Origin of the sequence: Phytoactinopolyspora halotolerans (genome assembly GCF_010550675.1) — a bacterium.
GTDB lineage: Bacteria > Actinomycetota > Actinomycetes > Jiangellales > Jiangellaceae > Phytoactinopolyspora > Phytoactinopolyspora halotolerans.
In genome coordinates this window covers 344,894-402,564 of sequence record NZ_JAAGOA010000001.1, presented here as the reverse complement: position 1 = coordinate 402,564, position 57,671 = coordinate 344,894, and the positions used below count along the sequence as shown (strand labels likewise).

At 67.8% G+C, this 57,671-nt stretch carries 46 protein-coding genes (2 of these 46 running past the window's edge); 25 read left to right on the top strand and 21 right to left on the bottom strand.

Features of this window, described 5'->3' with window-relative positions; genetic code table 11:
- The 3 genes from uxaC to G1H10_RS01780 all read left to right on the top strand — a co-directional run.
- Positions 1-56 carry the 3' portion of a glucuronate isomerase gene (gene uxaC / locus G1H10_RS01790; protein ID WP_163731739.1) on the top strand. It extends 1,357 nt beyond the left edge of the window, so only the last 56 of its 1,413 coding nucleotides appear in the window; its start codon lies off the left edge, out of view; it ends in the stop codon at positions 54-56.
- A gap of 102 nt (positions 57-158) precedes the next feature.
- Entirely contained in the window at positions 159-1,628 is a 1,470-nt protein-coding gene (locus G1H10_RS01785; RefSeq protein ID WP_216852789.1) for a mannitol dehydrogenase family protein, read from the top strand.
- 57 nt (positions 1,629-1,685) lie between these two features.
- The gene (locus G1H10_RS01780) at positions 1,686-3,005 is read left to right on the top strand and encodes a Gfo/Idh/MocA family protein (protein ID WP_163731736.1); all 1,320 of its coding nucleotides are present in this window, start codon (positions 1,686-1,688) and stop codon (positions 3,003-3,005) included.
- Here G1H10_RS01780 and G1H10_RS01775 read toward each other — a convergent pair.
- Complete coding sequence (locus tag G1H10_RS01775) at positions 2,992-4,629, bottom strand: FAD-dependent monooxygenase (RefSeq protein WP_163731733.1); 1,638 nt, start codon at positions 4,627-4,629, stop codon at positions 2,992-2,994. The two genes, G1H10_RS01780 and G1H10_RS01775, sit on opposite strands and share 14 nt — an antisense overlap.
- A gap of 224 nt (positions 4,630-4,853) precedes the next feature.
- On the opposite strand from G1H10_RS01775, the gene G1H10_RS01770 reads away from it, so the two are divergent.
- Together G1H10_RS01770 and G1H10_RS01765 are read left to right on the top strand one after the other, a co-directional pair.
- Entirely contained in the window at positions 4,854-5,729 is an 876-nt protein-coding gene (locus G1H10_RS01770; RefSeq protein WP_163732113.1) for a DMT family transporter, read from the top strand.
- A gap of 160 nt (positions 5,730-5,889) precedes the next feature.
- Complete coding sequence (locus tag G1H10_RS01765; protein WP_163731730.1) at positions 5,890-7,134, top strand: endonuclease/exonuclease/phosphatase family protein; 1,245 nt, start codon at positions 5,890-5,892, stop codon at positions 7,132-7,134.
- 63 nt (positions 7,135-7,197) lie between these two features.
- On the opposite strand, the gene G1H10_RS01760 is transcribed toward G1H10_RS01765, so the two are convergent.
- The gene (locus G1H10_RS01760) at positions 7,198-8,484 is read right to left on the bottom strand and encodes a citrate synthase (protein WP_163731727.1); all 1,287 of its coding nucleotides are present in this window, start codon (positions 8,482-8,484) and stop codon (positions 7,198-7,200) included.
- Positions 8,485-8,577: 93 nt separating this feature from the next.
- Between G1H10_RS01760 and G1H10_RS01755 the strand changes: the two genes are divergently transcribed.
- Complete coding sequence (locus G1H10_RS01755) at positions 8,578-9,738, top strand: citrate/2-methylcitrate synthase (protein WP_163731724.1); 1,161 nt, start codon at positions 8,578-8,580, stop codon at positions 9,736-9,738.
- Here G1H10_RS01755 and G1H10_RS01750 read toward each other — a convergent pair.
- A complete protein-coding gene (locus G1H10_RS01750) occupies positions 9,674-10,657 on the bottom strand; it encodes a dihydrodipicolinate synthase family protein (RefSeq protein WP_163731721.1) in 984 nt (327 codons plus the stop codon). The two genes, G1H10_RS01755 and G1H10_RS01750, sit on opposite strands and share 65 nt — an antisense overlap.
- A gap of 198 nt (positions 10,658-10,855) precedes the next feature.
- Here G1H10_RS01750 and G1H10_RS01745 point away from each other — a divergent pair, with 198 nt between their 5' ends.
- From G1H10_RS01745 to G1H10_RS01695, 11 genes are all read left to right on the top strand, one after another.
- Positions 10,856-12,769, top strand: a complete 1,914-nt coding sequence (locus G1H10_RS01745) for a sialidase family protein (protein WP_216852787.1) — start codon at positions 10,856-10,858, stop codon at positions 12,767-12,769.
- A gap of 89 nt (positions 12,770-12,858) precedes the next feature.
- The gene (locus tag G1H10_RS01740; protein ID WP_163731718.1) at positions 12,859-14,895 is read left to right on the top strand and encodes an ABC transporter substrate-binding protein; all 2,037 of its coding nucleotides are present in this window, start codon (positions 12,859-12,861) and stop codon (positions 14,893-14,895) included.
- A gap of 172 nt (positions 14,896-15,067) precedes the next feature.
- Positions 15,068-16,060 carry an ABC transporter permease gene (locus G1H10_RS01735; protein WP_163732106.1) on the top strand — a complete coding sequence of 331 codons (993 nt, stop codon included), beginning with the start codon at positions 15,068-15,070 and terminating at the stop codon, positions 16,058-16,060.
- 16 nt (positions 16,061-16,076) lie between these two features.
- Positions 16,077-17,210 (top strand): ABC transporter permease, encoded by a 1,134-nt coding sequence (locus tag G1H10_RS01730; RefSeq protein WP_163731715.1) that lies wholly within the window; start codon positions 16,077-16,079, stop codon positions 17,208-17,210.
- A gap of 51 nt (positions 17,211-17,261) precedes the next feature.
- Positions 17,262-18,338 (top strand): sialidase family protein, encoded by a 1,077-nt coding sequence (locus tag G1H10_RS01725; protein WP_163731712.1) that lies wholly within the window; start codon positions 17,262-17,264, stop codon positions 18,336-18,338.
- Entirely contained in the window at positions 18,332-19,360 is a 1,029-nt protein-coding gene (locus G1H10_RS01720) for an ABC transporter ATP-binding protein (protein ID WP_216852785.1), read from the top strand. Before G1H10_RS01725 ends, G1H10_RS01720 begins: the two co-directional genes overlap by 7 nt.
- On the top strand, positions 19,357-20,892 hold the full coding sequence (locus G1H10_RS01715) for a sulfatase family protein (RefSeq protein WP_163731709.1): 1,536 nt from the start codon (positions 19,357-19,359) through the stop codon (positions 20,890-20,892). Before G1H10_RS01720 ends, G1H10_RS01715 begins: the two co-directional genes overlap by 4 nt.
- Before the next feature lie 95 nt (positions 20,893-20,987).
- The gene (locus G1H10_RS01710; RefSeq protein WP_163732099.1) at positions 20,988-22,040 is read left to right on the top strand and encodes an ABC transporter ATP-binding protein; all 1,053 of its coding nucleotides are present in this window, start codon (positions 20,988-20,990) and stop codon (positions 22,038-22,040) included.
- Entirely contained in the window at positions 22,037-22,708 is a 672-nt protein-coding gene (locus tag G1H10_RS01705) for a FadR/GntR family transcriptional regulator (protein WP_163731706.1), read from the top strand. Before G1H10_RS01710 ends, G1H10_RS01705 begins: the two co-directional genes overlap by 4 nt.
- Positions 22,709-22,753: 45 nt before the next feature.
- Positions 22,754-23,638, top strand: coding sequence for a dihydrodipicolinate synthase family protein (locus tag G1H10_RS01700; RefSeq protein WP_163731704.1), 885 nt, complete (start codon positions 22,754-22,756; stop codon positions 23,636-23,638).
- 4 nt (positions 23,639-23,642) lie between these two features.
- Positions 23,643-25,103, top strand: a complete 1,461-nt coding sequence (locus tag G1H10_RS01695) for a sulfatase family protein (protein ID WP_163731701.1) — start codon at positions 23,643-23,645, stop codon at positions 25,101-25,103.
- Here the strand turns inward: G1H10_RS01695 and G1H10_RS34370 are convergent.
- Positions 25,066-25,746 (bottom strand): response regulator, encoded by a 681-nt coding sequence (locus G1H10_RS34370; RefSeq protein ID WP_163731698.1) that lies wholly within the window; start codon positions 25,744-25,746, stop codon positions 25,066-25,068. The two genes, G1H10_RS01695 and G1H10_RS34370, sit on opposite strands and share 38 nt — an antisense overlap.
- Positions 25,743-26,918, bottom strand: coding sequence for a sensor histidine kinase (locus G1H10_RS33735; protein WP_216852784.1), 1,176 nt, complete (start codon positions 26,916-26,918; stop codon positions 25,743-25,745). The genes G1H10_RS34370 and G1H10_RS33735 overlap by 4 nt, the downstream gene beginning before the upstream one ends.
- A 191-nt stretch (positions 26,919-27,109) precedes the next feature.
- On the opposite strand from G1H10_RS33735, the gene phoU reads away from it, so the two are divergent.
- Positions 27,110-27,757, top strand: a complete 648-nt coding sequence (gene phoU, locus G1H10_RS01680) for a phosphate signaling complex protein PhoU (protein WP_163731695.1) — start codon at positions 27,110-27,112, stop codon at positions 27,755-27,757.
- A gap of 143 nt (positions 27,758-27,900) precedes the next feature.
- Here the strand turns inward: phoU and G1H10_RS01675 are convergent, their stop codons facing one another.
- The 3 genes from G1H10_RS01675 to mshA form a co-directional block, all read right to left on the bottom strand.
- A complete protein-coding gene (locus G1H10_RS01675) occupies positions 27,901-28,647 on the bottom strand; it encodes a phosphoglyceromutase (RefSeq protein WP_163731692.1) in 747 nt (248 codons plus the stop codon).
- A 192-nt stretch (positions 28,648-28,839) separates the two neighbouring features.
- Positions 28,840-29,346 carry a type III secretion system chaperone family protein gene (locus tag G1H10_RS01670; RefSeq protein ID WP_163731690.1) on the bottom strand — a complete coding sequence of 169 codons (507 nt, stop codon included), beginning with the start codon at positions 29,344-29,346 and terminating at the stop codon, positions 28,840-28,842.
- Positions 29,337-30,662 carry a D-inositol-3-phosphate glycosyltransferase gene (gene mshA, locus G1H10_RS01665; RefSeq protein WP_163731687.1) on the bottom strand — a complete coding sequence of 442 codons (1,326 nt, stop codon included), beginning with the start codon at positions 30,660-30,662 and terminating at the stop codon, positions 29,337-29,339. Before mshA ends, G1H10_RS01670 begins: the two co-directional genes overlap by 10 nt.
- A 632-nt stretch (positions 30,663-31,294) precedes the next feature.
- On the opposite strand from mshA, the gene G1H10_RS01660 reads away from it, so the two are divergent.
- Complete coding sequence (locus G1H10_RS01660; protein WP_446686739.1) at positions 31,295-32,212, top strand: L,D-transpeptidase family protein; 918 nt, start codon at positions 31,295-31,297, stop codon at positions 32,210-32,212.
- A gap of 133 nt (positions 32,213-32,345) precedes the next feature.
- Positions 32,346-36,236: an ABC transporter ATP-binding protein gene (locus G1H10_RS01655; protein WP_163731682.1), complete on the top strand. Its 3,891-nt coding sequence runs from the start codon at positions 32,346-32,348 to the stop codon at positions 36,234-36,236.
- A 90-nt stretch (positions 36,237-36,326) separates the two neighbouring features.
- Here G1H10_RS01655 and G1H10_RS01650 read toward each other — a convergent pair whose 3' ends face one another.
- The 3 genes from G1H10_RS01650 to rhaI form a co-directional block, all read right to left on the bottom strand.
- Entirely contained in the window at positions 36,327-37,787 is a 1,461-nt protein-coding gene (locus G1H10_RS01650; RefSeq protein WP_163731678.1) for a rhamnulokinase, read from the bottom strand.
- 75 nt (positions 37,788-37,862) lie between these two features.
- Positions 37,863-39,905, bottom strand: a complete 2,043-nt coding sequence (locus tag G1H10_RS01645) for a bifunctional aldolase/short-chain dehydrogenase (protein ID WP_163731675.1) — start codon at positions 39,903-39,905, stop codon at positions 37,863-37,865.
- A gap of 84 nt (positions 39,906-39,989) precedes the next feature.
- Positions 39,990-41,156, bottom strand: a complete 1,167-nt coding sequence (rhaI, locus tag G1H10_RS01640; RefSeq protein ID WP_163731673.1) for an L-rhamnose isomerase — start codon at positions 41,154-41,156, stop codon at positions 39,990-39,992.
- A gap of 221 nt (positions 41,157-41,377) precedes the next feature.
- On the opposite strand from rhaI, the gene G1H10_RS01635 reads away from it, so the two are divergent.
- A complete protein-coding gene (locus G1H10_RS01635; RefSeq protein ID WP_163731670.1) occupies positions 41,378-42,394 on the top strand; it encodes a LacI family DNA-binding transcriptional regulator in 1,017 nt (338 codons plus the stop codon).
- 23 nt (positions 42,395-42,417) lie between these two features.
- Here G1H10_RS01635 and G1H10_RS01630 read toward each other — a convergent pair whose 3' ends face one another.
- Both G1H10_RS01630 and G1H10_RS01625 read right to left on the bottom strand, forming a co-directional pair.
- A complete protein-coding gene (locus G1H10_RS01630) occupies positions 42,418-45,060 on the bottom strand; it encodes a family 78 glycoside hydrolase catalytic domain (protein ID WP_216852781.1) in 2,643 nt (880 codons plus the stop codon).
- Between the two features lie 124 nt (positions 45,061-45,184).
- Positions 45,185-45,871: a FadR/GntR family transcriptional regulator gene (locus G1H10_RS01625; RefSeq protein WP_216852780.1), complete on the bottom strand. Its 687-nt coding sequence runs from the start codon at positions 45,869-45,871 to the stop codon at positions 45,185-45,187.
- Positions 45,872-45,975: 104 nt separating this feature from the next.
- Between G1H10_RS01625 and G1H10_RS01620 the strand changes: the two genes are divergently transcribed.
- Both G1H10_RS01620 and G1H10_RS01615 read left to right on the top strand, forming a co-directional pair.
- Positions 45,976-47,187 (top strand): alpha-hydroxy acid oxidase, encoded by a 1,212-nt coding sequence (locus G1H10_RS01620; RefSeq protein WP_163731663.1) that lies wholly within the window; start codon positions 45,976-45,978, stop codon positions 47,185-47,187.
- 98 nt (positions 47,188-47,285) lie between these two features.
- Positions 47,286-48,137, top strand: coding sequence for a fumarylacetoacetate hydrolase family protein (locus tag G1H10_RS01615; RefSeq protein ID WP_163732089.1), 852 nt, complete (start codon positions 47,286-47,288; stop codon positions 48,135-48,137).
- A 51-nt stretch (positions 48,138-48,188) separates the two neighbouring features.
- Here the strand turns inward: G1H10_RS01615 and G1H10_RS01610 are convergent, their stop codons facing one another.
- The 3 genes from G1H10_RS01610 to lysS all read right to left on the bottom strand — a co-directional run bounded on the left by G1H10_RS01610 (position 48,189) and on the right by lysS (position 50,736).
- The gene (locus G1H10_RS01610) at positions 48,189-48,527 is read right to left on the bottom strand and encodes a histone-like nucleoid-structuring protein Lsr2 (protein ID WP_163731661.1); all 339 of its coding nucleotides are present in this window, start codon (positions 48,525-48,527) and stop codon (positions 48,189-48,191) included.
- A gap of 128 nt (positions 48,528-48,655) precedes the next feature.
- The gene (locus tag G1H10_RS01605) at positions 48,656-49,240 is read right to left on the bottom strand and encodes an amino-acid N-acetyltransferase (protein ID WP_163731658.1); all 585 of its coding nucleotides are present in this window, start codon (positions 49,238-49,240) and stop codon (positions 48,656-48,658) included.
- Positions 49,237-50,736, bottom strand: coding sequence for a lysine--tRNA ligase (gene lysS / locus G1H10_RS01600; RefSeq protein ID WP_163731656.1), 1,500 nt, complete (start codon positions 50,734-50,736; stop codon positions 49,237-49,239). The genes G1H10_RS01605 and lysS overlap by 4 nt, the downstream gene beginning before the upstream one ends.
- Before the next feature lie 162 nt (positions 50,737-50,898).
- Here lysS and G1H10_RS01595 point away from each other — a divergent pair, with 162 nt between their 5' ends.
- Positions 50,899-51,228 (top strand): STAS domain-containing protein, encoded by a 330-nt coding sequence (locus G1H10_RS01595; protein ID WP_163731653.1) that lies wholly within the window; start codon positions 50,899-50,901, stop codon positions 51,226-51,228.
- A 65-nt stretch (positions 51,229-51,293) separates the two neighbouring features.
- Here the strand turns inward: G1H10_RS01595 and G1H10_RS01590 are convergent, their stop codons facing one another.
- Positions 51,294-52,232 (bottom strand): NAD-dependent epimerase/dehydratase family protein, encoded by a 939-nt coding sequence (locus G1H10_RS01590; RefSeq protein WP_163731650.1) that lies wholly within the window; start codon positions 52,230-52,232, stop codon positions 51,294-51,296.
- Positions 52,233-52,352: 120 nt separating this feature from the next.
- Here G1H10_RS01590 and G1H10_RS01585 point away from each other — a divergent pair, with 120 nt between their 5' ends.
- Positions 52,353-53,261 (top strand): RNA polymerase sigma-70 factor, encoded by a 909-nt coding sequence (locus tag G1H10_RS01585; RefSeq protein ID WP_163731646.1) that lies wholly within the window; start codon positions 52,353-52,355, stop codon positions 53,259-53,261.
- Positions 53,262-53,345: 84 nt separating this feature from the next.
- Here G1H10_RS01585 and G1H10_RS01580 read toward each other — a convergent pair whose 3' ends face one another.
- The 4 genes in view from G1H10_RS01580 to panC are tightly spaced (at most 30 nt apart) and all read right to left on the bottom strand, a layout consistent with a single transcriptional unit that may run on beyond the window.
- On the bottom strand, positions 53,346-54,122 hold the full coding sequence (locus G1H10_RS01580) for a type III pantothenate kinase (RefSeq protein ID WP_163731643.1): 777 nt from the start codon (positions 54,120-54,122) through the stop codon (positions 53,346-53,348).
- Positions 54,123-54,132: 10 nt separating this feature from the next.
- Positions 54,133-55,119, bottom strand: coding sequence for a carboxylating nicotinate-nucleotide diphosphorylase (gene nadC / locus G1H10_RS01575; protein ID WP_163731640.1), 987 nt, complete (start codon positions 55,117-55,119; stop codon positions 54,133-54,135).
- Positions 55,116-56,777: an L-aspartate oxidase gene (locus tag G1H10_RS01570; RefSeq protein ID WP_216852779.1), complete on the bottom strand. Its 1,662-nt coding sequence runs from the start codon at positions 56,775-56,777 to the stop codon at positions 55,116-55,118. The genes nadC and G1H10_RS01570 overlap by 4 nt, the downstream gene beginning before the upstream one ends.
- A 30-nt stretch (positions 56,778-56,807) precedes the next feature.
- Positions 56,808-57,671, bottom strand: the 3' portion of a protein-coding gene (gene panC, locus G1H10_RS01565) for a pantoate--beta-alanine ligase (protein WP_163731638.1). The gene runs 39 nt beyond the window's last position; the window shows 864 of its 903 coding nt (coding positions 40-903); its start codon lies off the right edge, out of view; it ends in the stop codon at positions 56,808-56,810.

Here is a 57,671-nt window from a genome sequence, read left to right as displayed (position 1 = left end):
ACGAGGTGGCTTACGCGCTGGCCTACGGCCGCGCCAAGGAGGTGTACCGGCTGTGACGGTCACGCGCCGACCCGGACCGCGGATCACCGCCCGGAGACCCGGTTGAGCCGCACGGCTCGCACCGCACCGACCACGCGCACACTCCGAAAGGGCATGACGTGACCGATCGTCTGGGCCTCGCCAACCTCAGCGACCTTCCTGAATCCGCTCGACCCGACTACGATCCGCGCGGCCTGCGCACCGGTCTGGTACACCTCGGTGCCGGCGCCTTCTTCCGCGCACACCAGGCCTGGTACACGCACAAGCTGGCCGAGGCCGGCGAGCGAGAGTGGGGGATCCTCGCCAGCAGTCAGCGCTCCGCCACGGTCAGCGCACAGCTGGCAGCCCAGGACAGCCTCTACAGTGTGCTGGAACGCCCCACCCACGGTGCCCCGTCGGCGCACGTCGTCGGCGTGATCCGGGGATCCGCCTGCGCCGCGGCCGACCCGGAGCCCATCCTCGACGCGATCGCCGATCCACACGTCCACGCGGTCACCCTGACGGTCACCGAGAAGGGGTACCGTGCCGACGGCGCCCGCCTCCGCATGGATCCCGACGTCCTGGCCGATCTGTCCGGCCGGCCACCGGTGACCGTCGTCGGCCAGCTCGTCCGCGGCCTGCAGCGGCGGACGGGCCGCGGAGCCGGTCCGATCGCCATCGTCTCCTGTGACAATCTCAGCCACAACGGCTCCGTGCTGCGCGGCCTCGTCCATGACTTCGCCGACCGGCTGACCGGACCGGACGCCGCGACCACCCGCGAGTTCATCGAGCGGCAGGTCACGTTCCCCTCCACCATGGTCGACCGGATCGTCCCAGCCACCTCGGACGACGACCGGGACGAGGTACAGCGGCTGCTCGGCGTGCGGGACGAGGCGGCCGTCGTCGCCGAGCCCTTCATCCAATGGGTGATCGCCGACGAGTTCCTCGGGCCGCGCCCCGCCTGGGAGAAGGTGGGAGCCACCCTGACGCGTGACGTCGCCGGGTACGAGAGGGTGAAACTCCGGCTGCTCAACGCGACCCACTCGCTGATCGCGTATCTCGGCGCGCTCGCCGGCTACCAGACCATCTCGGCCGCCCTGGCGGACCCGCGGATCGAGAACGCGGCCCGCATGCTCTGCGACGGCGACACCATGCCCACGCTGACCGCGCCGGACGGCCTCGATCTGGCCGCATACCGGGACGACGTGTTGGATCGGTTCGCCAACCCGGCGCTGGGTCACCGCACGACGCAGGTCGCGATGGACGGCAGCCAGAAGCTGCCCCAGCGCATCCTGTCCGCGGTCCGGGAGCGCCGTGCGGACGGTGCCATGCCGCGCGTCGGTGCGTTGCTCGTCGCCGCGTGGATGCGGTTCATCCTGGGGCGCGACGACGGTGGTCGCCCACTCGACGTCTCCGATCCGCTGGCACAGCGGCTGACGTCGCTGATCCAGCGACCCGTGCCGGCGAACGAGATCGTCCGCGGCGTGTTCGGCGTCACCGAGGTGTTCGGCCCGGATCTGCAGGAGGACGATGAACTCGTCGACACGGTGGCCGCGTGGTACGGCTCATTGCGCGACTTCGGAGTCGGCGACACGTTGAGCACACTGTGAACACTCAGACAGCGAAGGCAGCGCACGGCAGGAACGACGGAGCAAGGAGTCTCTGACATGGCGAAAACGCGGTACGTTGTGGTGGGTCTGGGGTCGCGGTCCCGGATGTACACCCGGGCGCTGCTGGCGGATCACCGGGACGACGGCGAGCTGGTCGGCCTGTGCGACGTGAACCAGACCAGGATGGACTTCCAGAACAAGTGGTTCGCCGACGAGTTCCACGCCGGCCCGGTGCCGACCTATGACGCGGCCGATTTCCACCGGATGCTGGACGAGCAGCGCGCGGACGCCGTCATCGTGACCTCGGTGGACCGCACCCACGATCACTACATCGTCGAGGCGATGCGGACCGGCCGGGACGTGATCACCGAGAAGCCGCTCACCACGGACGAGCAGAAGTGCCAGCGGATCCTGGATGCCCAAGCCGAGACCGGCCGCGAATTGACGGTGACGTTCAACTACCGGTACGCGCCACGCAACAGCAAGGTCCGCGAGATCATCGCCTCCGGCGCCATCGGCGACGTGGTGTCGGTGCACTTCGAGTGGCTGTTGGACACCCGGCACGGCGCGGACTACTTCCGGCGCTGGCACCGGGACAAGCGAAACTCCGGCGGGCTGATGATCCACAAGTCCAGTCACCACTTCGACCTGGTGAACTGGTGGCTGGGCGCGGTACCGCAGACGGTGTTCGGCTTCGGAGGGCTGCACTTCTACGGCTGGGACAACGCCCAGGCTCGCGGTGAGACCGTGCGCAGCTACCGCAGTCACGGCAGCGCGGATCTGGCCACCGACCCATGGGCGATCGATCTAGCCGGCTCCGCGGAGTTGAAAGGGCTCTACCTGGACGCCGAGCACGAGGACGGCTATCTGCGCGACCGCAACGTCTTCACCGACGGGATCAGCATCGAGGACGATATGGCGGTGCTGGCACGATACGACACCGGTGCGACGTTGTCGTATCATCTGACGGCGTACTCCCCGTGGGAGGGCTACCGGGTCGGATTCAACGGCACCAAGGGACGGCTCGAGCTTGACGTCGTCGAGCGGTCCTACGTCTCCGGTGACGTCATCGACCCCAACGCCGCCGGTGCCGACCAGCCCGGCAACGAGCCGATCGACCGCACCCGGATGACGCTGCGACCGCATTGGCAGCCGCCGCAGCCGGTAGAGATCTCCGAGGAGGGTGGCGGCGGACACGGCGGCGGTGACCGGCGACTGCTGGCGGACGTGTTCAGCCCGCGCCCCGAGCCGGATCCGCTGGCCCGCGCGGCCAGGCACACCGACGGCGCCTACGCGATGCTCACCGGCGCCGCCGCCAACCGCTCCTTCGCCACCGGCCTCCCCGTGGCGATCTCGGACCTGGTCACCTTCCCCTAGGCGCGCCCAGACCGGTCATCGGTGACGAGGAGCGCGGCAGCCAGCGCTCCAGGTAGGCATGGAGACCGGACAGGTCGGTGCCGGCCGCACGGTAGCTGACATGCGAGTCCGGCCGGACGAGGTAGTGCACGCTTCCGCGCGGACCACGCCCGAGTCGCGGCAGGGCTGCACCGCCGGTCAGGTGATGCACGCTCACGAGGTCCGCGTAGCGCTGCCGTATGTCCTCCAGTTCGGCGCTCGGCCAGGCGTCCGGGCGCCCGCACAGCAGGAGATGGAATCCGGGCACACCGGCGAGCTCGTACAGCGAACGCTCTTCGCCGTCGGCCACCACTGTCCCGCCCGGAAGCCGGTCACCGGCGCGGGGACCCCCGCGGGGCGGCGGCTGCCCGTCCTGGACGGCGATGCTGTCGCGATAGTCGATGGTCAGCTCGGCGACGGTGCGAAATGCTGCGGCGCGCACCTTCGGTACGCGCCGGAGCATGGAGAACATCCGCGGGGCGAGCACGGTGCGGATAGTGCGGGCGACCGGATTCGCAGCTGTGGCCACACGGAACCCGAGGTCGGTGAATCGCACCACGGACTTCCCGACCGGTACGCGTTCGGTTTCATACGAGTCGAGCAGCTCCGGATCCGCCGCACCGCGCACCACCAACCCGAGCTTCCAGCCCAGGTTCCACGCGTCCTGGATGCCGATGTTCATCCCTTGCCCACCGGCGGGTGAGTGGACGTGGGCAGCGTCACCGGCGAGGAAGACCCGGCCGGCCCGATACCGGGGCGCGCTCTTGCGGTAGATCCGGAAGTCGGTTATCCACACCGGGTCGTGCAGCCGGAGCGCGTCGTTCGCAGCGGTGTCCACGACGGCTTGGAGGTCACCCAGGGTAACCGGCGTATCGGCGGGCTGGCCCTCCCGCCCTGGCCATCCTGCTGGTGGTCGCAAGGTGACCAGGCGCCACGACGCGGGCTCGGAGAGGGGGAAGAACAACACCGGACCGTAGCTCGTGAGGTAACCGTGCACCCGATCCGGGGCCAGCCCCTCGATCTCCAGGTCGGCCAAGGCGAAGAGCTGCGGGTAGCGGTCACCGGAGAACTCGATGCCGGCCAGATCGCGGACGATACTCCCCATGCCGTCGCACCCGGCCAGGTACCGTGCGCGCACACGCTCCACCTCACCATCGCCGCGCCGCAGCGTGCCGGTGACCTCGTCGTCGGACTCCGCGTAGTCAACCAACCTCACCTCCCGTTCCACCGCCACGTCGTGCTCAGCCAGATGGTCCACGAGCACCTGCTCCGTGATCGCCTGTGACAAGAAGAGCGGGAACGGATACTCGGTGTCGTCCATACCCAGGTCGAACAGGGGCAGCTGCACATCGTGGCCGCCCGCGTGCATGTGCAGGCGCACGGACCGGTGGCCACGCTGAACCAGCGTGCCCGCCACGCCCGAGCCGGTCAGCACCTCCAGTGTGCGGGGCTGGATCGCCAGCGCCCGGGACTCGTGCGCCCGGTCGGCGTTGCGATCGATGATCCGGACGGTCGCACCATGGGCACGCGCCTGTGCGGCCAGCGCCAAGCCAGTGGGTCCGGCGCCGACCACCAGCACGTCCACCGGTGGTTCGGAGGCGGTCATGATCTTCTGGTACCCACGGTCCGCAGGTCCACGCCGGGACGGTGCGGGCCGCCCGGCTCACGTCGCTGACGCCTCAGGCGCGATCGCTCCGCCGTCGTCGACCCCTATCGAACGCGCTGCGACGATCTCATCGAGAATTCGTCGTCCGAAAGCCGCTCGTGTCCAGCGTCGCGGTGAGCTACGTTGCGCGGGTGACGTCGCGCACGGAGTACGATCATCGGAGCCTGCTGGCAGCCGGTGTCACGGTACTGCTGTGGGCCTCCGCGTTCGTGTCGATCCGCAGCGCAGGCTCGGAGTACTCGCCCGGAGCGCTCGCGCTGGGCCGGTTGTCGGCAGGATCGGTCGCCCTCGGCGTGATCCTCCTGGTCCGCGGCCACGGTTGGCCGCCGCGCGCCGCGTGGCCGGGGATCGCAGCCTGTGGAGTGCTCTGGTTCGGGATCTACATGGTCGCGTTGAACGCCGGCGAGCAATCGGTCGACGCCGGCACGGCGGCGCTGGTGGTGAATATCGGCCCCATCCTCATCGCGCTTCTGGGCGGCTGGCTGCTCAAGGAGGGCTTTCCGCCGCGGCTACTCGCCGGGATGGTGGTCTCGTTCACGGGTGCCGCGGTCGTCGGCGTGTCGATGAGCGACGATGGCGGTGCGTCCGTGACGGGTGTGCTGTTGTGCCTGCTGGCTGCGGCCACCTACGCGGCAGGCGCCGTCAGCCAGAAGCCCGCCCTCCGGCATGCCTCCGCCCTGCAGGTCACCACGTTCGGTTGCGTGATCGGCGCGATAGCGTGCCTGCCGTTCGCGGGCCAACTCGCCGGCGAATTCGGTGATGCCTCATGGTCGGCGACGGCGAACATGGTCTACCTCGGGGTATTCCCGACCGCGATCGCGTTCACGACGTGGGCGTATGCGCTGGCGCGCACCACCGCCGGCCGGATGGGTGCCACCACCTACGCCGTGCCCGCACTCGTCGTCCTGATGTCGTGGATCGCGCTGCGCGAGGTACCTGGGTGGCTGACCTTGGCCGGTGGTCTACTCTGCCTCGCCGGCGTCGCCATCTCCCGATCCCGCCGCCGGACTCGGGTAACGGTCGTGTCCGGCGCCCGTTGACGCACCCGTCTTCGGCACATGTGCGATCTGGTCCGGCGCCCCGCGGCCGGGATGCGCTTCACGTCGATGTCGACAGGTACTTGCGCCCGGTACACCGGGGCGTCACACTCCACGCGTATAGCTGGACCATCGGCGCACTGCGCTCGACCTGGAGGGGACGATGGTGAAACTACTGGGCGTGTTGGCCCCGGGCCTCGCGGCCGCGGCCCTGCTGGTTCCGCACGGTGCGGCGGCTCCCGCCGATCCGTCTGCGACCGGGCGGCCGGATCCGGTCCGGTTCGCGACGTTCAACGCCTCGCTCAACCGTGCGGACGAAGGCCGGCTCATCACCGACCTGTCCACGCCGGACAACCCTCAGGCGCAAGCCGTCGCGGAGATCATCCAGCGCACCGATCCGGACGTTCTGCTGATCAACGAGTTCGACTACGACGACGCCGGCACAGCAGCGCAGCTCTTCGCGGACAACTACCTGTCCGTGTCGCAGAACGGCGCCGATCCGATCACTTACCCTTACCACTTCACCGCGCCGTCGAACACCGGCATCCCCTCCGGCTTCGACCTGAACCACGACGGATCCGTCGGCGGGCCGGACGACGCGTTGGGCTTCGGCGAGTTTCCGGGGCAGTACGGCATGGTCGTCTACTCGAAGTATCCGATCGTCGAGTCGGAGATCCGGACCTTCCAGAACTTCCGGTGGAAGGACATGCCCGGCGCGTTGCTTCCCGACGACCCGGAAACGCCCGAGCCGGGCGACTGGTACTCCGATGACGTCCTCGACATCTTCCCGCTGTCGTCGAAGAGCCACTGGGACGTGCCGGTCAACATACGCGGCAAGGTCGTCCACCTGCTGGCCAGCCACCCCACACCGCCGGTGTTCGACGGTGCCGAGGACCGCAACGGTACCCGCAACCACGACGAGATCCGGTTCTGGGCAGACTACGTATCGCCCGGGCACAGGTCGGACTACATCTACGACGACGAGGGGCACACCGGCGGCCTGGAACCTGGGGCGTCGTTCGTGATCGCCGGGGACCTGAACTCGGATCCGCACGATGGCGACAGCATCCCCGGCTCGGCGCAGCAAGTGCTGGAGCACCCGCGGGTGAACAGCACGGACACGCCGGACAGCGACGGAGCCGTCGAGCAGTCCGAGCTACAGGGCGGTGCCAACCTCGACCACATCGGCGACCCGCGCTACGACACCGCGGACTTCGCCGACACGGCACCCGGCAACGTGCGAGTCGACTACGTGCTGCCGAGCAAGAACCTACGCATCGCCGACTCGGGCGTGTTCTGGCCGGTCAGCGACGACCCGCTGTTCCGGCTGGTGGGAACCTACCCGTTCCCGAGCTCCGATCACCGATTGGTGTGGACCGACGTCAAGGTGTATGGCCGGAACCCCTAGCGTGCGCTCAGCCGCCGGGCGTCGTCGATGATCCGCTGCGGTTCGGCTGCGAGTTCGGACCGCTCACCGTAGAGCTTCAGGCGTGAGATCCCCTCTCATACCGGTGTAGAACCCGAGCGGCCGGAAACGCATGGCCGGCTCGCGATACTCCTCCAAGGCGTGGGCGATCCAGCCGACGGTGCGCGCAACGGCGAAGACCGCCTCCCCGGCGTCCGGCCGCATGTCGAATGCGTGCATCATCGCCGCGAGCGCCAGGTCCACGTTCGGCGGCCACGCGCCGCCCCGGCTCAACTCGACCACGAGCGCGTCCACGGCTTCGAGTGCCTGCTCGGCCTCGGCATAAGTGCGCAATCGCGTGAACAGCAGTCCGGCCCTCGGATCCCGCTCCTGATACACACGGTGTCCGAATCCAGGAACACCGTCGCCGGCACGGAGTCGTTCGCTCAGTGCGCCGATCGGGTCGTCCATCGCGTCGGCGAGGAACCGGTACGCCGCTCCGCTGGCCGCCCCATGATGCTGTGCGTCGACAGCACCGAGTCCCGCCGAGATCACGGCGTAGGGGTGCGCACGCGCACTGGCCGCGACGCGCGCCGCGACGGTGGAGGCGGCGAGGCCGTGGTCGGCCATCAGGATCAGCACCGACTCGAGGAGACCCGGCGGCTGCGGCCGCGTTGTCAGCGCCGGCCAGAGCCGTGCCCCCAGACCGTCGTCGTGGGCCGGGCCTTCTAGCCTGGGTTCGTCACCCGGACGCGCCGCCCGGCCAGGCGTGCTGCCCGGTCTTGGCGCCACTGCCTCCACCATGACGCCGACCGCCGTGCCGGCCGCGCGCATCACGCGCTCAGGCGAGAGGTCGAAGCGGAGAGGGTCCATGGCACCCAGGACGGCGATGATCACGCGGAGTCGATCGGTCAACCGTGCGGACTCCGGCAACGGCTCGATCGCCGCCCGGGCGACATCGACCCGGTCTCCCGTCGACTCGAGCAGCTCGGGCCAGGACCACGGCACGGCCAGATTGCCTGTTGTCCATAGCAGGTCGGCGACCCATGCGAATGACCTCATCGCCGCCAGTTCCGTCACCGGATGACCGCGGTAGAAGAGTTCGTCCTCCTCGATCAGCGTCACTGCGGTCCGGATCCGTTCCACCGCGCCGGACGGCGGACGGGCCTCGCGGCCACGCTCCGCCAACCTGTCGACCTCGGACACCGGGAACAGACTCCCGCGGCGTCCGGTCGATCGCACGCTGTGCAGCACTCCCCGGCTCACGTAGGCGTACACGGTCTCCTGCTTGATCCCCAACCGGCGTGCAACCTCTGCCGTCGTCAGATAACGCTCGTCTCCTTCTGCCGCCATGGCCTGCTCTTTCGTCCCACACATTGACTGGATCAACGTTGACGTCAACTTGATGGCTCATCAACAGTAGCGGCAGAGAGGGAGGGGTGCGACATGCCAACTCAGCACGACGAGCTGATCGATGTGCCGGCCGGACTGCGCAACGTCGCGGTGACAGCGACGGAGATCGGCGACGTCCGAGGCCAGGAAGGCTTCTTCCACTACCGGCAGTACTCGGCCATCGATCTCGCGCAGAGCCGTACGTTCGAAGACGTCTGGTTTCTGTTTCTGGAGGGCCGGCTACCCGATCCGGATGAACGGGCCCGGTTCGCTACCGACGTCGCAGCCATGCGGCCCTTACCCGGAGAACTGCAGGCCGTGCTTCCGGCCATCGCCCGCGCCGGCGTCCGATTCACTCCGCTGACGGGGCTGCGCGCCGCTCTGTCGCATCTCGCCGCAGCGCGGGACATGAGGCCGCTGTGGGACCTCGATCCGGTCGACCGCCGACGCGACGCGACGTCCGTCTGCGCGGTGGTGCCGACCGTGCTCGCCGCCCTATACCGTCTCCGCACCGGCGCGGAGCCACTGGCGCCACGCGCGGACCTCGGCACCGCCGCGAACTGGCTCTACATGGTCACCGGGGAGGAGCCGCCGCCGGAGCACGCAGCCGCGATCGAGCGCTATCTCATCGCCACGGTGGACCATGGATTCAACGCGTCGACCTTTACCGCCCGCGTGGTGGCGTCCTCCGGCGCCGATCTCCCCGCCGCCGTCGTCGCCGCACTCGGAGCCTTCGCGGGGCCACTGCACGGCGGTGCCCCGGATCGAGCGCTGGAGAGCATCGACGCCATCGGGAGCCGCGACCGCATCGATTCCTGGGTGCGCCCACGTGTCGAGTCCGGTGACCGGATCATGGGATTCGGCCACGCCGTCTATCGCACCGAGGACCCGCGGGCCCGGATGCTCCGCGAGACCGCTCTCGGCCTCGGTGGTGAGCTGGCGGAATTCGCCGTAGAAGTGGAGCGGCGCGTCGTCGAGATCCTCGCCGAGCTGAAGCCGGGCCGGGAGCTGTATGCGAACGTGGAGTTCTACGCGGGTGTGGTGATGGAGCGCTGCGGCATTCCGCGATCGATGTTCACTCCGACCTTCGCGGTCAGCCGTACCGTCGGCTGGTGTGCGAACATCCTGGAGGAAGCCACGCGCGGCAAGATCATCCGCCCGGCGGCCCGCTACACCGGCCCGGAGGCGCCGCATCCTGTGCCGGCGGCGCGGTGAACAGCTCCGGCACCAGGTCTCGCGCATCGCGACGGGCCGCCTCGACGGAGTCCGGCGGCACGCTCGCATACGGCCACCTGACCCGTAGACCGGTGTCGGTCCAGCCTCCGACGGCCGCCAGGAACTTGTCCAGGGCCGGGTTGGACAGGCCACGCGCCTGCAACGGTGCGACATGCCGGCTGAACAGGACACCGATCCGTCGCTCCAGATCGAGAGCGGCAGGCATATCGCGGCCCATCAGGCCATACCATTCCACGGCGCCGGCGGGTGTCATGGCCGCGATGTTCGAGTAGCTTCCGTGTGCGCCGTTCGCCAACCCAGTGGCGAGGCGATGGCCTGCGACGAACACCGAACACCGCGGCGCGTGTCGGCGTATCCGCGCGTACCAGGCACCGTCGCCACCGGCCATCTTGACCCCGACGAGAGCGGGTATCCGATCGAGCAGGCGCCCCAGCAGTTCGGGCGAAACCTGGGTCTTGGCGTGCGGCGGGTTGTACAACACGATCGGGACCGGCTCGGCGACCGCGGCCACTCGCCGCAGAAACGCCGTGCATTCGGCATCGGAGAGCGGGAGCCAGTCAGGAAGGATGACCTGGATCGCTCCGGGCGCCAGCTCGCGCGCTCGCCGGACCCGGTCCAGGCACGTCTGTGCACTGGGATGGCCGGCACCGATCTGATACGGAACGCCCGCCCGCGTGCAGCGCTCCGCGAGCAGCTCATTCACGCGGTCGAACTCCGGTTCGCCGATGGTGTGAAACTCACCCGCGGTGCCGTGTGCGTACACGCCCTGAACGCCACCGCTGATCAATGCCGTGAGCTGCGTGTCCAGCCGAAGCCAGTCGATCGACTCGTCCGCGGCTAACGGAAGCAGCAGGGTTCCCCATACGCCGCCGATCTGCTCGGCCCTCATCGGTCGCATATGCACTGCCCTCGCCGTCTGTCAACGATTTCCGGGCGCCGCCCGCACAGGACCGTCCGGCCACCGGACGTTCCGTACCGGCGGATGAACACGTCTGCGAAAACTCTTGACAATCACTCCTATCAGATATCTGATAGGCGGTCAACGGGGAAGCGTTCGGTCCACCTCAACGACGTTGTGACCGGGAGGCCATTCGACATGACGAGCGCTCGTTGGATCGCAAGCGCCGGCCTGATCCTGCTGATGACCATCGGGCAGGCCGGATCAGCCATCAGCACGCAGGCACCACACCCGCACGCGGCGGACCCGCAGGACGAGCCGCTATTCAAGGAGCAGACGCTCTTCGAGCGAGGCACGCACGGCTACACCTGCTTCCGTATCCCGGCCATCGTCGAGGCCGCCGACGGTGCGCTACTCGCCTTCGCCGAGGGGCGGGTGGACGACTGCGGCGACCATGGAGACATCGACCTCGTCATGCGTCGCTCCGACGACGGCGGCGAGACGTGGGGCCCGATCGAGATCGTCCTCGACGGCGCCGGTGACACCAGGGGCAACCCCGCCCCCGTCGTCGACCACGAGACCGGACGTGTCGTGCTGCTGAGTACGTGGAACGCCAACGGCGACACCACGGACCGGCGGCCGTTCGTCACGTACAGCGACGACCACGGTGCCACCTGGTCGCAGCCGCAGGACATCACCCCGGACGTGAAACTCGACCACTGGGAGTTCTACGCGACCGGCCCGGTCCACGCCATTCAGCTGGAACGGGGTGACCACGCCGGGCGCCTGGTCGCCGGCGCCAACCACACCTGGGGATCCGATCGCCCCGAGGGTTTCGCCCGCGGCGCTCACCTCATCTACAGCGACGACGGCGGGCTCAGCTGGGAACTCGGCGCCGTCGACAGCATCGGCGACAACACCGTGAACCCGCAGGAGGTCAGCGTCGTCGAGCTCACCGACGGCACGGTCTACGCGGCGGCGCGCGATCAGTACGGCACCGATCACGGCAATCGGGCCTTCGCCACCAGCAGCGACGGCGGAGAGACCTTCGACGCCCGGTTCGCGACCATCCCGGACCTGTCCGCACCGATCGTGCAGGGCGCGACGCTGCGACAGCGCGCCACCGATGCCGGCGACGAGCACGACCGGATCCTGTTCTCCGCACCCGCACACCCCGCGTCCCGGGAGGCCATGTCGATCCGGTCGTCCTACGACGAGGGACAGACCTGGGAGCACTGGAACGACGGGAAGATCATCCACTGGGGACCCGCCGCCTACTCTGACCTGGTCTCTCTCCCGGATCACGAGATCGGGCTGCTGTACGAGGCGGGCGAAGGAACCAGTCCCTACGATGAGATCCGCTTCGCCCGGTTCGACGAGGCCTACCTCGCCACCGGCAACGACGACCCTCCCGGTTTCCCTGAGCCGCCCGAGCCAGGGCCCACCACGCCGGACCTCACCCGCACCTCCACCCCTCATACCGCCTACGTGCGAGGCGACGCCGGGCTCACCGACGGCGCGACGCCCCGCCACGGTCAGGCCCTGGCGCTCGATGGCGAAGACGACCACATCCAGATCCCGTTCACCGACGCCCTCGACCTCGGCGGCGGCGACTTCTCCGTCGGTACCTGGTTCCGGTACGGAGACAGCGACGCTTCTCAGGTGTTGATCTGGGCGTACGGCATCGGCAGTTCCAAGCCGTCGTTCTGGATCCGCGCCGAACCCGGCAACAACCGCATCCGGGCGCTGATGACCACCGAGAACGGCAGCGCGTCGGTGGCGTCGCCCCAGGCCTACGACGACGGCGCATGGCACCACGCCGCTCTGCGCCGCGCCGACGGCGAGCTCTCACTGTGGATCGACGGCGAACGGGTCGCCTCAGCCACGGCACCCGAGGGCTCGGTGACCATCGGTCGAGAGTTCGGCATCGACGGCCTCTACGTCGGCCGCCGGATGGACGGCGTCCAGCACCTCGAGGGCGCCGTCGACGACGTCCGGGTCTATCGCCACGGCCTGTCCGACCGCGAGATGCAGCTGCTCGCCACCACGAACGCACCGCTGCCGCGAGACCTGGTCTTGCGGCTCCCGCTCGACCAGATCGACCCCGAGTGACACATATCCACAGCCACAGGACCCGCCCCGGACGGCCAGACGCGGCGACGCGGGCCCGTCCGCGGCGGGCATGGACAAGGAGGTCTCGAATGTCTGTGAGAAAGACGCTCTCCACCATCACGACGGCGACATCCATCGGCCCGGCCGACCTTCCCGTCACATCGCGCCGTCGGTTCCTGCGCGATGCCACCGTCGTCGGCGTGACGGTCTCCGGAGCGAGCACGCTGAGTGCCTGCGGATTCTTCAGCACCGACGCCGATTCCGGCGACGACGACAGCGGCGAGGCTGAAGACGGCGCCAAAGAGGCGCCCAGCCTCGCCCAGCAGGTGGAAGACGGCACGCTGCCGCCGCTGGAGGAGCGGCTGCCGACAGAGCCGCTGGTTGTCGAGCCGGTGGAAGAGATCGGCACATACGGCGGCACCTGGCGGACCTACTTCGGCGGTCCAGACGACGGCAACGCGTTCAATCCGATCAACTACGAAGGGCTGGTGCGCTGGGCACGGGAGTACACCGGCGCGGTCGGGCTCGACGAGATCATCCCCAACCTCGCCACCTTCGAGGTGAGCGAGGACGGCAGCAGTTACACCTTCCACCTGCTGGAGGGCGTGAAGTGGTCCGACGGTGAGCCGTTCACCGCCGACGACATCATGTTCTGGTACGAGGCGGTGCTGCTGAACGAGACTGTCACACCCGCCGCACCGCCCTGGCTGACCAGCGGTGGCGAAACGGTCGCGGTCGAGCGCGTGGACGATTACACGGTCACCTTCACCTTCGCCACACCCAAGGCGTTCTTCTTGCACTCGATGGCTCACCTGGGCGAGGGCGTCAAGGTCTGCGAGTATCCGCGGCATTACCTCGAACAGTTCCACCCGGACCACAACGACGACGCCGAGCAGGCGGCAGCGGACGCCGGCTACGACGACTGGGTGGCCCTGTTCGACATGGGCAACCCGGGCACGCGGCGGCATGACACGAACATGCCGCGGCTGACCCCGTGGGTGATGACCGACCCGCCGAACAGCGGTTCCCGGGCGGTCGCCGAGCGGAACCCGTACTACTGGAAGGTCGACCCCGAAGGCAAGCAGCTGCCGTATCTGGACGAGGTGGTCTACGCACTGTCCGAGGATCCGGAGGTCTCGCTGCTGCGGGCGCTGGACGGCGAGGTGGACCTGGAGCATCGTCATCTGAACCAGGGAGACAACTACCCGCTTGTCTACGAGGGTCAGGAAGACGGCGACTACCGCCTGATGACCTACAACTACGACAGCATGAACATCGCGGAGATCCAGCTCAACCTCACCCATCAGGATGAGGTGAAGAGGGAGATCTTCACCGACAAGGACTTCCGGATCGGGCTGTCCCATGCGATCAACCGGCAGGAGATCATCGACCTGGTCTACAACGGTCAGGGCGAACCATGGCAGACCAGCCCGCTGCAGGAGACGCCCTTCTACCACGAGCAGCTGGCCACCCAGTACATCGAGTACGACGTCGACCTCGCCAACGACCACCTCGACCAGGCGGGCTACACCGAGCGCAACGGCGACGGCATCCGCCTCGGTCCGGATGGGGAGCCGATCGTCATCAATCTGACGACGCGGTCCGGCGTCTTCAACTGGACCGACGTCGGGGAACTGCTCACCGACTACTTCCGCGAGGTCGGCGTCGAGTTACGGGTGGATCCGGTCTCCGGTGAGCTGGCCACGGAGACCCGGGACAGCAACCAGCACGATGCGGTGTTCGGATCGGGACTCGGTGGACGGGCGGCGCTGATCGTCCCGTGGAACTACGTGCCGATCAGCCCGGCCGCCGGATTCGGCGTCGGATGGTCCCAGTGGTACCAAGGCGTGCCCGACGCCGGGGAGCCGCCGGAGCCGGTCCGCCGTCAGTTCGAGCTGTGGGACCAGGTGGTGGCCACCTTTGACCCGGGCACACAGGAGGAGCTGTTCGGCCAGATCCTGGACATCGCCGCCGAAGGCTTCTACCAGATCGGGATCGCCACGCCGCGCCCGGAGTTCGCCGTGGTGAAGAACAGCATGCGGAACGTCCCGGACGAGATGCCGTCCGGGTCGCCCTATCCCAACCCGGCTCCGTACAACCCCGAGCACTTCTTCAAGGACGAATGACGACGATGAAGGCGACAGATCGTGGGAGAGTCGCGAGCGGCACCCGGCACCGTGCGCGCTCGGCAGCCGGTATCCGGTGGCCACACCTGGCACGCCGCCGGATTCGGGCGAGCCGGTCTCTCCCGCGATCCGCTCGAATCCGGACCGGGGCCGGGCGGAGGTCAGGACGATGATGACCCAGTTCATCGTGCGCCGCGTCCTGTACATGATCCCGACGCTGATCGCGATCTCGATCGTGACCTTCCTGATCATCCAGGCTCCGCCCGGCGACTACCTCACCACGGTCGTGGCCAAGCTGGAGGCAGAAGGCGCGTACGTCGACCGCAGCCAGCTGGACGCCTTGCGGGAGCGGTACGGCCTGGACGATCCCCTCTGGTCGCAGTACTGGACGTGGATCAGCGGTATCGTCACGGAAGGCGATTTCGGCCGCTCCCTGGTCTACGACGCCCCGGTCGCCGATGTGATCCAGGATCGGATGGGCTTCACGATCCTGCTGTCGTTGTCGACGCTGGCCTTCGTCTGGGCCGTGGCCATCCCGATCGGCATGTACTCGGCCGTCAAGCGCTACTCGATCGGCGACTACGCGGCGACGTTCGTCGGCTTTCTCGGGCTGGCCATCCCGAACTTCTTGTTCGCGCTGGTTCTGCTCTACGTATCCCATCGATATTTCGGGCAAAGCGTCGGCGGGCTCTTCTCGCCGGAGTACGAGGACGCACGGTGGAACCTGGGCAAGCTCCTGGACCTGCTGGCACACGTCTGGATCCCCGTGATCATCATCGGCACGGCGGGCACGGCCGGCATGATCCGGATCGTCCGGGCGAACCTTCTCGACGAGCTCAACCGCCCGTACGTGACGACCGCCCGGGCCAAGGGACTGCCGGAGCGGCGGCTGCTGGTGAGGTACCCCAGCCGCATCGCCGCGAGTCCGATCGTCTCCACGATCGGGTGGCTGCTGCCGTCGCTGATCTCCGCGGAGATCATCGTCTCGGTGGTCCTCAGCCTGCCCACCACGGGGCCGGTCATGCTCAAGGCGCTGGAGAGCCAGGACATGTATCTGGCGGGGGGCTTCCTGCTGATCCTCAGTGTGCTGACCGTCATCGGGACGCTGATCTCGGACATCCTGCTCGCCCGGCTCGATCCACGCATCAGGTACGGGAAGCGGTGAGGCTGCGGTGAACGGTATGACGGCCACCGGTACGGCGGTCCTCGACACGCCGGGCGGCAACCAGTCCGAGGCTGGCACGGTCGGGCATTGGAAGCTCGTCTGGCGCCGGTTCCGGCGGCACAAGCTCGCCATGGTCTCCGGCGGCGTGCTGCTCGTGATCTACCTGGTCGCGGTCTTCGCGGAGTTCATCGCGCCGTACGGCGCGTCGACACGATTCGGCGACCATCAGTACGCGCCCCCTCAGATCATCCGTCCGATCGACACGACGGACGGGTTCGACCTGGGCATGTTCGCCGACGGCTACCAGGTCGAGGTGAACGAAGAGTCGCAACGGCGGACCATGAGTACAGATCCGTCGCAGACTCGGGAACTTGGATTCTTCGTCCAGGGCGAGGAGTACGAACTGTTCGGGCTGATCCCGATGGACCGCCACCTGATCGGCCCGAAGGACCCGGAACAGCCGGTCTTCGTGCTGGGCACGGACCGCCTCGGCCGGGACATGCTGAGCCGGATCGTGCACGGTACCCGCATCTCGATGTCGATCGGGCTGGTCGGGGTGGCCGCGAGCATGGTGCTCGGGATCATCATCGGTGGGGCATCGGGCTACTTCGGCGGCGCCGTCGACACCGCCGCGCAACGGGTCATCGAGTTCATCATGAGCATCCCCACCCTGCCGTTGTGGATGACGCTTGCGGCGGCGTTGCCCCAGGACTGGGGGCCGCTGATGAAGTACTTCGCGATCACGGTGATCTTGTCCATGATCGGCTGGACCGAATTGGCCCGGGTGGTGCGCGGCAGGTTCCTGGCGCTCCGCGAGGAGGATTTCGTCGAGGCCGCCAGGCTCGACAATTGCGGCACTTTCCGGATCATGCACAAGTACATGCTGCCGTCGTTCACCAGCCACATCATCGCGGCCCTGACGCTGGCCATCCCGGCGATGATCCTGGCCGAGACGGCGCTGAGCTTCCTCGGGCTCGGTCTGCAACCACCGGCCGTGAGCTGGGGCGTGTTGCTGAACGAGGCGCAGAACGTGCGCAGCCTGGTGGCGGCGCCGTGGTTGCTGATTCCGGGGATCCCCGTGGTGATCGCGGTACTCGCACTGAACTTCGTCGGCGACGGCCTGCGCGACGCCGCCGACCCCTACAACTGACCACCCACCAGCCGATACACCTCTCGGGCAGCGAGGAGAACGACCTTGATAATGACGGAGCAGCACACCACAGACGTGGATCTCTGGATCTCCGGCGACGGCGAGTATCACACCTACCGCATCCCCGCACTGACCGTCACGCCGTCCGGCACGGTGCTGGCGTTCGCCGAGGCCAGGGTGGACGGGGCCGGGGACGCCGGCGAGATCCACCTGGTGCTTCGTCGCAGCCTCGACCGCGGCCGGACGTGGGAGCCGGCTCGGCTGGTCACCGCAGAGCCCGGCTTCACCCGGGGCAACCCGGCGCCGGTCGTCGATCGGCGGACCGGCACGATCGTCCTGCTGTTCACCCAGAACCCGGCGGAGCACGGCGAGACCGACGTCTGCGCCGGCATCGCCGACCGTACCGTCTGGATCACCCGCAGCACCGACGAGGGCCTCACCTGGACGGCACCGGAGGAGATCACCTCCCAGGTCAAGGAGCCGTCATGGACCTGGTACGCCACCGGGCCCTGCCACGGCACCCAGCTACGCACCGGACGGCTCGTCGTTCCGTGCGACCACGCCGTCGGCGTCGCCCATGATCGCTGGAGCGATCCGTTCCGCTCGCACGTCATCGTCAGCGACGACGGCGGGCGCAGCTGGCGCATCGGCGGGGTGTTGCCGGACGGCACAAACGAGTCCACCGTCGCCGCGCTGTCCGGCGAACCCGCCGGCGGCGTCTACATCAACGCCCGCAACCACAACGGCAAACAACTGCGCGGATACGCGTACAGCGCCGACGGCGGCGACACGTTCGGTGAGCTCCGCTGGCACGAGGAACTCATCGAACCGACCTGTCAGGGCAGCGTCGTGGAAGGTCCGGAGGGCGTGCTGGTCTTCTCCAACCCGGCCGGTACCGAACGGAAGCGGCTCACCATCCGTGCCAGCCGCGACGGCGGCGGCAGCTGGTCGGCAGGCCAGGTCGTCCACGCAGGGCCGTCCGCCTACAGCGACCTCGCCCTCACCGACGACGGTCACCTGCTCTGCCTGTACGAGCGCGGCGATGACCGCCCGTACGACCGGCTCCGGCTCGCCCGGCTCCCGGTTGCGGATGTGCTGGCGCACGCTTCGGAAGGAGGGCGATGGTGATGGAACCGGCTCCGCCGATCCTGCACGTGGAGAACCTGCGCACGCAGTTCCCGACCGAGACCGGCCTGGTCAAGGCGGTGGACGGGGCGTCGTTCTCGGTATCTCGGGGCAAGACGGTGTGCGTCGTCGGTGAGAGCGGCTGCGGCAAGAGCGTCACGGGCAGGTCGATCCTGCAGATCGTCGACCGCCCGGGCCAGGTCGTCGGCGGGCGGATCCTGTGGCGGCCGAACGACGCGCACGAACCCACGGATCTCGCCGCCCTGGACCCACGCGGCGATGAGATCCGTCGCATCCGCGGCAATGAGATCGCCATGGTCTTCCAGGAGCCCATGACGTCGCTCTCCCCCGTGCACACCATCGGAAGCCAGATCGTCGAGGCGATCCGGCTGCATACCGACCTGGACGCGGACGCCGCCCGCGCCCGGACCATCGAGGTTCTGGAGCACGTGGGCCTGCCCAGGCCCGCGGACCGGTTCGGTGCGTACACCTTCCAGCTCTCGGGCGGGATGCGGCAGCGGGCGATGATCGCGATGGCGCTGGCCTGTGATCCGCGGCTGCTCATCGCCGATGAGCCGACCACGGCCCTGGATGTGACCACCCAGGCGCAGATCCTCCGGCTGCTGGCCCGGTTGCAGGCGGAGATGGAGATGTCGGTGCTGTTCGTCACCCACGACATGGGGGTGGTGGCGCAGATCGCCGACGAGGTGGTGGTGATGTATCTGGGGACGGTCGTCGAGACCGGACCCACCGAGCAGATCTTCGCCGAACCCCGGCATCCGTACACGCGGGCGCTGTTGGACGCGATCCCCCGCGTCGGCCAGCGACGTCGTGGCCGCCGGCTCGCCACGATCCGGGGGAGCGTGCCGGGCCCGCACAGCCGTCCCACCGGCTGCCCGTTCCATCCGCGCTGCGACTACGCGCGACCGGGCACATGTGACACGCGCGAGCCGGCGACGGTCGCACTCGGCGCCCGCCGGCATGTGCGCTGCGTCCTCGCCGAAGAGGAGGTCGCTGTCGGATGACCGAACGCCCGCACATCCTGATGATCCTCGCCGACGAGCTGAGAGCGGACGCCCTGGGCTGTTTCGGCAACCGGATCTGCCGGACGCCGAACCTGGATGCGCTCGCCGCCGCGGGCACGGTGCTGACCCAGTGCATGGTGACCCAACCCACCTGTACACCGAGCCGGGCGTCGATGCTGACCGGCTGTTACCCGTCCGCGCTGCGCAGCCGGATGGTCGGATGCCACACCCCGGACGACCCCCGATTCGTCCCCCGGGTGTTGTCCCGGGCCGGGTACCGGACGGCCTCCGTCGGGAAGCTGCACCTGATCCCCCAGAGCGACGAGGTCGCCCGGCTGGAGCGGGCTCACGCGGACGGCGAGCCGCCGGATTACTACGGGTTCGCTGAGGTCGACCTGGTCAACGGGCACGGGATGGGTGCCAATGGCCCGTCGTACACGCGGTGGCTGACCGCACGCGTGCCCGACGCCGTCGAACGGATGGCCGCGGCAGAGCCTCTGTCGCCCGGGGTGAACAACGCCACCGGGTCGCTACGCAGCCATACCTGGACGCTACCGCCCGAGGTGCATTCCGGTGAGTACATCACCGATCGGGCCGTCGAGTTCCTCACCGGGCATGCGGAACGCGACGACCGGCCGTTCTTCCTGCACGTGTCGTTCCCCGACCCGCACCACCCGAACACGGCGCCGGAGCCGTACGCCGGCATGTACGACCCCGAGCGCATGCCGCCGCCGATCCCGCCGGTGAACGAGGCCGACGGCGCGACGCCGCTGCAGCTCGCCGCGTACCGGGGTGGCGGCCGGCGGGATCCGGTCATCGGCACGCCGCCGGACGAGTACGCGCGCTACACGCTCGCCGACTGGCAGGCGACGAAGGCCATCTACTACGGGATGGTGACCCTGCTGGACACCCAGATCGGCCGGATCCTGAGCGCGCTGCGCTCCACCGGGCTGGACCGGGACACCGTCGTGGTGTTCGCCACGGACCACGGCGACTACCTGGGTGATCACGGGATGATGGGGAAAGGGTTCGGCTACGACGGCGCGATCCGCACCCCGGTGATCGTGTCCGGGCCCGGGGTCGCCGCCGGACGACGTCTGGACGGCGTGGCATCGACGGTGGATCTCGCGCCGACACTGCTGGACTACGCCGGCGTCGAGGAACCCGAAGGCATCCAGGGCGTGTCGATGCGTGCGGCCCTCGACGGCACCGGCTCGCTCCCGCGCGACGCGGCGCTCACCGAGAACGACGACGACTTCGTCCCGACGCGCGCCCGCACGTTGACCACCCGCACATGGAAGCTCACCTGGTATTGCGGCAGCGCCGACGGCGAGCTTTACGACCGGGTGGGCGACCCGGAGGAACGCCGCAACGTCTGGCACGAACCGGTGAGCGAGAAGGTCAAGACGGAGCTTCTCGTGCAGCTGCTGGAACAGGTGGCGTGCGCGGTCGACACGGCCAACGGGCGACGGCAGCCGCCCTCTCCGCCGGTACCCAAGTGGCTGCCCCGCCGAACCGAGGTGATGACATGACGAGCCGTTCGACGGTCATGGCCGGCAGCGAGAGCACACAGAACCGGAGCCCTGGCCGGCGGGCGACGCGCCCAGGCGCGGCCGGTCCGGCCCCGATGGCGGATGGCAACCTGCTCGAGGTCCGCAACCTGACCATGCACTTCACCCAGCGTTCCGGCTGGTTCCGGCGGACCCGCCGGGTGACCAGGGCGGTCGATGGCATCTCGTTCGACGTCCGGACCGGCGAGACGCTCGGCCTGGTGGGCGAGAGCGGATGTGGCAAGACGTCGACCGGTCGCAGCATCATCCGCACCTACACGCCGACCGGTGGTCAGCTGAGATATCGCGCGGCGGACGGCACCGAGGTGGACCTGGCGACGATGCCGTCCTCGAAGCTACCGGAGTACCGGCGGCAGATCCGGATGATCTTCCAGGATCCGTTCTCCGCGCTCAACCCGCGGATGACGGCACGGGATGTCATCGCCGAGCCGCTGAAGGTGAACAAGGTGGCCGGCGGCCGGGAGCTGGACGACCGCGTCGTCGAGCTGCTGCGACAGGTGGGGCTGCGGCCGGAGTACCGCGATCGCTTCCCGCATGCGTTCTCCGGCGGCGAGCGGCAGCGCCTGGTCATCGCCCGTGCGCTGAGCCTGAACCCGCGGCTGGTCGTCGCCGACGAGGCCGTGTCGGCGCTTGATGTGTCGGTGCGGGCGCAGATTCTGGAGCTGCTGGTGGATCTGCAGCGCCAGCAGGGCCTGACGTATGTGTTCATCTCGCACGACCTGTCGGTGGTGGAGTATCTGTGTGACCGCGTGGCGGTGATGTACGTCGGCAAGGTGGTCGAGCTCGGCAGCACCGAGGAGATCTTCGCTCGGCCGCGGCATCCGTACACGCAGGCCCTGCTGGCCGCGGTTCCGCAGCCGGATCCGACCCGGCGCAACATCCTCACGCAGCCGCCGCTGGAAGGAGAGGTGGCGGACCCGGCCGACCCTCCGCCCGGTTGCCATTTCCATCCCCGGTGTCCGTTCGCCCAGGAGATCTGCCGCACGGATGCGCCGCCGTTGCGCACGACCAGCGACGGTCACCAGGTGGCGTGCCATTTCGCCGAACAGCTGACGCTCGACGGCCTCACCGGTGCTACCGCGGGACGAGACGACGAGCAGCAGGCATGAGCATGAGGCGTCCGCTCTACCAGGCAGCTCAGCAACGACTGCGCGACTACATCCGCGACAACGATCTGCGTCCCGGCGCGGCGCTCCCTGCTGAGAGCGACCTGGCCGACGAGCTGGGCATCAGCCGTCTCTCGCTACGGGAGGCGACGAAGAGCCTGGAGACCCTCGGTGTGGTGCGCGCCGTCGCCGGTCGCGGGTTGTTCGTGAGCGAGTTCTCGTTCGATGCCATCTTGCAGCAGCTGCCGTACAGCTTTGGCATCGGCGGCCACTCGTTGATCGACCTGTTGCAGGTACGCGAGGCTATCGAGGGCGGACTGATCGTCGCGGTCTCGAAGCTGGTGTCGGATGCGGAGTTGTCCGAGTTGGACGCGCTGGTCGAGGAGATGGACGCGGCGCACCGTCGCCATCAGACATTCGCCGAGGTGGACCGCCGCTTTCACGTGCGACTGTTCGCTCCGCTGGAGAACGGCCTGGTGACGGCGCTGCTGGAGTTGTTCTGGGATCTCTTCCACCGGCTGGAGAGCGAATTGCCCGCCGGGGATCATCACTCGGTCGAGGTGCACCGGGACATCCTCGCCGCGATCCACTCCGGCGACGCCACCCGGATGACGGCCGCCGTCCATGAGCACTTCAGCGGAATCCGCAAGTCGCTCAAGCGCGACCAATGAACCTGAGCGGCGACATGGCAGCTCATACACACATATGGAGGACACGTGACCATCGACCTTCACGGGATCATCCCGGCGCTTGTGACGCCGTACGGCGCGGACGGCCGGATCGCCGAGGGCGTGACCCGCAAGCTCGTCGACGCCCTGCTCGACCAGGGCATCAACGGCGTGTACCTGGGCGGGACGACGGGCGAGGGTCCGCTGCAGTCGCCCACGGAGCGGACGTCGTTCACGGCTCTGGTGGCGGAGACGGTGGCCGGCCGCGTACCGGTGATCGCACACGTCGGAGCTCCTGACACCGCGACGTGTATCGCCCTGGCGCGGGACGCGGCATCCGCCGGCGCCGTCGCGGTCTCCGCGGTGGGGCCGTTCTACTACCAGCACGGGCCAGAGCAGGTGCGCCGGCATTTCCTTGATATCGCCGACGCGTCGCCCGTGCCCTTCCTGCCTTACCACCTGCCGATGGCCGGCGGCGACGACACCACGTTCCGACTGTTCGTGGACTTGGCGGCGCACCAGAACGTGGCCGGCTTCAAGTACACCTCCCGCGACGTCTACGAGCTTCAGCAACTGCGGGCGCTCTGCGGCGACGACGTCGCGATCTTCAACGGCGCGGACGAGGTCTGCGTGCATGGCCTGCTCGCCGGCGCCAGCGGCGCGATCGGCAGCACGTACAACTTCATGGCCAGGCAGTTCGTCCGGATCATGGAGGTGCTCGAGGCCGGTGACGCCCAGGCCGCGGCTCGGCTTCAGGCGGAGGCCAACGCGGTGATCCACGCCGGTACCCGCTTCGACAACGTCGCGTTCGCCCGAGCCGTGTTGCGCGCTCAGGGCTTCGAGGTCGGTGCGCCTCGGAGACCGATCGAGCAGTTACGGCCGGACGACGACGACGTCGTGGCCCGCATCGTCGCCGAGACACCCTTCCTGTAGTGGCGTGGGGGCAGCTGCCGTGGACGGTGAACCGGAACGGACCAACCAGGATGCGCCGAACATCGTCGTCGTCCTCTCCGACGAGCACGCGGCGGCCGCGAGCGGATGTTACGGCCACCCGGTGGTTCAGACACCGAACCTCGACCGCCTCGCGGCCGAGGGAACCCTGTATGAGAACGCTTACTGTCCGAGTCCGATGTGCGTGCCGTCCCGGCTCTCGATGCTGTCCGGGCGGCATGTCCATGACATCGGGGCGTGGGACAACGGCGTCCTTCCCGGGGCGGGGTTTCGCAGCTGGGGACATCATCTGCGTGCCGCCGGGTACGAGACCGTCCTCGCCGGCCGGACGCATTTCAACGGACCCGACCGGTTGCTCGGTTTCGATCGACGGCTGACGGACGATCTCGACTTCTGGATCACCCACGACGGACGCCCGCCGCGCCGGGTGCCGGAGTGGCGACGGGGGAGCAACTCACACGTCACCGAGGTCGGCGCGGCGGAGCATGTGCACACGCGGCACGACGTGAACGCCACGGATGCGGCCGTGGAGTACCTTCGCGGCCGGGCACGGCGGCCAGGCGACCGACCGTTCCTGCTCTATGTCGGATACATGCATCCGCACTTTCCGCTGGTGGCGCCGCCAGAGTTCCTCGCCGCATACGACCCGGCGACGGTGGAGCTTCCGCCGACCTGGGACGAGAGCGTCCAAGCCCAGCATCCGGTGATCGCGCAGGTGCGCCGTGCGTTCCGTAACGACGAGCCGCCCGGCCCGGACCTGCAGCGCGAGGCGACGGCGTGCTACTGGGCCCTGATCAGCCACCTGGACCATCAGGTCGGGCGGCTGCTCGACGAGGTCGACGGCTCGTCGCTCCGAGATCGCACGGTGGTCATCTACACCAGCGACCACGGTGAGATGGCCGGTCACCACGGCATCTGGCAGAAGCAGGTGTTCTACGAGCCCGCCGTCAAGGTTCCGCTGATCGTCCGCACCCCCGGAGACCTGCACGAGGAGCCACGGCGGCGGCGAGTCACCGCGGACGTCAGCCTGATTGACCTCTTGCCCACCCTCCGGGATCTGGCCGGTCTGTCTCCGGAGCCGTCCCTTCCCGGACGCAGCCTGCTCTCCTTGCCCGAAGGGTCGCGCGCGACGCGGCCCGTCCTGTCGCAATATCACGCCCAAGGCATGGTCGACGGTGGATTCATGCTGAAGCTGGGCCGATACAAGTACTGCTACTACGTCCACCACCCACCGCAACTGTTCGACGTGGTGAACGATCCCCTGGAACGGGTAGACCTCGCCGGCGATCCGGACTACGCGGCCGCGGTCGGCCAGTTGGACGCGGAGCTGCGGCGCGTCGTCGATCCGGAGACCACCGACCGGCGCGCCAAGGAAGACCAGCGGCGTCGCGCCACGGGTTCTGCCGACCTCACGTCTCCAGCTTGTAGCCGAGACCGCGGACGGTGAGCAGATACGTCGGTGTCGTCGGGTCGGGCTCGATCTTGGCTCGTAACCTCTTCACGTGGACGTCCAGCGTCTTCGTATCACCGACGTAGTCGGCGCCCCAGATCCGGTCGATCAGCTGCGCCCGGGTCAGCACCCGGCCGGCGTTGCGCAGGAGCAGTTCGAGCAGCTCGAACTCCTTCAGCGGCAGCCGCACCGTCTCACCGTTGACCGAGACCACGTGTCGTTCGACATCCATCCGGACCGGCCCGGCCTCCAGGATCGCCGGACTGGTCTCCGTCGCTTCCGTTCCGCGTCGGAGCACGGCGCGGATCCGGGCGACGAGCTCTCGCGAGGAGAACGGCTTGGTGACGTAGTCATCCGCGCCGAGTTCGAGGCCGACCACCTTGTCGACCTCCGAGTCCTTGGCGGTCAGCATGATCACCGGCACGGTGGAGCGTTGCCGCAGCTGGCGGCAGACCTCGGTGCCAGGAACACCGGGCAGCATGAGGTCGAGCAGGACGAGATCGGCACCGGCGCGGTCGAACTCGTCCAGGGCTTCGTCACCGGTGGCCGCGACCGCCACCTCGAAACCCTCTTTCTTCAGCATGTACGACAGTGCGTCGCTGAAGGACTCCTCATCCTCGACGACGAGCACTCGAGTCACGGTGCCTCCTTAGCAACCTGCGAGCCGTTCCCGGACGGTCGCCCGGGACGGTATGGATGAAGCGGCAGTCGCAAGGTGAACGTCGACCCCGCACCCCGCACGCTCCACACGCTGACTTCGCCGCCGTGGCTGGCGGCGATGTGCTTGACGATGGACAACCCCAGGCCGGTCCCGCCGGTCTCTCGGGAACGCGCCGGATCGACCCGGTAGAAGCGCTCGAAGATGCGCTCGAGCTCGGGCTCGGCGATTCCTTGCCCCTGATCGGTCACGCTGATCTCCACCAGATCGTCGCGCTGACGGACGCCCACGGCCACCCGGGTGCCCTCCGGGCTGTATCGGACAGCGTTCTCCACGAGATTTCCCACGGCGATGATGAGTTGTTTCTCGTTTCCGAGCACCTGGAGTCCCTCGGCTCCGCCGGAGGTGAGTCTGATCTTGCGGTTCTCCGCGTCGACTCGGCTGCGGTCCAGCGCGGCGCCGACCACCTCGTCGATCTCCACCGGGTCGGGGGAGTCGACCGGATCGTCGTACTGCAGCCGGGACAGATCGATGATCTCCTGTACGAGCCGGGTGAGCCGGTCTCCCTCTTGCTGCATGCGTTCGGCGAAGCGACGCACCGCCTCGGGATCGTCGCTGGCGTCCTGGACCGCCTCAGCGAGCAGCAGCATGGCACCGACCGGTGTCTTGAGCTCATGTGAGACGTTGGCGACGAAGTCCCGCCGGACCTCGTCCACCCGGATCTCGTGGGTGCGGTCCTCGACCAGGGCCAGCACCAGCCGGTCACCCAGCGGCGCCACCCGAGCCAGGACGTGCAGGAACTGCGTCGAGTCACGCGATCGCGGGACCTGCAGCTGCACCTCGCGGATCTGGCCGTCCCGATGGACCTTCTCGGCCAGCTCCAACAGCTCGGGCACAGTGATCTTGTCCTGCCGGACCAGCCCGAACGCGTACGCCGACGGGCTGGCCTTGACGACGTTGGTGTTCTCGTCGAGGACGATGGCACTGGACCGCAGGACGGCCACGACCTCGTCGGCCCCTTCGGGCATCGGCGAGGTGCGCGGTGGTGGCGTGACGTCTGGGGCACGTCGGCGGGATCGGAGGGTCCAGCCGACCGCCAGGCCGACTCCCAAGCCGACGACGACAGCCAGCACTCCTGCGGTGATGGCGTCCACACTCACCGATAGTAAAGCGCTCAGACCCACGAAACCGCCTTATCGGGCTCTTCGCGCAGGTGTTGAGCTGTGATGTTCACCGGCATTTCTTAGCAGGTTCACCTTTTGCCGCCCGGTATCCCAACGGGAAGTCCTACCCTGGCCGCCTGGCACACTGTAACCCTGAAGCCTCACGACAGGACGACGATCTTATGCGCGACGCGTACCGCGAACAGCTCGACGCCGTCACCGGCCGTCTGGTCGGCATGATCCGCAAGGCCGGTGAGCAGATGCACCTCGCCACCCGGGCGCTGCTCGATGCCGACCTGGAGCAGGCGGAGAAGGTGGTCGGCGGCGACGCGCCCATCAACCGCGATCAGCTGGAGATCGACGAACTGACCATCGAACTGATGGCGACCCAGGGCCCGGTGGCCAGCGAGCTGCGGATGGTGACGGCGGCACTGCGCACCACCGCGGATATCGAGCGCATGGGCGACCTCGCCGTCCACATCGCCAAGATCGCCCGGATGCGCTACCCCGATCACGCCGTTCCGGCCGAGCTGAGGGAGACGTTCGCCGCGATGGGCAAGACGGCGGAGGAGATGGCGCAGAAAGCCGGCGAGGTCCTGCGCACCCACGACCTGACCTCCGCCGCCGAACTCTCCCGGGACGACAACGAGATGGACCGGCTGCACCGGTCGCTCTTCTTGGTGCTGCTCGACGACGCGTGGGACCGCGGCGTGGAACCGGCGGTGGACATCGCGTTGCTCGGCCGGTATTACGAGCGGTTCGCGGACCACGCGGTGGAGATCGCCGGCCACGTCCGTTACCTCGTCACCGGGGAGATCCAGTCGGCCTGACGGAGCCGCTCGCGCCGGTACGGACCACCGCACCGTCACCGGCCGTGCCCGCGTAGGCAGCCGGCACGCACGGATCTATCCCGGAGGCCGGCAGGCGACCGGCACCGTCCACGGATACCGGCCGCCCAGCGGCTGCTGCCGCCCTAGCGGCCCTGGTTCTTGACCGCTTCGATCGCCGCGGCCGCGGCATCCGGGTCGAGGTATTCGCCGCCCCTGGTGACCGGACGCAACGACTCGTCGAGTTCGTAGACGAGCGGCACCCCGGTGGGGATGTTCAACCCGGCGATGGCCTCGTCGGAGATGTCGTCGAGGTGCTTCACCAGCGCGCGCAGGGAGTTCCCGTGCGCCGCCACGGCAACCGTGAGGCCGCGGCGCAGCTCCGGAACGATCGCGTCGTACCAGTACGGGAGGGCGCGTTCCAGGACGTCCTTGAGGCATTCGGTACGCGGCAGCAGCTCTGGCGGAAGGTCCGCGTAGCGCGGGTCGCCGGTCTGCGCGTACTCGTCGTCATCCTCGATCGGCGGGGGCGGCGTGTCGTACGACCGGCGCCACAGCATGAACTGCTCCTCGCCGTAGGTCTCCAGCGTCTGCTTCTTGTTCTTGCCCTGCAGAGCCCCGTAGTGTCGCTCGTTCAGCCGCCAGGAGCGGCGGACCGGCACCCACAGCCGATCGGCCACATCGAGGGCGATGTTGGCGGTCCGGACGGCACGCCGCAACACGCTCGTGTGCAGCACGTCAGGGAGGATTCCGCGTTCCGCGAGCAGCTCGCCGCCGCGCCGTGCCTCGGCCTCGCCCGCGGCGGTCAGGTCGACATCGACCCAGCCGGTGAAGAGGTTCTTCGCGTTCCATTCGCTCTCGCCGTGGCGGAGCAGCACCAAGCGGTAGGTCATACCCCGAGCGTAGCGAGAGGGGCGCATCGAGCGGCCTGCGCCCCGGCGATACGTGATGAAAGCCGCTCCGGTGGCGCGGGCGAGGGGAACCCTTCCCGCCCAGCAGACTCGTCCTCGCTGGAGCTCGTCCTCGCTGATGCCCGCCACACCATGAAGGGTTCCCCTCGCCCGCGCGTAGGGCTCAGCTCTTTCTCACGGTTCGAGTTGGTCGGGGCGGAGGTGCTCGAACGCGGCGAGGTTACGGGTGGACTCACCGCGAGAGAGCCGCCATCTCCATTCTTGCCGGATCGACTCGGCGAACCCGAGCTCGAGGATGGTGTTGAACGACGTGTCCGCCGTATCGAGGATCGCGCCGAGGAGCCGGTCCAGCTCGTCGGGCGTGACGGCGTGCAGCGGCAGGCGGGCCACCAGGTAGATGTCGCCGGCCCGGTCGACCGCGAAGGCGATGCCGGATAGCCGCGCGTTGCGTTCCAGCAGCCAGCGGTGGACGGCGTCGTGGTTCTCATCGGGCCGTCGCGCCACGAAGGCGTTGACGACGAGGCTGTGATCGCGCGCGGCGAGACTGCACGCTGTCTTGAGCTTGCGCTCCCCGGGGAGTTCCACCGAGAAGACGCCGGGCGCGCTCTCCTCCCAGGGCTGGCCGGCCGATCGGAGGTAGTCGCGCACGATCTCGCGCGCGTGAGTGTCGTTCACCGACATGTCACCGCCTCGAAGAACTCCGCCCGACGACGCTCGCATGCCACCGCGTATGCGTCGAGCGTACTCGCGGCCGTGGCGTCCCATCCGAATCGCGACGCGTGCGCCACGGCACCCGACTGGAGCCGGCGCATCCGGGCCGGGTCATCGATGAGTTCCCCCATAGTGCGCGCCCAGGTGTCGGGTTCATGATCGGCGAGAAGCACGCCGGATACGCCATCCGCGACCGCCGTGCGCAGACCGCCGACCGACGACGCCAGCACGGGCGTGCCACACGCCTGCGACTCCAGCGCCACCAACCCGAACGACTCGTTGTATGAGGGAACGACGGTCAGGTCGGCGGCCCGGTACCAGTCGGCGAGCACCGACTGCTCCACCGGCGGGTGGAATCGCACGACATCATCCACCCGGAGCTCACGGGCCAGGTCGACCAGGCCGTGCGGGCGGGCGAGGCCATTGCCGGAGGGACCGCCGACCACCGGCACCAGCAGACGGCTGCGCAGCTGCGGCCGCACCGCGAGCAGCCGCGCCGCCGCGCGGATGAGCACATCCGGGGCTTTGAGCGGCTGGATCCGACCTGCGTACAGCAGCACCACAGCGTCGGGAGCGAGTCCCAGCCGGGCACGCGCGCGCTGCCGGCGCCCCGGGGTGAACGTCGCCAGGTCCACGCCCGGCCAGACCGTCGCCACTTGATCAGGGTCGGCACCGTAAAGACGGACCAGCTGGTGCGCCTCGTCGTCGGCATTGGCGATCAGCAGGTCGGACGCCGAAACCACGCCTTCCTCCCCGGCTTCGCGCGCCGGTGGCTCCGGCTCGTCGCCGGCGGCGAGCGCGAGGTTCTTCACTTTGGCCATCGTGTGCATCGAATGCACGAGCGGCACGCCCCAATGTTCCGCCACCACGCCGCCCACCTGGCCGGACAGCCAGTAGTGCGAGTGCACCATGTCGTAATGGCCGCGCCCGTGGGCGGCTTCGACCCGCAACACGGCGGATGCGAACCGGTGTAATCGCGCGGACAGGCTCTCCTTGGTCGGCTGCCTGCCCGGTCCCGTCTCGACGTGCCGCACCGTCACCCCTGGACACGCCTCGACCACCGGCACGGATCGGGACGATGTGGCTCGGGTGAAGATCTCGACCTCAACGTCGAGCCGCGCGAGTTGTTTCGCCAGGTGCAGGACGTACACGTTCATCCCGCCGGCGTCACCGCCGCCCGGCCGGTCCAGGGGGGACGTGTGCACGCTGAGCATCGCTACCCGACGAGGACGGAACGGGTCTCCAGCTCTGCCACCGATGGTGCGTCCCGTGCCAGGCACCCGCATGTTCCCCTTTCGCCGCTGCTGCTTCAGCCGTTCCCGCCGCGCCGGTCCGCGCGGCGCCCGGCCAACCGGTCACACGTCGCCGAGCAGCCTCCATGTAGGTCGTGACCAGGCACCACGCTGTGCCGGGTAGAAGTACCCGAAACCACATAACGTCCCTGTAAGGCGTTCTCTTCCATGGCTCGTTTCCCTGGACGCTACCCACTCCACATCTGCACGTCACGACATCGAGTTCGACTCGTGATCCGGACTCTGGTTCAATCCATGCAACCTCCCGGGCATTATGGGCGTCATGTCTCTTGGGGGGCGGCGTAACCGGACGTCGTTCAGTACGGAATCAGAGGTAGAGGTTCGTGATGCGCGGAAACAAGTTGGCCGTCGGTGTTGTGTCGGTGGTCGTCGCGGCTGCCGTGGGCGTGGGAGGCGCGTACGGCCTGAGCCAGCTCGGCGACGACGACGCCACGGCGGGTTCAGATCCCGGCACGCCTACGTCGCAAGCATCCACCGAATCCCCGGACCCGATCGATGCGGCGTCGACCAAGGTGACGCCGTCGCCGACCGCTACACCTGAACCCACCGAGACCCCTGAGCCGACCACGACGCCGGAGCCCACCGAGTCGCCGACTCCCGAGGCGATGATGGCCGCCGGAGACACCGGCGATGACGTGCGCGAACTGCAGGCGCGCCTGAAGCAGATCGAGTGGTACGCGCCCGACATCACCGGCGAGTACGACGATGTGACCGTGGAGGCCGTCTCCGGGTTCCAGGACAAGCGTGGGTACGACGCGACCGGAGAGGTCGACGAGCAGACGTGGGACACGCTCGTCTCCATGACCCGGGAACCCACCGACGACGAACTGCACAACCGCATCGTGGCCGGTCCACCGATCCTCCAGCACGGCGACACCGGTGACGAGGTCCGCGAGCTCCAGGCCCGGCTCAAGCAGATCGGTTGGTTCGACGGCGAGATCACGCCCAACTACGGAGACGTCACGGCGCAGGCTGTCGCCGGATTCCAGGTCAAGCGTGGGCTGCCGGACACCGGAGCCGTCGATCAGGACACGTGGGACACGCTCGTCTCCATGACCCGGGAACCCACCGACGACGAGCTGCACAACCGCGATCCCGAAGAGGACGAGGAAGACGACGACGAGGCCGACGACGAGAAGAAGACCGCCGGGCTGCCGCCGGAGTGTGCGAGCGGACGCGTCCTCTGCATCGACAAGACCACCCAGACGCTGAAGTGGGTGACTGACGGCGATGTCCACATGACGCTCGACGTCCGGTTCGGCTCCGAGCTGACGCCGACCCGGGAAGGGGTCTTCTCGGTCGGGTGGAAGTCGCGGGACCATGTCTCGTCGCTCTACGACACGCCGATGCCGTACGCGATGTTCTTCAGCGGCGGACAGGCCGTGCACTACTCGCCGGACTTCGCCGCGAACGGCTACAACGGGGCGTCGCACGGATGCGTCAACGTCCGCGACGAGGGCGCCATTGCTTCGCTGTTCGACCAGGTCAACGTGGGCGACAAGGTGGTCGTGTACTGGTCCTGAGCGGTAGCGCGGTTGCCGTGATCGGCGGTGCTCGAAACGAAAATCGGATGGGCACCGTCGATCGCGCACGATAGAATGGCTCCGGTCCGCGTCGGACTCGTTTCACCCGTTCTATTTCGTACCGGAGAATGTTGTGCCCTCCCGCACCTCGCCCACCGGCCCGTCAGATCATCATCCATCCACGCCCAACCATCGCTCCGGCTCCCGTGCGAGCCTCGAACCGGCAACTCAGCAAGAGACGCAGGCGGCTGCGTCGTCGAGCGCCGCGGGTGCGACCGCCACGATCGATGGCGCATCCGACCCTGACGGCGCGTCAGATCGTCACCGCCCCGATCCCGGGGAGAACTCTGCCCAGGTAGGCGTCCACTACTCGTCCGGCACCCGTCCGCCGCAATCCCCGCCGGGTACGTTCCGGCGACTGGCGCCGTACCTGCTCCGCCACAAGCGGACACTGTTCCTCTCAATCCTGCTGGCGTTGCTCTGGGCCGGCACGGTCGCCACGGTCCCGGTCACCCAGGGCAGGGTCATCGACGACGCCATCGTGGCCGGCACCGCGCCGCTGGTTCCGATGCTGGTGCTGCTGGCCTGCGTCGCCGTCGCCAGGTTCGGACTGTCCAGTGGCTGGCGCTACGTCGGCGGCAAGACGGCGTTCCGGATCCAGGACAATCTCCGTCACGACGTCTATGACACGCTGCAGCGGCTCGACTTCACCGGCCACTCGCAGCTGCAGAGCGGCCAGCTGGTCTCCAGGATCAGCAGCGACCTGCATTTCGTGCACATGCTGCTGTCCTGGATCCCGCATGTCGCCGGGGCGCTGCTGTCGGCGACGCTCGCGGTGACCATCATGTTCACCCTCTCGCCGTTCGTGGCGATGCTCGTCGTCGCCGTGATCATCACCGTCTTCGTGGTGACGAACCGGCAGCGGCGCAAGGTCTACGCGGCCGGCTGGGACGCGCAACAACGCGAAGCCGAGATGACCACCCGCGTCGAAGAGGCCGTGACCGGCGTCCGCGTCGTGCGCGCGTTCGGTCAGCAGCCGGCCGAGACAGAGCGGTTGCACCGGTCGCTGCTCGACATGTTCGCCGCGCGGGTGCGTGCCGTCCGGCTGCGTGCCCCGTTCATGGCCTCGCTGCAGGGGGCCCCGCTGGCCGGTCAGGTGCTCGTCCTCCTCGTCGGCGGGCTGCTCGTCCTCAACGGGCACCTCACCGTCGGTGTCTTCCTGGCCTGCACCGGTTACCTCGCCGAGCTCGTCGGTGTGGCACGGGTCGCCGGGATGGTCCTGACCAACGCCCCGATGTGCCGCGCGGCCACCGAGCGGGTCGGTGAACTGCTGGACCTGCGTCCGGAGATCACCGAGCCGCTGCGCCCGGTCGACATCCGGCAGCGCGGGGGTGCGGTCTCGTTCCGCGACGTGCGGTTCGCCTACGCCGATGGGGACGGCCATCAGGTGCTGCGCGGGTTCTCCCTCGATATCGCGCCCGGTGAGACCGTGGCCCTGGTGGGCCCGTCGGGGTGCGGCAAGTCGACCGCGATCACCATGCTCCCGCGATTCTTCGACGCCGACGCCGGCACCATCAGCGTGGACGGCATCGACGTGCGCCGGTGGTCACTGCCGCGGCTGCGGGAGCAGATCGGCGTGGTGTTCGAGAACAGCTTCCTCTTCTCCGACACGATCGGCGCCAACATCGCCTACGGCCGGCCGGACGCCACGGACGCCGAGATCCGGGCGGCGGCGCGCGCGGCCGCGGCCGACGAGTTCATCTCCGAACTCTCCGACGGCTACGACACGATGGTGGGTGAGGAGGGCATCACGCTCTCCGGCGGGCAGCGTCAGCGCGTCGCCCTCGCCCGCGCCATCCTCGCCAACCCGGACATCCTGCTGCTGGACGACGCGACGTCGTCGGTGGACGTCAAGGTCGAGGAGCGTATCCACGCCAACCTCAAGCCGTTCCTGGCCGAGCGCACCGTCCTGCTCGTGGCGTATCGGGAATCCACCCTGCGGTTGGCCGACCGCGTCGTGTTGATCGACGACGGCCGGGTGGTCGACCAGGGCAGCCACGAGGAACTGCTCGCCCGTTCGGAGCTGTACCAAGACCTGTTCGGAGACGGCCCGGGAAGCACCGACGAGGGGCCGGCGCAATTGATCGGGCAGGCCCGCTCCGGCCGGTTCGAGGCCACCGCGTCGGCGTGGGAATCGCGCCAGGACGCCACCGGTCACCTCCCGTCGACCCAGTTGCAGGTGCCGGCGGCGGTGGCCGCACAGATCGCCGAGTTGCCACCGCCCAGGGACGCGACCGCCGTGGACTTCGCCCGCGAGGAGCGGTCGGGCGGTCCGCTCCGCCTGCCGGAGTTCATCCGGCCGTATGTTCGCGGCCTGCTGGTCGGGCTGGGATTGGTGATCGCGGAAGCGGTCATCGTCCTGATCAACCCGATGCTGGTACGCCAGGCGGTGGACCATGGCATGCTCGCGGGGTCCACGCCGACGCTGCTCGGTATCTGCGCCGTCGCTGCCGCGCTGGTCGTGGCGTTGTGGTGGGACCAGCGCACGGGCCTGCTCTGGACGGCTCGGAGTACCGAACGCCTGCTGCTGGCTCTGCGGGTGCGGATCTTCGGGCAGTTGCAGCGGCTCGGGATCGACTACTACGACCGGACCCAGGCCGGGCGGATCATGACCCGGATGACCTCGGATGTCGATGCGATCGCGCAGCTGTTCCAGGTCGGCCTGATCAACACGGTGGTCAGCCTGACGACGTTCGTCGGGATGTCGGTGGTGGTGGTCGTGCTCGACCCGCTGCTGGCGCTGGTGGTGTTGGGCGTCATCCCGTTCGCGGCGCTGAGCACCTGGTGGTACCGGCGGCGGGCGTTCGTCGCCTACGACCGGGCGCGCGAGCAGCTGTCGCTGATCAACGCGAACATCCAGGAAAGCATGGCCGGGATCCGGGTCACCCACGCGTACCTGCGCGAGGGACACAACCTCGGCCGCTTCGCCGCGCTCGGCCGGGAGTACGTCGCCGCCAGCCTGCGCGGGCTGTTCGCCACGTCGGTGTACGTCGCGACCATCGAGCTGCTCTCGGTGCTGGCGATCGCCGCCGTACTGGGGGTCGGGGCCACCAGGATCGAGTCCGGCACGTTGGCGCTGGGCACGTTGATCGCCTTCCTGCTGTACCTGGCTCAGGTCTTCGCCCCGATCCAGCAGCTCTCCCAGGTGTTCGACGTCTACCAGCGGGCGCGGACCGGTTTGGTCCGGGTCCGCCGGCTGCTCGCACTGGAAACGTCCACCCCCGTCGGCCCGGATGCCGAGCCTGTGGACGGGCTACGCGGCGACATCCGGTTCCACCGCACGCGGCTGCGTTACCAGGGCACGTCCACCGATGCGATCCGCGACGTCGATCTGCACATACCGCCGGGCGAGCGGGTCGCCTTCGTGGGCCGCACGGGTGCGGGCAAGTCGACCCTGTCGAAGCTGATCGCCCGGTTCTACGATCCGACGTCCGGAACAGTGCTGGTGGACGGGCGGCCGCTGGACGGTCTCGACCTGACCGGCTACCGCAGCCATCTCGGCTATGTGCCACAGGAACCGTTCCTGTTCTCGCGGACGATCCGGGACAACATCGCCTACGCGAAGCCGGACGCCAGCGACGCCGAGGTGGAGGCCGCGGCCCGGGCGGTCGGAGCGCACGAGTTCATCGAGCGGCTTCCGGGCGGTTATCACCACGTGGTGGCCGAGCGGGGTCGCTCGTTGTCGGCCGGGCAGCGGCAGCTGATCTGCCTGGCCAGGGCGCTGCTACACGATCCGTCGATCCTCATCCTGGACGAGGCCACGTCGAACCTGGACTTGGCCAGCGAACGCAAGGTCAACCAGGCGATGCGGGTGGCGTCGGCGGGGCGCACGACGCTGGTGGTCACCCACCGGCCGCAGTCGTTGCACTGGGTCGACCGTGTGATCGTCGTCGCCGACGGGCGGATCGCCGCCGACGAACCCGCTCCCGAGTACGTCGCTCGCGTGCTTCAACCAGCAAGCTGACTGACCCTAAATGATCATGTGAAGTGGGTTTTCTCGTGCCCTACCATGTCTGCAGACCTGTTAGGGCACGAGAAAACCTACCAAACATGATCATTTAGGCGTGGGTGAGAGCCAGGGTGACCAGTCGATGTCCGATCGCGGGTCGAAACGTTCGACCGGCTGGGTGGCCGCAATCAAGGCCCGTGCTTCGGCACGGCCGTCGACGATCCCCGCGGCTCGTGCCTGCACCAACAGGTTGCCCAGTGCGGTCGCCTCCGTCGGCCCTGCCATCACCGGCAGACCCGTGGCGTCGGCGGTCAGCTGAGCCAACAGCCGGTTCTGCGAACCACCGCCGACGAGGTGCACCACCTCCACGTCCCGCCCGGACAGCCGGGCGGCGTCCCGGACGGTGCGGGCGTGGCCGATGGCCAGGCTGTCCATAATGCAGCGCACCACGGCCGGCTTAGACTCGGGCACCGGCCGGCCCGCGTCGGCGCAGAGCTTGCGGATCCGGGACGGCATGCCGTCAGGCGGCACCAGGTCCGGCGACTCGGCGTCGATGACGCTGCGCAGCGCCGGCTCGCGACCCGCGGCGTCGAGCAGCTCGTCGAGTCGGACCCGATCGCCGTCGGCCTTCCACGTGCGTATGCACTCCTGCAGCGGCCACAGCCCCATGACGTTGCGCAGGTAACGGATGGTGCCGTCGACGCCGACCTCGTTGGTGAAGTTCGCGGCGACGCTCTCCGCGGTCAGTACCGGGCGGTCCAGTTCGATGCCGACAAGAGACCAGGTGCCGCAGGAGATGTACGCGAACCCGTCTGCCGTCGCGGGAACCGCCGCCACCGCCGACGCCGTGTCATGTGAGGCGACCGCGCGAACCTGGAGCCGCCCGTCGTCGCCGATCCGGTCCCTTAGCCCAGGGAGGACGGCGCCGGCCATTTTGCCGGTGTTGTGGATCGGCGGCAGAATCCGCGTCGGCAGCCCCAGCTCTTCGATCAGATCCACGGCCCACTCGCCACGCGTCACGTCGTACATCTGGGTCGTGGAAGCATTGGTACGCTCGGCGCCCACGGCGCCGGTGAGCGCGTACGACAGTAGATCTGGCATGAGCAGCAGCGACGATGCCGTGGCGAGGCGATCCTCGTCTTCGGCCAGCAGTTGATAGACCGTGTTGAAGGGCAGGTACTGGAGTCCGGTGACGCCGTAGAGCCGCTCGTCGCCCAGCCGTTCACGAACGGATTCCATGATCCCATCGGTCCGCGAATCGCGATAGTTGACGGGATTGCCGATCAGCTCACCGTCGTCGCCGATCAGCCCGTAGTCCACGGCCCAGGTGTCGATACCGACGGACTCCAGGCCGCTCTCAGCCGACCGCGCGGCCCGAAGACCGTCGATCACGCCCTCCAACAGCGCGTCGAAATTCCAGTGCAACGTGCCGGATCTACGGATCGGCTCGTTCCGGAATCGATGTACGACGTCGAACTCGATCTGATCCGGCGCCACCCGTCCCAAGACCACTCGTCCACTCGACGCGCCGAGGTCCACGGCGGCCGCGGAGAACGTCTCGCTCATCCACATCACCTCATCGTGTGCGCACGTCCTGCACACCAAGCGCCGTGGGCCACCGTGTGCGGGACGTCGTGTCGGTCAGCGGAGGAACGCGGCAGCGACGCCGGCGTCGACCGGGATGTGCAGACCGGTCGTGTGGCTCAGGTCGCCTCCGGTCAGCGCGAACACCGCGTTGGCGACATGCTCCGGCAGCACCTCCCGCTTCAACAGCGTGCGCTGCGCGTAAAAGGCGCCGAGCTCCTCCTCGGGGACTCCGTACACAGCTGCGCGCTTCGCTCCCCAACCACCCGCGAAGATGCCCGAGCCGCGGACGACTCCGTCGGGATTGACGCCGTTCACCCGGATGCCGTGTTCACCCAGTTCGGCGGCGAGCAGCCGCACCTGGTGCGCCTGGTCTGCCTTGGTCGCGCCGTAGGCGACGTTGTTCGGGCCGGCGAAGACCCCGTTCTTACTGGAGATGTAGACGATGTCGCCGCCCATGCCCTGGTCGATCATCACCCGGGCGGCCTCGCGAGAGACCAGGAACGAACCACGCGCCATGACGTCATGCTGCAGGTCCCAGTCCTTGACCGTCGTTTCCAGCAGCGGCTTCGAGATCGACAGGCCCGCGTTGTTGACGATCAGGTCCACGCCGCCGAACGCCAGCACGGCCTCGTTCAGCGCCGCGGCGATCTGCGCTTCGTCGGTCACGTCCACCGTCACCGGGACGGCGACGTCAGTGTTCCCGATCTCGGCTGCCGTCTGTGTCGCCGCCTCACCGTTCAGATCGGCGACGACGACGCACGCCCCCTCCGCGGCGAGCCGTTCCGCAGTGGCCTTGCCGATGCCGGAGCCGGCGCCGGTGACCAGCGCCACGCGCGTCGCCAGGGGCTTCGGCTTCGGCATCCGCTGCAGCTTCGCCTCCTCCAGTGCCCAGTACTCGATCCGGAACTTCTCGCTCTCCGGAATCGGGGCGTAGGTGGAGATCGCCTCGGCGCCACGCATGACGTTGATCGCGTTGACGTAGAACTCGCCGGCCACCCGCGCCGTCTGCTTGTCCTTGCCGAAGCTGAACATGCCGACGCCAGGGATGAGCACGATCGCCGGATCGGCGCCGCGGATCGCCGGGCTGTCCGGTGTGGCATGTCGGTCGTAATAGGCCTGGTAGTCCTCCCGGTACGCCGCGTGCAACTCCTTCAGCCGGGTGGTCACCTCGTCGAGCGGGGCGGAAGCGGGGAGATCCAGCACCAGCGGGCGCACCTTGGTCCGCAGGAAGTGGTCCGGGCAGGACGTACCCAGCGCGGCCAGCGGCTGCAACTTCTCCCGGGAGAGGAACTCCAGCACCACGTCGGAATCGTTGAAGTGGCCGACCTGCGGTTTGTCCGTCGAGGCGAGGCCGCGGATGATCGGCGCGAGCGACGCCGCCCGCGCTCGTCGTTCATCGGCCGGAAGCGGCTCGTAGCCGGGGACCGCCGGCCCGAACGGCTCGTCCTTGCCGCGCTCGGCGATGAACCGCTCGGCTGTCTGAATGATCTCCAGCGAGCGCTCCTCGCACTGCTCGCTGCTGTCACCCCATGCCGTGATCCCGTGACCACCGAGGATGCACCCGATGGCCTGCGGGTTGGCCGCCTTGATGGCAGCGATATCCAGCCCCAGCTGGAATCCCGGCCGACGCCACGGGACCCACACGACCCGGTCGCCGAAGCACTCCTTGGTCAGAGCCTCGCCGTCCGCGGCCGTCGCAAGCGCGATGCCGGAGTCGGGGTGCAGGTGATCGACGTGGGCGGCCTCGACCAGCCCGTGCATGGCGGTGTCGATCGACGGCGCCGCCCCACCCTTGCCATGCAGGCAGTAGTCGAACGCCGCCACCATCTCGTCCTCGCGGTCGACGCCCGGATAGACCTCGGTCAGTGCCCGCATCCGATCGAGGCGGAGAACGGCGAGCCCCTTCTCGGTGAGGGTGCCGAGGTCACCGCCGGAACCCTTGACCCAGAGCAGCTCGACATCCTGACCCGTCACCGGGTCGGTGGTGCTGCCCTTCGCCGATGTGTTCCCGCCCGCGTAGTTGGTGTTGCGCGGGTCGGCGCCCAGCCGATTGCTCCGCTCGATCAACGTCCCTACGACGTCATTCGTGTCTGTCATCGTCCCTTCCCGGTCGTCGGAGGAGATGATCATGAACAGTTGCCGTTCATATGGCACGGTTACTGTTCATGATCATGGAGAGGGTCAGGCGCCCCAGCCTGCCTGCTGTCCGCCGACGCGGTCGGCGGCGATCTTCTCCGCGTAGCCCGAACGGTGGTAAGCGGCGATCGGGTCTGGGTCCAGACCTTGCTCCTCGCGGAGCTCCGCCAGCCACGGCCGCACGTCGGTGTAGAAGGCGTCCATGAAGATCTCATTCGCCTTGAGCACGTCGCCGCTCTGCTGCGCGTCGGCTAGCGCGCCCGAGTCGATGTTCAGCGCCTTCGCAGTCATCTCCTGCACGTTGAGCACGGACCGGATGATGGCGGGAATCTTCGGCTCGATGTTGTGGCACTGGTCGAGCATGAACGCGATGCCGGCCTCCGGCGCCAGCGCGTCCGCGCTGACGATCTCGTGCATGATGCGGAAGAGTTGGAACGGGTCGGCGGCTCCGACCATGAGATCGTCGTCGGCGTAGAAGCGAGAGTTGAAGTCGAATCCGCCCAGCTTGCCCGTGCGCAGCAAGAACGCCACGATAAACTCGATGTTCGTGCCCGGTGCATGGTGGCCGGTGTCGATCACCACCTGTGCCTTGGGCCCGAGTTCCAGGCAGTGGACGTACGACGTGCCCCAGTCCGGCACATCCGTGGTGTAGAACGAGGGCTCGAAGAGCTTGTACTCCAGCAGCAGCCGCTGACGCTCGCCGAGCCGGTCGTAGGTCTCCCGCAGGCACTCCGCCAGACGGTCCTGACGGGCACGGATGCTGTCTTGACCGGGGTAGTTTGTGCCGTCGGCGAACCACAGCTTCAACGTGTCCGAGCCGGTCGCATCCATGATGTCGATGCACTCCAGCAGGTGATCCGTGGCCTTGCGGCGCACACCGGGATCCGGGTGGCAAACGCTTCCCAGCTTATAGTCGTCATCTTGGAAGACATTCGCATTGATCGCACCGATCCGCACGCCCTGCCCTTCGGCGTGCTTGGCCAAACGGTCGTAGTCGTCCACCTTGTCCCACGGGATGTGCAGCGCCACGGTCGGAGCGGCGCCGGTGAGCCGATTCACCACGGCCGCGTCGTCGATCTTCTCGTACGGGTCTCTGGGGACTCCCGGCTGCGGGAAAACCTTGAATCTTGTGCCCGAGTTCGCGTAGGCCCACGATGCCGTCTCGACCCCCATGCGGCGAATCGCCGCCGCGGCCGTCGCCTTGTCAGTCATGCAGCATGCTCCTCACTCTCTTCGCCCGGGCAACAGCGCCGGTGTGTCTTACACCCAGCTCAGCAGGCCCTGAAACGTTTCATACGTTACGGTAGCCGCTCACCCCTGTCAAGGTCACCAGGATAGGACGGGCTCGGGTGTTATCGCCGGTCATCGCGTACGATCGACGCGCAGAAGGTAGCGGGTGAACGCTGCCGGTAACGCATCCGGAAGGCAGACGAATGGCAGGTTCGACCCCGAACATCCGGGAAGTGGCGAAGCGCGCCGGGGTGTCGGTCGGCACGGTCTCCAACGTCCTGAACCGGCCGCACCTGGTGACGCCGACCACCCGGGAGCGCGTGCGCGCAGCGATCAAGGAGCTGAACTTCGTCCGCAACGACTACGCGCGCCAGTTGCGCCAGGGCCGCAGCCGCACCATCGGCCTGGTTGTGCTCGACATCGCCAACCCGTTCTTCACCGACGTCGCGCGCGGTGTCGAGGACACCGTCAACCGTGAAGGGCTCGCCGTCATCGTCTGCAACAGTGACGAGAGCCTGGACAAGGAGACGGCACATCTGGACCTGCTGGCGGAGATGCGCGTGCAGGGGGTTCTGATCAACCCGATCGGGGAGATCACCGATCGGATCGGCATGCTGCGCGAACACGATATTCCGGTCGTGCTCTTCGACCGCCAGGCGGCCACCCCGGAAGAGTGCTCCGTCGCCGTGAACGACGTACTCGGAGGTGAGCAGGCGGTGGGACACCTGGTGGAAAGCGGTCACCGCAGGATCGCCTTCCTGGGCGGCCCGAGCAACCTCCGGCAGATCAGTGAGCGGCTCGAAGGAGCCGAGCGCGCGGTCAAGGCCAAGGACTCCGTCGAGCTCGAGGTCATCGAGACCACGGCGCCGACGGTCGCCTCCGGACGTTCCGCCGGGGACCGGATCGCCGACATGTCTCCCGCGGAACGCCCGACCGCCGTCTTCTGCGCCAACGACCTGCTCGGGCTCGGCGTTCTGCAGGCGCTCACCCATGCCAACATCCGGGTCCCGGAAGACGTCGCTCTCGTCGGCTACGACGATATCGACTTCGCGGCCGCGGCCGCGGTGCCCCTGTCCTCGGTGCGGCAGCCGCGCCAGCTCCTCGGCCGGACCGCCGCCGAGTTCCTGCACGATGAGACCTCCAACTCCGCGCACGAGCACCGCCGGGTGCTGTTCGAGCCCGAGCTCATCGTCCGCGACTCAAGCGCTGTCACCCGCTGACCGGTCGGGCGGCACGCCGACGACTACACCTCTTCGATCGCCGGCCGAACGATCCGCGGCTTCGGCGGATACTCCGGCCGCGGGTACGTCGTCCGGAACCGGTGCTCGCCGGAGCCCACCTCAGCCGGGTCGTCGGTGCCGGGCAGGTATACGGAGGCGGTGCAGTTCGGCGGAACGGCGACGTCCACCGTGAGCTCGTCACCTTCGGCCCGCCAGGCGACCCGGGCGCGGCCGTACGGGGTCTCGTGCGTCGCTCCCGCATGTGTCACCGTGCCTCCAGGCTGTGGGCGTACGACGACGCGTCGATATCCCGGTGCACCGGGCGCGAGTCCGGCCACGGTGCGGTGCAGCCAGTCCGCGACCGCTCCCAGTGCGTAGTGGTTGAACGACGTCATCGATCCGGGGTTGATCGACCCGTCCGGCAGCATGCTGTCCCAGCGCTCCCAGATCGTCGTCGCGCCCATCGTCACCGGATACAGGAAGGACGGGCACGACCGTTCCAGTAACATCCGGTAGGCCAGCTGGGTCTCACCGACCGAACACAACGCGTCCGCGATCAGCGGTGTGCCGACGAAACCCGTACCGATACGGTAGTGATTGTCGTGCACGAGGTCCGCCAGCCGCCGGCCGGCCCGTTCTCGCTGCTCCGGCTTCTGAAGCAGTCCGAACTCAAGCGCCAGGGCGAACGCCGTCTGCGAATCCGCGGCCATCCGGCCGGTCGGGGTGACGTACTCGTCGTTGAACGCTTCGCGCACTCGAGCGGCGAGCGCGGCGTACTCGCCGGCCGTCTCCCCGTCGCCGATCAGCTCTGCCGCCCGGCCCACGATCTCGGCGGAACGAGCCAGATACGCGGTCGCGACAAGTCCGGTGTCCGTCTGCGCGGCCGCCGGATCGTCCGGCGGGGCGCTCGGGTCGAGCCAGTCGCCGAACTGCCAGTCCGAGTCCCAGATCGCCCGGTCCCCGGCCTTCGCGGCGACGCCGTCCACCCACGCCCGCATGCTCTCCATTTGCGCACGGAGGATCTCGACGTCCCCGTAACGCTCGTAGAGCACCCACGGAACGATGACCGCCGCATCTCCCCATGCTGCCGCGTCAAGCTTCGTATTCAGCACGTTCGGGACGACGAGCGGTGGCATCCGGTCTCTGGCCGCCAGCTGTTCACAGGCGAGATCACGCAGCCACGAGGTCAACGTGCCGGCGCAGTCGTAGATGAAGCTGCCGGTGGGGGCGAACACCTGGATGTCGCCGGTCCAGCCGAGCCGCTCGTCACGTTGCGGGCAGTCGGTGGGGATGTCGACGAAGTTGCCGCGCATGCTCCAGACGACGTTCTCATGCAATTTCTCCAGCTCTGGTTCGGATGCCTCGAACCAGCCGGTGCGTTCCATGTCGGTGTGGCAGACCACCGCTCGGATGTCGTCGGGTGCCAGTCGGCCCGGCCATCCGTCGATCTCGGCGTACCGGAAGCCGTGGAAGGTGAAGCGCGGTTCCCACTCCTCCGTTCCCCCGCCGCGGAGGATATACCGGTCGGTGGCCCGGGCACTGCGTAGCGGCCGTACACCGAGTTCACCGCCCTCGAGGACCTCGGCGTGCCGGATGGTGATCTGCCGACCGGCTTCTCCCGCCACGCGGATCCGGACCCGCCCCACCAGGTTCTGGCCGAAGTCGACGATGGTCTTGCCGCTCGGCGACGTCAGGATCTCCACCGGCGCGATCTCCTGCGTGCGCCGTATCGGCGGACCGACCGGTGCCACCAAGGTGGATGCGTCGAAGGGCAGGACACGTGCCGGAGACCATGCGGCCGGGTCCGCGGCGACGTGGTCTGGCGCCGACCAGCCGGGTCGTTCCAGCCGGGCGTCGTAGCTCTCGCCGTCGTAGATCTCGGACGAGACGATGGGTCCCTGTCCGCACTGCCATCGGCTGTCGGTGCCGACCGCCATGACCCGCCGGTCGGCATACCGGATCTCAAGCTGGGCGATCAGGCCGGCGCGGTCCCCGTAGACGTTCCGCTTTCCCTCGCCCCATGCGAGCCTTCCCCGATACCAACCCTCGCCCACGCATGCGCCGATGGCATTGGGCCCCTCGCGGAGCAGGTCGGTCACGTCATAGGTGTGGTATCGCAGCCGATGGTGGTAGCTGGTCCAACCGGGTGTCAGGACGTCGTCGGATACGGCGGTGCGGTTGATCTCCATCTCGACGACTCCATGCGCCGTCACATACAGCCGTGCCGACTCCACCGGAGAGGTCACCGAGAACTCATGCCGGAAGAGTGCTGCCGGCTGCGGGACGCTGGAATCCGCGTCCCATCCAGGGCTGATCAGCTGGGCCGTCCAGTCCGCCGGCCGCAGGAGACCCGCCTCGACCGAGGACCACTCGCTCCACAGCGACGGTTCGGCATCACCTTCGCCCCAGACACGGACCCGAACCTGTCTGCGTTCGCGCGAATCCAGCCGGGTCGCGGGCCAGGGGACCAGTACGGATTCATCTGATCCGATCCGCCCGCTGGACCATGGCTCACGGATACCGCCGGGCCACGCCATCTCGATCTCGTACGCCGCCTGCCGCCAACCCACGATGTCGGTGACGGTCTTCCACGACACCCGCGGCATGTCCTCGCCGATGCCCATGGCTTCTCGATGGTGCTCAAACCGCACGTCGGTGACGAGCAAAGCTGATCCTCCAGATCCGGAGCCGAACAGTGGAAAGGGAGCCGACGCATGAAACGATTCAGGATGCGTTTCGTTGGAGCGTACCATTCTTCGTCGCTGGGCTTAACCCCCAGAAGCGCCCCTATCACAGCCGAGCGGTCCGATAGAAGTCCTCGATATGCGCGGCCACCAACGACGCCGCGGCGTCGCCATCGCCATCGCGGACGGCCCGCAGCACGGCGTGATGCTCGCGCCGCAGGCCGGCGGCGGTCGTCTCCCAATCCGGCAATTCTGGCACCACAGCCATCACGTAGCCATGGATCGCATCCCGGAGCGAGGCCATGACGGTCGACACGAGCACGTTTCCCGCCAGCGCGGACAGGGATACATGGAACTCCGCGTCCAGAAGATGGAACTGCTCCGGGGCGAGACCAGGATCGTCCATCGCGTCGAGCAGTCTTTCGGCGCCGGCCAATTCCGCCGCACCGGCTTTTCCGCTCGCTTCCCGCACCGCCCAGGACTCCAACAGTACGCGGGTCTGCACGATGTCCGCGATCGGCAAGTGGCTGGTGGCGAGATGCAGACGCAAGGCAGAGGTCAACGGCGATCGTGGTTCGGCGACGATGATCGCGCCGGCGTCCGGCCCGGAGCCGGCAGCCGTACGGATGGCGCCCATCACCTCGAGCACGCGGATCGCTTCCCGTACTGAGGTGCGACTGACTCCGAAGCGTTCGGCAAGCGCGCGTTCCCCCGGCAGCCGGTCGCCGATCCGCAGCCGCCCCTCCGAGATCTCCGCTTCTATCCGCTGCAGCACCAGCTCGTAGGCCTTCACAGGGTCACCGTACTTTGTGTGGTCCAACCACAGCCACTAGTCTGTGGTAGGACCACAGGCGGCGCACTCGCGCACCGCCGGACGCCGACCGCTGGAGACCGACGATGACGCAGCGCCAGATTCCGAAATGGAACGAACTCAAGCCGCTCCTGCGCCCGAAGCCGATCACGCTGAGCCCGACCGACCGACGGCTGGAGAAGGCACTCACCATCGGTGATCTCCGACGCATCGCCAAGCGTCGCACCCCGCGCTCGGTGTTCGACTACACCGACGGCGCCGCCGAGGCGGAGATCAGCCTCCGTCGCGCCCGCCAGCTCTTTCACGGCATCGAATTCGAACCGTCCGTCCTGCGCAACGTCGCGGACGTCGACACCAGTACCACCATGCTCGGCCAGAGCAGCGCGTTGCCATTCGCGTTCGCGCCGACCGGTTTCACCCGAATGATGAATCACGAGGGCGAGCGTGCGGTGGTGCGGGTCGCCCAACGTTTCGGGATCCCGTACGCGCTGTCCACCATGGGGACGACATCGATCGAGGATGTCGCCGCCGCGGCACCGGAGGCTCGCAAGTGGTTCCAGCTCTACGTCTGGAATGATCGCGCCGCCGGCGAAGACCTCGTCAAGCGGGCCGAGGCCGCAGGCTACGAAGCGCTCGTGCTCACGGTGGACGTCCCCGTCGCCGGCGCACGGCTGCGCGATGTGCGCAACGGCTTCACGATTCCGCCGACGCTCACCGCCAAGACGGTGCTGGACGCCGCCATGCACCCCGCATGGTGGATCAACCTGCTGACCACGGAACCACTGACCTTCGCGTCCCTGAACGCCTGGGAGGGAACGGTCGCCGAGCTGATCAACGCGCTGTTCGATCCCACCATGACCGTCGCCGACCTGGAATGGCTGCGCTCCATCTGGCATGGTCCGCTCATCGTCAAAGGAATCCAGACCGTCGCCGACGCGCAGCGCATCGTAGACGCCGGAGCCGATGCCATCGTGCTGTCCAACCACGGCGGCCGCCAGCTCGACCGCGCGCCTGTTCCATTGCGGCTGCTGCCCGATGTGAAGGCCGCGGTCGGCGACCACACCGAGGTCTACGTCGACACCGGCATCACCAACGGCGCCGACATCGTGGCCGCCACGGCGCTCGGCGCCGATGCGTGCCTGGTCGGCCGGGCCTATCTGTACGGGCTCATGGCCGGTGGCGAGCGCGGCGTCGCACGCGCCATCGAGATCCTGAGCACCGAGATCCGCCGCACAATGCAGCTACTCGGGACGCGCACCGTCGACGAACTGCAGCCGGCGCACGTGCGGCTGCCGTAGCGGGGCTCGAACGTCTCGGCACGTGACCGCAGCGCACACGCGCACAGACGAAACTGGGAAAATCGTCCGACCACAATCGCGAATCTCGGGAGATGAGCATGCAACTGTTGCGCCTCGGTGAACTCGGCCACGAGCGGCCGGCCGTCCGCACCGACGACGGCTCGATATTCGACCTGTCATCGATCACGCCCGACATCGACGGCACGTTCCTCGCGCAGAATGGCATCGCACGCGCTCGGGCTGGTGTGGAGTCCGACTCGCTGCCTGTCGTGGATACCGAGGGCGTGCGGATCGGGGCGCCGATCGCCCGGCCGGGAAAGGTCGTCTGCGTCGGCCTGAACTATAGCGACCACGCAGCCGAGAGCGGACTCGATGTCCCCACCGAGCCGGTGATTTTCATGAAGGCTCCGAACACGGTGGTCGGGCCGAACGATGAGGTTCTCATCCCACGTGGTAGCACCAAGACCGACTGGGAGGTCGAGTTGGGTGTCGTCGTGGGCCAGACCGGCCGTTATCTCGAATCACCGGAAGCCGCGGCCGAGATCATTGCGGGATACGTCGTCTCGCACGACGTCTCGGAGCGGGAATTCCAGCTCGAACGCGGCGGCACCTGGGACAAAGGAAAATCCTGCGAGACATTCAACCCGATCGGGCCATGGCTGGTCCCTGCAGATGAGGTCCCCGATGCCGGAAAGCTCCGACTGCGGTTGTGGGTCAACGGTCAATTGCGGCAGGACGGCAACACCGAGAACCTCATCTTCGGAATCGGACACATCGTCTGGTACCTGAGCCAGTTCATGGTGCTGGAGCCCGGAGACGTGATCAACACGGGTACCCCCGCTGGCGTGGCCATGGGAATGGCGGGCCAGCCTTATCTGCGAGCAGGCGATGTGGTCGAACTGGAAATCGACGGGCTGGGCAAGCAGCGCCAGCAACTCGCCCAAGCGTAAAACGGCCGACGTGTGGAGGTGTCACCGTTCCGGGTGGCACCTCCTCATCCGTCAGCGGCTGGCTTCGTACTTCTCCAGAATGTCCGCCGGGATCCGGCCACGGTCGGAGACCTTCAGCCCCTGTTCCCGCGCCCATTCCCGGACAGCGGCGGTATCGGCGCTACTACGGCCACCCGACGAACGCCCCCCACGACCGCCGCGCGACCGCCTACTGCCGCCGGCCTTGCGAGCCGAAGCGATAAAAGGCGAAATCGCATCACGGAGCTTGGCTGCGTTCTTCTTCGACAGATCGATCTCGTAGTTGGTGCCGTCAAGGCCGAAGCTCACGGTCTCCTCCGCCTCGCCGCCATCAAGGTCGTCCAGGAGAATGACCTGAACCTTCTGCGCCATCTTAGAACCCCTTCGTTAGTATGCGAACTGTTGGATACAGTCTAAGTCTCCATTAATACGTCACGCCGGGCAATTTCGCAATCGGCAAGAACATGCCGGCGCGGCGACAGATCGAAGACGACAGCTGATCATCCACCAATACGTCGGAGCATCCGAACGTTACCCAGAGTATTGGGTTTGACTCGATCCAAGTCAAGGAACTCGGCGATTCCTTCGTCGTACGAGCGAAGCAACTGCGCATACACGTCCGGCGGAACCGGCGCACCATCGACGCGCTCGAAACCGTGCCGCGCAAAGAAATCGACTTCAAACGTGAGACAGAACACCCTCGTGACGCCTAGTTCGGACGCCACATGGAGAAGCCGGGAAAGGATTGCGTGGCCGACGCCGTGGCCGCGCCAATCCTCCGCGACGGCCAGGGTGCGGACCTCGGCCAGATCTTCCCACATGACATGGAGTGCCCCGCAGCCGATTACCTGCGGTTCGACAGAACCGTGAGTATCGCCGGCAGCGTCCGCCACCCAGAATTCCTGCACATCTTCGTACAGGGTCACCGTTTCCTTGGACAACAGGATTCGCTGACGCGCGTAGTCGTCGAGCAGCTGCCGGATGGCACGAACGTCTGCGGTACGCGCCCGGCGAACCGCGAACCGACCGTCGCCCGCAGGAGAATCGCCCCGTGTCCCTTGTGCGGGCGCCGGACCGTCGCTCACTCGGGCTTCACCAGCGGGAACAGGATCGTCTCCCGGATTCCTGCTCCGGTCAACAGCATCACCAGGCGGTCGACGCCCAGCCCCATACCACCGGTGGGCGGCATACCGTATTCCAGCGCCCGAAGGAAGTCCTCGTCCACCTGCATCGCTTCCGGATCGCCCGCGGCCGCGAGCAAAGACTGCGCTTCCAAACGCGCACGTTGCACGACCGGATCGACCAACTCGGAATAGGCCGGCGCGAGCTCAACGCCGGCAATGATCAGATCCCACGCCTCCACGAGCCTGGGGTCGTCTCGATGTGGCCGTGCGAGCGGCCGGACGGATTCCGGGTAATCACAGACAAAAGTCGGCGTGGTGATGGTGTGCTCCACCAGTTTCTCAAAGAGCTCGAGAACGATCTCCCCGTGACCCCAGCCCGGCTGAACCTCCACGTCGTGCTTGGCGGCCAATTCCCGCAGACGTTGAGTTGACGTGTCAATTGTGACGTCCTCACCCACGACATTGGCCACCGCCTCGTGAAGGGTGACACGCACCCACGGCGCCTCCAAATCGATCTCCGCACCCTTGCCATCCGAAACCACGGTGCGACCGACGGAACGTGCGGCGCCAAGAACGAGTTCACGCGTCAGGGCGGCCATCGTGTCATAGTCGCCGTAGGCCTCGTAGGCTTCGAGCATCGTGAACTCCGGACTGTGCGTGGAGTCCACACCTTCGTTGCGGAAAATCCGGCCGATCTCGTAGACCTTGTCCACGCCGCCGACGATCGCCCTCTTCAAATAAAGTTCCAGCGCGATGCGTAGCGTCATCGACAAGTCGAATGCATTCAAATGAGTCTCAAACGGTCGCGCCGCGGCACCGCCGTGCACCGTCTGCAAAACAGGTGTTTCCACTTCCAGGTAACCGTGATCATGCAGAGTCTCGCGCAGCGAACGGACCACGGTGGCACGCGTGCGAACCATATCCCGGGCTTCGGGGTTGACGATCAGGTCGACATAACGCTGCCGGATACGCGTCTCTTCGTTCAGCGCCTTATGCGCGACCGGCAGCGGACGCAATGCCTTCGACACGATGACCCACGTCTGGGCGGCAACAGACAGCTCGCCACGCTTGCTCGAGACTACGTCGCCTGCCACACCGATCAGGTCACCGATATCGACGACATGCTTCCAATCCTGGAGCCTGGCCTCGCCGACCCGATCGAGTGACAACATGATCTGCAGTTCGCTGCCGCTGCCCTCACGGATTCGGGCAAAACACAACTTCCCGGTATTGCGGAGGAAGATCACCCGGCCGGCGACGGCGACACGATCACCGGTCTCCGTACCAGGCTCAAGATCCGGATATGTCGCGCGGACTTCATCGAGCGTGTGCGTACGCGAGAATCCTCGAGGATACGGCGGCGTATCACTTTCCAGCAGTTCCTCCCGCTTGTGACGGCGGATCCGCATCTGCTCCGGAAGGTCGTCGTCAATCGGTGTTGGCTGCTGTTCGGTCATAACTACCCACCCTATCGGGCGCGGTGGTATGGATTCCGCGCGGTCGGTCGCCCGAACGTCCCAACGTCGACCGTCGCCGCCAACCACCGAATCGTCCACGATCGCCATGCGTATTGTCGTCGCCCGGTTCGCGTGTCAACCTTGAAGCAGGAGGTGAGGTCGATGAGCGCTGTGGACGTCGTCGACCGGGGCGGACGCGAGATCGTCGTCTTCCTGTCCGGGGACATCGACGAGAGCATCTCCGCCCGGTTACACGAAGCCGTTGACCGAGTCGCGACACTTGAACGCATCGGCGGCCTGCAGCACGCGATCGTGGACATGCACCGAGTCACCGCACTCGGCGACGCCGGCGTCGAATTCCTCCGCGAACTCACCGAACGCGGCCGGGAAGCAGGCTTCACCGTCTCGTTCGCCTCCATGACCGGACCGGCGCACCGGGCGGTCGAAGCAGCGGGGTGGACGTTCTTCGAGCCCAGCCCGCCGCTCAGCTGACACCTGGCCGCCGGCCGCACGCAGGTGTCGATCCGGCCGCCAGGGTGAGCCCCGGCGGCCGCTCGTCATCGAACCATCGCCGGAAATCCCTCCCGCCACGACGGATACGCCGGCTCCCATCCCAGCTCGCGACGCGCCTTGGCATTCGACGATCCGCGCATGGCCGTCATCATCGCCACACCGAACTCTCCGATCATCGGCTTCGCCAGCCACGCCGGCACGCGGCGCGGGGGCTTGGCGCCGATCGTCCTCGCCAGATGCGGCAACCATTCGGCGACCTGGACGGGCTCGTCGTCCACGATGTTGTAAACACCGGGGTCGCCGCGGTCGACGGCGACAACCGCCGCGGCCGCCGCGTCGGCGACGTGGACGAAGGAGAAGATGCCCGTACCGCCGCCGACGATCGGCAGCTTGCGAGCGGCCAAAGCTTGATACATGTCGCCGCTCGGCCCCAGAGCGGTGCCCGGACCGTACAGGAACCCATATCGCAGGACCAGACCCTCGGTACCGGTAGCCGCGGTCACCGCCTCCTCGGTGTGCCTGATGGCCTTCAGCGACTCGACTGAGCCACGGGCCGGGCGGTCATCGAGCGGATCGTTCTCGTCCTTGACCGAGGCGCCGGTGCGCGGATTCGTCCAGCCGGTAAAGCTCTGCGCGATGAACCGCCCGGCGTCGACGTCCTGCGCCGCCTCCAACAAGTAGTCGAGCCCGCGGGTCCGCAGCTCGTTGGTGACCGCGAAGCCCTCGTCGAATCGCTTCAGGTCCGTGCCGCCGATCGCTGTCAGCTGGTGGATGACGACGTCGGGGCGGTGTTGACGGACGGCGGACAGCACGGCGTTCCGGTCGAGGGCGTCGAGTACGACGGGTTCCGCCCCGGCTGCGCGCAGCTGCCCCGCCTTGGAGGCGTCGCGTGTGGTCCCGGCCACCTCGTGTCCCGCCTTGACCAGGCCCGGAACCATGTGCCGTCCGATGACGCCGGTGGCTCCGGCTAGAAAGATCTTCATGCTGACTCCCTTCTCTCGACCCGTCCGACGAAGCAGCACACGTATCTGTGACAGCTCCTCTCTGGTGTGGGAGACGCACCGGGCCGACACGTCGCACTACGACGTGCTTGTATCTGAGGAATGAGCGCATTGCAGTACGACACACTCCGGCCGCTGATGTTCTCCATCGCCTACCGGATGCTGGGCAGCGTCGCCGAGGCCGAAGATGTGGTCCAGGAGGCATTTCTGCGGATGCACAAGAGCGAGCTGGACGGCGTCGCCGTCGACTCACCGGACGCGTTCGCCACCACGGTCACCACCCGGCTCGCCATCGATGCGCTCAGATCGGCTCGGGTCCGGCGCGAACAGTACGTCGGCCAATGGCTTCCGGAGCCATTGATGATCTCGGACGACGCCGACCCCGCCCACCGCCTCGAGGCTGACGAAACGGTGTCCACGGCGTTCCTGGTCTTGCTGGAATCGCTTTCACCGCTGGAACGGGCCGTGTTCGTGCTGCGCGAGGCGTTCGGGTACGAGTATGCCGATATCGCCGAGATCGTCGAGAAGTCCCCGGCGAACTGTCGGCAGATCCTCACCCGAGCGCGGCGCGCCATCGATGAGCGACGGCCCCGATTCGATCCGGACCTGTCCCGTCAGGCCGAACTGTCCCGGGGGTTTCTGGCGGCGGCACAGGACGGGGACATGGATGCGCTGACCCGGCTGCTCGCCGATGACGTCGTATTCGTCGGAGACGGCGGCGGCAAGGTCCCGGCGCTGGCACAGCCGGTCCGCGGGCCGATACAGGTCGCGCGTTTCCTGGGTGGCCTGCTCAAACAAGCTCGGCGCACGGCCATGCGGATCGACACCGATTCGGCGAACGGGATGCCCGCGTGGCGAGTCCACGCGTCGGACGGAGCGCTCCTCGCGGTGATGACCATGGAGATCGCCGACGGCCGTATCCGCGCGCTGCATAACCAGATGAACCCGGACAAGCTGCACCACCTGGGCACCGTCGGCGACCTCAACACCATCCTCGGCCGCACACCCTAAATGATCATGTGAAGTGGGTTTTCTCGTGCCTCAACAGGTCTGCAGGCATGGTAGTGCACGAGAAAACCCACTTCACATGATCATTTAGCCGGCGGCGTTGCGTTCGTAGACGAGGCTGAGGCCGATCAGCGTCAGCCATGGCTCGTGCCGGTTGATGGTGGCCGACTCGTCGATCACCAGTGGCGCCAGCCCGCCCGTCGCGATGACCTGTAGATCGCTGAGCGGGACACCCAGCTCGGCGGCCATCCGGGTGACGATTCCGTCGACCTGACCCCCGAACCCGTACAGGGCCCCGGACTGCAGAGCCTCGACAGTGTTCTTCGCGATGACGGAGCGAGGCCGCAGTAGCTCCACACTCCGCAGCTGCGCTCCGGCGTGCCCGAGCGCATCCAGCGACACCTCGATGCCGGGGGCGATCGCATTGCCCAGGTATTCTCCGCGCGCGGACACGGCATCGAAGATGGTCGCCGTGCCGAAGTCGACGATGATGCACGGCCCGCCGAACCTCCGGATCGCGGCGAGGGCATTGACCACACGGTCGGTTCCCACCTCGCGTGGGTTGTCGGTCAACACCGGCACCCCGGTGCGCACGCCTGGTTCCACCAACACCGCCCGGGTGCCGGCATAGTAGCGCCGCACCAGCGTCCGCATCATCCGAAGTACGGCGGGCACGGTCGAGCAGACCGCGATGCCGTGCACGCTTTCGTCGTACCCTCCGGAGAACAGGCCGCGCATCAGGGCCATCATCTCGTCCGCCGTCCGGTTTCCGACGGTGGACACTCGCCAGTGGTGTACCACCTCCTGGCCGTCGAGCAGCCCGATCACAGTTTCGGTGTTGCCGACGTCGATGGCCAACAGCATGCGCGGACCCCTATCCGATCACTGGATTCTCGGTGGTCTCGACCTCTTCCATACGTGCACCATTGCGACGCTGGCCCATCAAGGCATGCGAATCGTACTCGCCGCCGCCCGAATTCTCCGTCCCGAGAATGTCCAAGCCGAGATCGAGTGCCGTGACCGAGTGCGTCAAGGCACCCACCGACAGATAGTCGACGCCGGTCTCCGCGTATGCCCGCGCGTCGTCGAGGGTCAGTCCGCCGCTGACTTCAAGCCGCGCGCGACCCTGGACAGCCATCACGGCCTGCCGCACCTCCTCGACCGGGAAGTTGTCCAACAGGACAAGCTCAGCCCCGGCCTCGACCGCCTCCACAGCACCGCGCACGTCGTCGACCTCCACCTCGACCGGCAGATCCGGCGCGTTCCGCCGTACTGCCTGGAAAGCAGCCGTGATCCCACCGGCTGCGGCCACATGATTATCCTTGATCAACGCGGCTTCAGACAATGACGAACGGTGGTTTTCTCCGCCTCCGACGCGGACCGCATACTTCTCCAGGGGACGCAGCAGCGGCGTGGTCTTACGGGTGTCCCGAACGACGGCGCGGGTCCCCTTCAACGCCTCGGCCCAGTAACTGGTGGCCGTAGCGATCCCGGACAGGTGCGATCCGAGGTTGAGCGCGGTCCGCTCGGCGAGCAGAACCTCGCGACCCGGACCCGACACGCTCAGCACCGGCGTTCCCGGCTCCACCCAGCTGCCGTCGGCGACACGTCGTTCACAGCGCACGCCTTCTCCCACTGCGACGAAGGCCGCCTCCATCACCGGGATCCCGGCCACGATCCCCGCCTCGCGCGCGGTCAAGGTGGCCTGTACCCATTGCTGCGGCGGAATCGTCGCTTCGGTGGTCACATCGGTACCGCCCGCCAGATCCTCTTCCAGCGTCGCCCGTACCAGGTCCTCGACATAGAGCGGGTCGAGGCCCGCGTCGCGCAACGCGCTCGCTACCGGCTCGGCCAGACTCATTGCGTCTCCCTCATCGGCTGAAATTTCGTTTCCACGACCCCGTCGGGGTCCACGGTGCTGACGAGATGACCTCGCCAGCGATCATCGTCGCGCACCGGGAAGTCCTCCCGCCAGTGGCCACCCCGGGTCTCCTCGCGCAATGTCGCATGACGTTCGAGGGTAGCGGCCACCGTGTGCACGTTGGTGGCTTCCCACGCGCCAGGCGTGGGAACCGTACTACTCCGTTCCCGACCCAGCTGATCCAGGCGGGCACGCAACGTCCCCAAAGACCACGCCGACCTCAGCACGCCCGCACCCGCGGTCATGGCGGACTGGATGAAGGGCAGCGCCTCGGCATCGAGCAGGCCTGATTCACCGTCCCGCTCCACCGGCTCCGGCCCAGGGACGTCCACCAGGCTCTCCGCTAGGTCGATCGCGATCCGGTGCCCCCAGACCAGTCCCTCGAGCAGTGAATTGGACGCCAACCGGTTCGCGCCGTGGACGCCGGTCCAGGACACCTCCCCACAGGCGTAGAGCCCCGGCACCGTGGTCCGGCCCCGCTGGTCCGTCCGGACGCCACCGCTCGCGTAGTGCTGAGCCGGTGCGACAGGCACCAGGTCGGTGGCCGGATCGATACCGAACGAGCGGCACCGCGCCACGATGGTGGGGAACCGCTCAGCCAGGAATTCACCGCCCAGGTGCCGAGCGTCAAGCCAGACATGGTCCGCACCGGTCTCGGCCATGGCGGTCACCACACCCTTGGCGACGACGTCGCGCGGCGCCAGCTCGGCAAGCTCGTGCCGGTCGAGCATGAAACGCCTGCCTTCGACATCCCTCAGGTGCGCGCCTTCGCCACGGACCGCCTCGGAGATCAGCGGCTGTTGCCCCTTGGCGGTGCGGCCGAGCCACAGCACCGTGGGGTGGAACTGCACGAACTCCACGTCGACGATCTGGGCGCCCGCACGCAGCGCCACCGCCAATCCGTCCCCGGTCGACACCGCTGGATTGGTTGTGGACGCGTAGACCTGCCCGAACCCTCCAGTGGCCAGTACGACCGCACGCCCCAGCGCGGCTCCGACACCGTCGATCCGACCTTCTCCGATGACGTGCAGGGTCACCCCGCAAGCACGTCCGGCCGCGTCGGTCAGCACATCGGTGACGAGGGCGTGTTCGATCACCTCGATCCCCGGGTCCTCCTGGACCGCCCGGAGTGCCTCGATCAGAGCACGGGAGATCTCCCTGCCGGTGGCGTCACCGCCGGCGTGCGCAATCCGATCACGTCGGTGGCCGCCCTCCCGGGTCAAGGCGATCGTGCCGTCGTCGGCGCGCTCGAATTCCGTGCCGAGTGCCGCAAGCTCGCGTACCCGCGACGGGCCTTCGGTGACCAGCATGCGCACGGCGTCCTCGTCGCAGAGGCCGCCACCGGCGAGCAGCGTGTCACGCAGATGCTGTTCAGGACTGTCCTCCGGGCCCAGCGCGGCGGCGATACCGCCCTGCGCCCACGCCGTCGATCCAGCGGACAGCCTGGTCTTGGTCACCAGCAGCACCCGGCCCGCTTTACGCGCTTCCAATGCGGTGGTGAGACCGGCTATGCCACTCCCGACCACCACCACGTCCGCATACTCGGCCCACCCGGGCGGCTCGGTCAGCAGCCGGCGCGGTAATCGGAGTTCAGTCACGATGGAAAAGCCTACGGCCTATGGCTCGCGTCACCCAGTCGGCTCGATCAGCTGTACAGCCATATTATCGAGCAGTCGCGCGGACCCGATCCGTGCGGCGACCAGTAGCCGTGCCTCTCCATGGACCGGCTCCGCCGACAGGTCGGGCGTGCGCAATTCCAGGTAGTCGACGTCCAGTTCCGGATGCTGATCCAGGATGGCGCCGGCCGCGCCGAGGACGGCGTCTCGGCCGCGCGGGCCCGCGGCGACGCCCTCAGCGAGGGCAGTGGACAACGCGGCGGCGATCTGCCGCTCGTCGGCCGAGAGATAACGGTTCCGGCTGGAGAGGGCCAGACCACTCGGTTCCCGGACGGTGGGCTCGCCGACGATCTCGTACGGCATGTCCAGGTCGTGCACCATCCGCCGGATCAGCGCCAACTGCTGATAGTCCTTCTCTCCGAAGACCGCGTAGGTGGGCACGGTCAGGTTGAGCAGTTTCGCGACGACGGTGAGCACCCCGGCGAAATGCGTGGGCCGGGCCGCTCCTTCCAGCTCACGGCCGAGCGGTCCCGGATCGACGGTGACGCGCGCGGGACCGTCCGGATAGATCTCCGCCTGCTCCGGGGCGAACACCACGTCCACTCCTTCGGCCGTGCAGATCGCCAGATCTTTGTCGAACGTCCGCGGATACCGATCGAAGTCCTCGCCCTCGGCGAACTGCAGAGGATTCACGAAGATCGTCGCCAGCACCTGTCCCGCGTCACCGACCAGCGCACGCGCCCGACGGATCAGCGCCCTATGCCCGTCGTGCAGTGCGCCCATCGTCATGACGACGCTGCTCTCAGCGTCGCTCTCGGCAAGCGCTTCAGCCAGCCCCGCGCGTGTCCGGACCACTACAGGCGTCTCCACCGACCC

Excerpts from the sequence above, each read along its gene's own strand:
- G1H10_RS01645 (WP_163731675.1), bottom strand. The coding sequence starts at position 39,905 with ATGACAGACACGAATGACGTCGTAGGGACGTTGATCGAGCGGAGCAAT.
- G1H10_RS01775 (WP_163731733.1), bottom strand. The coding sequence starts at position 4,629 with ATGACCGCCTCCGAACCACCGGTGGACGTGCTGGTGGTCGGCGCCGGA.
- G1H10_RS01715 (WP_163731709.1), top strand. The coding sequence starts at position 19,357 with ATGACCGAACGCCCGCACATCCTGATGATCCTCGCCGACGAGCTGAGA.
- G1H10_RS01660 (WP_446686739.1), top strand. The coding sequence starts at position 31,295 with ATGATGGCCGCCGGAGACACCGGCGATGACGTGCGCGAACTGCAGGCG.
- G1H10_RS01745 (WP_216852787.1), top strand. The coding sequence starts at position 10,856 with ATGACGAGCGCTCGTTGGATCGCAAGCGCCGGCCTGATCCTGCTGATG.
- G1H10_RS01740 (WP_163731718.1), top strand. The coding sequence starts at position 12,859 with ATGTCTGTGAGAAAGACGCTCTCCACCATCACGACGGCGACATCCATC.
- G1H10_RS01705 (WP_163731706.1), top strand. The coding sequence starts at position 22,037 with ATGAGCATGAGGCGTCCGCTCTACCAGGCAGCTCAGCAACGACTGCGC.
- G1H10_RS01595 (WP_163731653.1), top strand. The coding sequence starts at position 50,899 with ATGAGCGCTGTGGACGTCGTCGACCGGGGCGGACGCGAGATCGTCGTC.
- G1H10_RS01590 (WP_163731650.1), bottom strand. The coding sequence starts at position 52,232 with ATGAAGATCTTTCTAGCCGGAGCCACCGGCGTCATCGGACGGCACATG.
- G1H10_RS01760 (WP_163731727.1), bottom strand. The coding sequence starts at position 8,484 with ATGGCGGCAGAAGGAGACGAGCGTTATCTGACGACGGCAGAGGTTGCA.
- G1H10_RS01720 (WP_216852785.1), top strand. The coding sequence starts at position 18,332 with ATGGTGATGGAACCGGCTCCGCCGATCCTGCACGTGGAGAACCTGCGC.
- G1H10_RS01735 (WP_163732106.1), top strand. The coding sequence starts at position 15,068 with ATGACCCAGTTCATCGTGCGCCGCGTCCTGTACATGATCCCGACGCTG.
- G1H10_RS01675 (WP_163731692.1), bottom strand. The coding sequence starts at position 28,647 with ATGACCTACCGCTTGGTGCTGCTCCGCCACGGCGAGAGCGAATGGAAC.
- G1H10_RS01710 (WP_163732099.1), top strand. The coding sequence starts at position 20,988 with ATGGCGGATGGCAACCTGCTCGAGGTCCGCAACCTGACCATGCACTTC.
- G1H10_RS01750 (WP_163731721.1), bottom strand. The coding sequence starts at position 10,657 with ATGCGACCGATGAGGGCCGAGCAGATCGGCGGCGTATGGGGAACCCTG.
- phoU (WP_163731695.1), top strand. The coding sequence starts at position 27,110 with ATGCGCGACGCGTACCGCGAACAGCTCGACGCCGTCACCGGCCGTCTG.
- nadC (WP_163731640.1), bottom strand. The coding sequence starts at position 55,119 with ATGAGTCTGGCCGAGCCGGTAGCGAGCGCGTTGCGCGACGCGGGCCTC.
- G1H10_RS01635 (WP_163731670.1), top strand. The coding sequence starts at position 41,378 with ATGGCAGGTTCGACCCCGAACATCCGGGAAGTGGCGAAGCGCGCCGGG.
- G1H10_RS01610 (WP_163731661.1), bottom strand. The coding sequence starts at position 48,527 with ATGGCGCAGAAGGTTCAGGTCATTCTCCTGGACGACCTTGATGGCGGC.
- mshA (WP_163731687.1), bottom strand. The coding sequence starts at position 30,662 with ATGCGGGTGCCTGGCACGGGACGCACCATCGGTGGCAGAGCTGGAGAC.
- G1H10_RS01580 (WP_163731643.1), bottom strand. The coding sequence starts at position 54,122 with ATGCTGTTGGCCATCGACGTCGGCAACACCGAAACTGTGATCGGGCTG.
- G1H10_RS01730 (WP_163731715.1), top strand. The coding sequence starts at position 16,077 with ATGACGGCCACCGGTACGGCGGTCCTCGACACGCCGGGCGGCAACCAG.
- G1H10_RS01650 (WP_163731678.1), bottom strand. The coding sequence starts at position 37,787 with ATGAGCGAGACGTTCTCCGCGGCCGCCGTGGACCTCGGCGCGTCGAGT.
- rhaI (WP_163731673.1), bottom strand. The coding sequence starts at position 41,156 with ATGACTGACAAGGCGACGGCCGCGGCGGCGATTCGCCGCATGGGGGTC.
- G1H10_RS01755 (WP_163731724.1), top strand. The coding sequence starts at position 8,578 with ATGCCAACTCAGCACGACGAGCTGATCGATGTGCCGGCCGGACTGCGC.
- G1H10_RS01585 (WP_163731646.1), top strand. The coding sequence starts at position 52,353 with ATGAGCGCATTGCAGTACGACACACTCCGGCCGCTGATGTTCTCCATC.
- lysS (WP_163731656.1), bottom strand. The coding sequence starts at position 50,736 with ATGACCGAACAGCAGCCAACACCGATTGACGACGACCTTCCGGAGCAG.
- G1H10_RS01780 (WP_163731736.1), top strand. The coding sequence starts at position 1,686 with ATGGCGAAAACGCGGTACGTTGTGGTGGGTCTGGGGTCGCGGTCCCGG.
- G1H10_RS01615 (WP_163732089.1), top strand. The coding sequence starts at position 47,286 with ATGCAACTGTTGCGCCTCGGTGAACTCGGCCACGAGCGGCCGGCCGTC.
- G1H10_RS01725 (WP_163731712.1), top strand. The coding sequence starts at position 17,262 with ATGACGGAGCAGCACACCACAGACGTGGATCTCTGGATCTCCGGCGAC.
- G1H10_RS01765 (WP_163731730.1), top strand. The coding sequence starts at position 5,890 with ATGGTGAAACTACTGGGCGTGTTGGCCCCGGGCCTCGCGGCCGCGGCC.
- G1H10_RS01620 (WP_163731663.1), top strand. The coding sequence starts at position 45,976 with ATGACGCAGCGCCAGATTCCGAAATGGAACGAACTCAAGCCGCTCCTG.
- G1H10_RS01670 (WP_163731690.1), bottom strand. The coding sequence starts at position 29,346 with ATGTCGGTGAACGACACTCACGCGCGCGAGATCGTGCGCGACTACCTC.